General features: G+C 58.1%; 68 protein-coding genes, 1 tRNA gene and 2 pseudogenes (1 of these 71 cut by a window edge). 57 read left to right on the plus strand and 14 right to left on the minus strand.

Annotation, left to right across the window (positions count from 1 at the left end; translation table 11 throughout):
• From tuf to rplP, 10 genes and pseudogenes are all read left to right on the plus strand, one after another.
• Positions 1-141 (plus strand): annotated as a pseudogene (tuf, locus tag AB9K37_RS16305) (elongation factor Tu); the annotation flags it as partial.
• Between the two features lie 151 nt (positions 142-292).
• Positions 293-601, plus strand: coding sequence for a 30S ribosomal protein S10 (gene rpsJ, locus AB9K37_RS16310; protein ID WP_072708088.1), 309 nt, complete (start codon positions 293-295; stop codon positions 599-601).
• A gap of 10 nt (positions 602-611) precedes the next feature.
• A complete protein-coding gene (gene rplC / locus AB9K37_RS16315) occupies positions 612-1337 on the plus strand; it encodes a 50S ribosomal protein L3 (protein WP_369840749.1) in 726 nt (241 codons plus the stop codon).
• Positions 1334-1951: a 50S ribosomal protein L4 gene (rplD, locus tag AB9K37_RS16320; protein WP_369840751.1), complete on the plus strand. Its 618-nt coding sequence runs from the start codon at positions 1334-1336 to the stop codon at positions 1949-1951. Before rplC ends, rplD begins: the two co-directional genes overlap by 4 nt.
• Entirely contained in the window at positions 1948-2244 is a 297-nt protein-coding gene (locus AB9K37_RS16325; RefSeq protein WP_072708082.1) for a 50S ribosomal protein L23, read from the plus strand. Before rplD ends, AB9K37_RS16325 begins: the two co-directional genes overlap by 4 nt.
• A gap of 236 nt (positions 2245-2480) precedes the next feature.
• Positions 2481-3323, plus strand: a complete 843-nt coding sequence (gene rplB / locus AB9K37_RS16330; RefSeq protein ID WP_072708080.1) for a 50S ribosomal protein L2 — start codon at positions 2481-2483, stop codon at positions 3321-3323.
• A 3-nt stretch (positions 3324-3326) separates the two neighbouring features.
• Entirely contained in the window at positions 3327-3608 is a 282-nt protein-coding gene (gene rpsS / locus AB9K37_RS16335; protein ID WP_072708078.1) for a 30S ribosomal protein S19, read from the plus strand.
• Positions 3609-3611: 3 nt separating this feature from the next.
• Positions 3612-3992 carry a 50S ribosomal protein L22 gene (rplV, locus tag AB9K37_RS16340; protein WP_072708076.1) on the plus strand — a complete coding sequence of 127 codons (381 nt, stop codon included), beginning with the start codon at positions 3612-3614 and terminating at the stop codon, positions 3990-3992.
• Complete coding sequence (rpsC, locus tag AB9K37_RS16345; protein WP_072708074.1) at positions 3992-4699, plus strand: 30S ribosomal protein S3; 708 nt, start codon at positions 3992-3994, stop codon at positions 4697-4699. Before rplV ends, rpsC begins: the two co-directional genes overlap by 1 nt.
• Before the next feature lie 13 nt (positions 4700-4712).
• A complete protein-coding gene (rplP, locus tag AB9K37_RS16350) occupies positions 4713-5126 on the plus strand; it encodes a 50S ribosomal protein L16 (RefSeq protein ID WP_072708072.1) in 414 nt (137 codons plus the stop codon).
• 158 nt (positions 5127-5284) lie between these two features.
• Here rplP and AB9K37_RS16355 read toward each other — a convergent pair whose 3' ends face one another.
• Positions 5285-5905: a TIGR02466 family protein gene (locus tag AB9K37_RS16355; RefSeq protein WP_369840754.1), complete on the minus strand. Its 621-nt coding sequence runs from the start codon at positions 5903-5905 to the stop codon at positions 5285-5287.
• Positions 5906-6231: 326 nt separating this feature from the next.
• On the opposite strand from AB9K37_RS16355, the gene rpmC reads away from it, so the two are divergent.
• The 30 genes from rpmC to AB9K37_RS16505 all read left to right on the plus strand — a co-directional run bounded on the left by rpmC (position 6232) and on the right by AB9K37_RS16505 (position 27925).
• On the plus strand, positions 6232-6435 hold the full coding sequence (rpmC, locus tag AB9K37_RS16360) for a 50S ribosomal protein L29 (protein ID WP_072708067.1): 204 nt from the start codon (positions 6232-6234) through the stop codon (positions 6433-6435).
• A gap of 15 nt (positions 6436-6450) precedes the next feature.
• Entirely contained in the window at positions 6451-6684 is a 234-nt protein-coding gene (rpsQ, locus tag AB9K37_RS16365; RefSeq protein ID WP_072708065.1) for a 30S ribosomal protein S17, read from the plus strand.
• Between the two features lie 67 nt (positions 6685-6751).
• The gene (gene rplN / locus AB9K37_RS16370; RefSeq protein ID WP_072708063.1) at positions 6752-7120 is read left to right on the plus strand and encodes a 50S ribosomal protein L14; all 369 of its coding nucleotides are present in this window, start codon (positions 6752-6754) and stop codon (positions 7118-7120) included.
• Entirely contained in the window at positions 7120-7434 is a 315-nt protein-coding gene (rplX, locus tag AB9K37_RS16375; RefSeq protein ID WP_369840757.1) for a 50S ribosomal protein L24, read from the plus strand. The genes rplN and rplX overlap by 1 nt, the downstream gene beginning before the upstream one ends.
• Entirely contained in the window at positions 7427-7987 is a 561-nt protein-coding gene (gene rplE, locus AB9K37_RS16380) for a 50S ribosomal protein L5 (protein ID WP_369840759.1), read from the plus strand. Before rplX ends, rplE begins: the two co-directional genes overlap by 8 nt.
• A 17-nt stretch (positions 7988-8004) precedes the next feature.
• On the plus strand, positions 8005-8310 hold the full coding sequence (rpsN, locus tag AB9K37_RS16385; protein WP_072708057.1) for a 30S ribosomal protein S14: 306 nt from the start codon (positions 8005-8007) through the stop codon (positions 8308-8310).
• A 13-nt stretch (positions 8311-8323) separates the two neighbouring features.
• Positions 8324-8716, plus strand: coding sequence for a 30S ribosomal protein S8 (gene rpsH / locus AB9K37_RS16390; RefSeq protein ID WP_369840762.1), 393 nt, complete (start codon positions 8324-8326; stop codon positions 8714-8716).
• A 12-nt stretch (positions 8717-8728) separates the two neighbouring features.
• On the plus strand, positions 8729-9262 hold the full coding sequence (gene rplF, locus AB9K37_RS16395) for a 50S ribosomal protein L6 (protein ID WP_369840764.1): 534 nt from the start codon (positions 8729-8731) through the stop codon (positions 9260-9262).
• An 11-nt stretch (positions 9263-9273) separates the two neighbouring features.
• Positions 9274-9633: a 50S ribosomal protein L18 gene (gene rplR, locus AB9K37_RS16400; protein WP_369840766.1), complete on the plus strand. Its 360-nt coding sequence runs from the start codon at positions 9274-9276 to the stop codon at positions 9631-9633.
• A gap of 12 nt (positions 9634-9645) precedes the next feature.
• The gene (rpsE, locus tag AB9K37_RS16405) at positions 9646-10221 is read left to right on the plus strand and encodes a 30S ribosomal protein S5 (protein ID WP_072708039.1); all 576 of its coding nucleotides are present in this window, start codon (positions 9646-9648) and stop codon (positions 10219-10221) included.
• A gap of 12 nt (positions 10222-10233) precedes the next feature.
• Positions 10234-10422 carry a 50S ribosomal protein L30 gene (rpmD, locus tag AB9K37_RS16410; protein WP_072708037.1) on the plus strand — a complete coding sequence of 63 codons (189 nt, stop codon included), beginning with the start codon at positions 10234-10236 and terminating at the stop codon, positions 10420-10422.
• 398 nt (positions 10423-10820) lie between these two features.
• On the plus strand, positions 10821-11036 hold the full coding sequence (locus tag AB9K37_RS16415) for a DUF1127 domain-containing protein (protein ID WP_369840768.1): 216 nt from the start codon (positions 10821-10823) through the stop codon (positions 11034-11036).
• Positions 11037-11267: 231 nt separating this feature from the next.
• Positions 11268-12053, plus strand: coding sequence for an MBL fold metallo-hydrolase (locus AB9K37_RS16420; RefSeq protein ID WP_369840770.1), 786 nt, complete (start codon positions 11268-11270; stop codon positions 12051-12053).
• A 135-nt stretch (positions 12054-12188) separates the two neighbouring features.
• Positions 12189-12659, plus strand: coding sequence for a 50S ribosomal protein L15 (gene rplO / locus AB9K37_RS16425; protein WP_369840772.1), 471 nt, complete (start codon positions 12189-12191; stop codon positions 12657-12659).
• 104 nt (positions 12660-12763) lie between these two features.
• Complete coding sequence (gene secY, locus AB9K37_RS16430) at positions 12764-14128, plus strand: preprotein translocase subunit SecY (RefSeq protein WP_369840774.1); 1365 nt, start codon at positions 12764-12766, stop codon at positions 14126-14128.
• Positions 14125-14772 carry an adenylate kinase gene (locus AB9K37_RS16435; protein WP_303967180.1) on the plus strand — a complete coding sequence of 216 codons (648 nt, stop codon included), beginning with the start codon at positions 14125-14127 and terminating at the stop codon, positions 14770-14772. The genes secY and AB9K37_RS16435 overlap by 4 nt, the downstream gene beginning before the upstream one ends.
• Before the next feature lie 366 nt (positions 14773-15138).
• Complete coding sequence (rpsM, locus tag AB9K37_RS16440; protein ID WP_293712457.1) at positions 15139-15507, plus strand: 30S ribosomal protein S13; 369 nt, start codon at positions 15139-15141, stop codon at positions 15505-15507.
• A gap of 15 nt (positions 15508-15522) precedes the next feature.
• Positions 15523-15912 (plus strand): 30S ribosomal protein S11, encoded by a 390-nt coding sequence (gene rpsK, locus AB9K37_RS16445; RefSeq protein ID WP_072708028.1) that lies wholly within the window; start codon positions 15523-15525, stop codon positions 15910-15912.
• Between the two features lie 112 nt (positions 15913-16024).
• Positions 16025-17041: a DNA-directed RNA polymerase subunit alpha gene (locus AB9K37_RS16450; RefSeq protein ID WP_092464100.1), complete on the plus strand. Its 1017-nt coding sequence runs from the start codon at positions 16025-16027 to the stop codon at positions 17039-17041.
• Between the two features lie 162 nt (positions 17042-17203).
• Positions 17204-17620 (plus strand): 50S ribosomal protein L17, encoded by a 417-nt coding sequence (gene rplQ, locus AB9K37_RS16455; RefSeq protein WP_303967185.1) that lies wholly within the window; start codon positions 17204-17206, stop codon positions 17618-17620.
• Between the two features lie 197 nt (positions 17621-17817).
• Positions 17818-19140 carry a trypsin-like peptidase domain-containing protein gene (locus AB9K37_RS16460; protein WP_369841456.1) on the plus strand — a complete coding sequence of 441 codons (1323 nt, stop codon included), beginning with the start codon at positions 17818-17820 and terminating at the stop codon, positions 19138-19140.
• Positions 19141-19143: 3 nt separating this feature from the next.
• Entirely contained in the window at positions 19144-20451 is a 1308-nt protein-coding gene (locus tag AB9K37_RS16465) for a replication-associated recombination protein A (protein ID WP_303967188.1), read from the plus strand.
• A 31-nt stretch (positions 20452-20482) separates the two neighbouring features.
• Entirely contained in the window at positions 20483-20860 is a 378-nt protein-coding gene (gene crcB, locus AB9K37_RS16470) for a fluoride efflux transporter CrcB (protein ID WP_072708020.1), read from the plus strand.
• The gene (locus AB9K37_RS16475) at positions 20857-21900 is read left to right on the plus strand and encodes an RluA family pseudouridine synthase (protein WP_293712470.1); all 1044 of its coding nucleotides are present in this window, start codon (positions 20857-20859) and stop codon (positions 21898-21900) included. Before crcB ends, AB9K37_RS16475 begins: the two co-directional genes overlap by 4 nt.
• On the plus strand, positions 21897-22571 hold the full coding sequence (locus AB9K37_RS16480) for an HAD-IA family hydrolase (RefSeq protein ID WP_369840780.1): 675 nt from the start codon (positions 21897-21899) through the stop codon (positions 22569-22571). The genes AB9K37_RS16475 and AB9K37_RS16480 overlap by 4 nt, the downstream gene beginning before the upstream one ends.
• Positions 22571-23275 carry an ATP12 family chaperone protein gene (locus tag AB9K37_RS16485; protein ID WP_369840782.1) on the plus strand — a complete coding sequence of 235 codons (705 nt, stop codon included), beginning with the start codon at positions 22571-22573 and terminating at the stop codon, positions 23273-23275. Before AB9K37_RS16480 ends, AB9K37_RS16485 begins: the two co-directional genes overlap by 1 nt.
• A 207-nt stretch (positions 23276-23482) precedes the next feature.
• Positions 23483-24499: an amino acid ABC transporter substrate-binding protein gene (locus AB9K37_RS16490; RefSeq protein WP_072708013.1), complete on the plus strand. Its 1017-nt coding sequence runs from the start codon at positions 23483-23485 to the stop codon at positions 24497-24499.
• A 137-nt stretch (positions 24500-24636) separates the two neighbouring features.
• Positions 24637-25848 (plus strand): amino acid ABC transporter permease, encoded by a 1212-nt coding sequence (locus AB9K37_RS16495; RefSeq protein ID WP_293712482.1) that lies wholly within the window; start codon positions 24637-24639, stop codon positions 25846-25848.
• Position 25849: 1 nt separating this feature from the next.
• Positions 25850-27142, plus strand: coding sequence for an amino acid ABC transporter permease (locus tag AB9K37_RS16500; protein WP_369840784.1), 1293 nt, complete (start codon positions 25850-25852; stop codon positions 27140-27142).
• A 15-nt stretch (positions 27143-27157) separates the two neighbouring features.
• A complete protein-coding gene (locus AB9K37_RS16505) occupies positions 27158-27925 on the plus strand; it encodes an amino acid ABC transporter ATP-binding protein (RefSeq protein ID WP_072708007.1) in 768 nt (255 codons plus the stop codon).
• Positions 27926-27929: 4 nt separating this feature from the next.
• Here the strand turns inward: AB9K37_RS16505 and AB9K37_RS16510 are convergent, their stop codons facing one another.
• From AB9K37_RS16510 to ttcA, 7 genes are all read right to left on the minus strand, one after another.
• Positions 27930-28427 carry a histidine phosphatase family protein gene (locus AB9K37_RS16510; RefSeq protein ID WP_369840786.1) on the minus strand — a complete coding sequence of 166 codons (498 nt, stop codon included), beginning with the start codon at positions 28425-28427 and terminating at the stop codon, positions 27930-27932.
• Positions 28424-29071, minus strand: a complete 648-nt coding sequence (locus tag AB9K37_RS16515; RefSeq protein WP_369840788.1) for a ferredoxin — start codon at positions 29069-29071, stop codon at positions 28424-28426. The genes AB9K37_RS16510 and AB9K37_RS16515 overlap by 4 nt, the downstream gene beginning before the upstream one ends.
• Position 29072: 1 nt before the next feature.
• Positions 29073-29951 carry an acetylglutamate kinase gene (gene argB, locus AB9K37_RS16520; RefSeq protein ID WP_369840790.1) on the minus strand — a complete coding sequence of 293 codons (879 nt, stop codon included), beginning with the start codon at positions 29949-29951 and terminating at the stop codon, positions 29073-29075.
• Between the two features lie 181 nt (positions 29952-30132).
• Complete coding sequence (gene yihA, locus AB9K37_RS16525; protein ID WP_369840792.1) at positions 30133-30783, minus strand: ribosome biogenesis GTP-binding protein YihA/YsxC; 651 nt, start codon at positions 30781-30783, stop codon at positions 30133-30135.
• Positions 30783-31517 carry an MOSC domain-containing protein gene (locus AB9K37_RS16530; RefSeq protein ID WP_369840794.1) on the minus strand — a complete coding sequence of 245 codons (735 nt, stop codon included), beginning with the start codon at positions 31515-31517 and terminating at the stop codon, positions 30783-30785. The genes yihA and AB9K37_RS16530 overlap by 1 nt, the downstream gene beginning before the upstream one ends.
• A gap of 1 nt (position 31518) precedes the next feature.
• Positions 31519-33330: a membrane protein insertase YidC gene (gene yidC / locus AB9K37_RS16535; protein WP_369840796.1), complete on the minus strand. Its 1812-nt coding sequence runs from the start codon at positions 33328-33330 to the stop codon at positions 31519-31521.
• Between the two features lie 103 nt (positions 33331-33433).
• Complete coding sequence (ttcA, locus tag AB9K37_RS16540; protein WP_369840798.1) at positions 33434-34297, minus strand: tRNA 2-thiocytidine(32) synthetase TtcA; 864 nt, start codon at positions 34295-34297, stop codon at positions 33434-33436.
• A 75-nt stretch (positions 34298-34372) separates the two neighbouring features.
• On the opposite strand from ttcA, the gene AB9K37_RS16545 reads away from it, so the two are divergent.
• Positions 34373-35353: an alpha/beta hydrolase gene (locus AB9K37_RS16545; protein WP_369840799.1), complete on the plus strand. Its 981-nt coding sequence runs from the start codon at positions 34373-34375 to the stop codon at positions 35351-35353.
• Here the strand turns inward: AB9K37_RS16545 and yidD are convergent.
• The 3 genes from yidD to rpmH form a co-directional block, all read right to left on the minus strand.
• Positions 35350-35589, minus strand: coding sequence for a membrane protein insertion efficiency factor YidD (yidD, locus tag AB9K37_RS16550; protein WP_072707995.1), 240 nt, complete (start codon positions 35587-35589; stop codon positions 35350-35352). The genes AB9K37_RS16545 and yidD overlap by 4 nt on opposite strands.
• Positions 35586-35942, minus strand: coding sequence for a ribonuclease P protein component (gene rnpA / locus AB9K37_RS16555; protein ID WP_369840801.1), 357 nt, complete (start codon positions 35940-35942; stop codon positions 35586-35588). Before rnpA ends, yidD begins: the two co-directional genes overlap by 4 nt.
• Positions 35943-36034: 92 nt before the next feature.
• On the minus strand, positions 36035-36169 hold the full coding sequence (gene rpmH, locus AB9K37_RS16560) for a 50S ribosomal protein L34 (RefSeq protein ID WP_005980833.1): 135 nt from the start codon (positions 36167-36169) through the stop codon (positions 36035-36037).
• Positions 36170-36442: 273 nt separating this feature from the next.
• On the opposite strand from rpmH, the gene AB9K37_RS16565 reads away from it, so the two are divergent.
• The 15 genes and pseudogenes from AB9K37_RS16565 (at position 36443) to AB9K37_RS16635 (ending at position 49878) form a co-directional block, all read left to right on the plus strand.
• Positions 36443-37177: a TVP38/TMEM64 family protein gene (locus AB9K37_RS16565; protein ID WP_369840806.1), complete on the plus strand. Its 735-nt coding sequence runs from the start codon at positions 36443-36445 to the stop codon at positions 37175-37177.
• Positions 37178-37181: 4 nt separating this feature from the next.
• Positions 37182-38600, plus strand: coding sequence for an NAD(P)/FAD-dependent oxidoreductase (locus tag AB9K37_RS16570; RefSeq protein WP_369840808.1), 1419 nt, complete (start codon positions 37182-37184; stop codon positions 38598-38600).
• Between the two features lie 18 nt (positions 38601-38618).
• Entirely contained in the window at positions 38619-40010 is a 1392-nt protein-coding gene (locus tag AB9K37_RS16575) for a sensor histidine kinase (protein ID WP_369840810.1), read from the plus strand.
• 57 nt (positions 40011-40067) lie between these two features.
• Positions 40068-40144, plus strand: a tRNA-Arg gene (locus tag AB9K37_RS16580).
• Positions 40145-40566: 422 nt separating this feature from the next.
• Entirely contained in the window at positions 40567-41205 is a 639-nt protein-coding gene (locus AB9K37_RS16585; RefSeq protein ID WP_369840812.1) for a hypothetical protein, read from the plus strand.
• Between the two features lie 197 nt (positions 41206-41402).
• On the plus strand, positions 41403-41630 hold the full coding sequence (locus AB9K37_RS16590; RefSeq protein WP_369840814.1) for a hypothetical protein: 228 nt from the start codon (positions 41403-41405) through the stop codon (positions 41628-41630).
• Between the two features lie 186 nt (positions 41631-41816).
• A complete protein-coding gene (locus AB9K37_RS16595; protein WP_369840815.1) occupies positions 41817-42755 on the plus strand; it encodes an ABC transporter ATP-binding protein in 939 nt (312 codons plus the stop codon).
• Positions 42752-43513 (plus strand): ABC transporter permease, encoded by a 762-nt coding sequence (locus AB9K37_RS16600; protein WP_369840817.1) that lies wholly within the window; start codon positions 42752-42754, stop codon positions 43511-43513. The genes AB9K37_RS16595 and AB9K37_RS16600 overlap by 4 nt, the downstream gene beginning before the upstream one ends.
• Before the next feature lie 69 nt (positions 43514-43582).
• Positions 43583-44377 (plus strand): S49 family peptidase, encoded by a 795-nt coding sequence (locus AB9K37_RS16605; protein WP_369840819.1) that lies wholly within the window; start codon positions 43583-43585, stop codon positions 44375-44377.
• A 181-nt stretch (positions 44378-44558) separates the two neighbouring features.
• Positions 44559-45494: a calcium/sodium antiporter gene (locus AB9K37_RS16610; RefSeq protein WP_369840821.1), complete on the plus strand. Its 936-nt coding sequence runs from the start codon at positions 44559-44561 to the stop codon at positions 45492-45494.
• Between the two features lie 10 nt (positions 45495-45504).
• Positions 45505-46293, plus strand: a pseudogene (locus AB9K37_RS16615) (SDR family oxidoreductase); the annotation flags it as partial.
• Positions 46294-46595: 302 nt separating this feature from the next.
• Complete coding sequence (uvrC, locus tag AB9K37_RS16620; protein ID WP_369840823.1) at positions 46596-48458, plus strand: excinuclease ABC subunit UvrC; 1863 nt, start codon at positions 46596-46598, stop codon at positions 48456-48458.
• A 54-nt stretch (positions 48459-48512) separates the two neighbouring features.
• Positions 48513-49178, plus strand: a complete 666-nt coding sequence (gene pgsA / locus AB9K37_RS16625; protein ID WP_369840825.1) for a CDP-diacylglycerol--glycerol-3-phosphate 3-phosphatidyltransferase — start codon at positions 48513-48515, stop codon at positions 49176-49178.
• 2 nt (positions 49179-49180) lie between these two features.
• Positions 49181-49426 carry a molybdopterin converting factor subunit 1 gene (gene moaD / locus AB9K37_RS16630; protein ID WP_369841459.1) on the plus strand — a complete coding sequence of 82 codons (246 nt, stop codon included), beginning with the start codon at positions 49181-49183 and terminating at the stop codon, positions 49424-49426.
• Positions 49426-49878, plus strand: coding sequence for a molybdenum cofactor biosynthesis protein MoaE (locus AB9K37_RS16635; protein WP_369840827.1), 453 nt, complete (start codon positions 49426-49428; stop codon positions 49876-49878). The genes moaD and AB9K37_RS16635 overlap by 1 nt, the downstream gene beginning before the upstream one ends.
• A 25-nt stretch (positions 49879-49903) precedes the next feature.
• On the opposite strand, the gene AB9K37_RS16640 is transcribed toward AB9K37_RS16635, so the two are convergent.
• The 3 genes from AB9K37_RS16640 to ubiA form a co-directional block, all read right to left on the minus strand.
• Positions 49904-50233, minus strand: coding sequence for a hypothetical protein (locus AB9K37_RS16640; RefSeq protein ID WP_369840829.1), 330 nt, complete (start codon positions 50231-50233; stop codon positions 49904-49906).
• On the minus strand, positions 50220-52127 hold the full coding sequence (locus AB9K37_RS16645) for an OmpA family protein (RefSeq protein WP_369840831.1): 1908 nt from the start codon (positions 52125-52127) through the stop codon (positions 50220-50222). The genes AB9K37_RS16640 and AB9K37_RS16645 overlap by 14 nt, the downstream gene beginning before the upstream one ends.
• A 62-nt stretch (positions 52128-52189) precedes the next feature.
• Entirely contained in the window at positions 52190-53152 is a 963-nt protein-coding gene (gene ubiA, locus AB9K37_RS16650; protein ID WP_369840833.1) for a 4-hydroxybenzoate octaprenyltransferase, read from the minus strand.
• 12 nt (positions 53153-53164) lie between these two features.
• Between ubiA and AB9K37_RS16655 the strand changes: the two genes are divergently transcribed.
• A protein-coding gene (locus AB9K37_RS16655) for a 16S rRNA (uracil(1498)-N(3))-methyltransferase (protein WP_369840835.1) crosses the window boundary here: on the plus strand, positions 53165-53449 show its start. The gene runs 441 nt beyond the window's last position; only the first 285 of its 726 coding nucleotides appear in the window; its start codon is at positions 53165-53167; the stop codon falls past the right edge of the window.

A 53449-nucleotide genomic window follows, 5' to 3' on the forward strand; every position in this document is an offset into this window, starting at 1 on the left:
GAGATGGTTATGCCCGGCGACAACCTGAAGCTGTCGGCAGAACTGATCGCGCCGATCGCGATGGAAGAAGGCCTGCGCTTCGCGATCCGCGAAGGCGGCCGCACCGTTGGTTCGGGCGTCGTCTCGAAAATCATCGAGTAAGCAAAAATTCGACTTGTCAAACGGCGGCGCACCCCCTAAAGGGTGCGCCTCTGTATAGTCGCTAGACCCAGACTATCGGGTTCGAAGAGGGCCGGAGGAATGAGCTTCCGAGTCCTCCTATCAACTCCAACGCCGCGAAAGGCTTCTACCTATGCAAGGCCAAAACATTCGCATTCGGCTCAAGGCGTTTGACTACCGCGTGCTGGACGCCAGCACTCAGGAAATCGTCAACACCGCGAAACGTACCGGCGCCCAAGTGCGTGGTCCGATTCCTCTGCCGAACAAGATCGAAAAATTCACCGTTCTGCGTGGCCCCCACGTGAACAAGAAATCCCGTGACCAGTTCGAGATCCGCACCCACAAGCGTATGCTCGACATCGTCGATCCGACCCCGCAGACCGTGGACGCGCTGATGAAGCTCGACCTGGCAGCGGGTGTTGACGTCGAGATCAAGGTATAAGGGGGCGATTATGCGTTCTGGTATCATCGCTAAAAAGGTCGGCATGACCCGTCTCTTCTTGGAAGACGGCAAGCAGATCCCCGTAACCGTTCTTCAGCTGGAAAGCCTGCAGGTTGTCGCTCAGCGCACTAGCGAGCGTGACGGTTACACCGCAGTTCAGCTTGGTGCTGGCGCCGCGAAAGCAAAGCGCACCAGCCAAGCAATGCGTGGCCACTTCGCGGCTGCCAACGTTGCGCCCAAGCGCAAGGTTTGCGAATTCCGCGTTTCCGCAGAGAACCTGATCGAAGTCGGTGCCGAAATCTCGGCAGAGCACTTCCTCGAAGGCCAAAAGGTCGACGTGTCGGGCACCTCGATCGGTAAAGGCTTCGCCGGTGCTATGAAGCGTCACAACTTTGGCGGTCTGCGTGCATCGCACGGTGTCTCGATCAGCCACCGTTCGCACGGTTCGACCGGTCAGTGTCAGGGCCCGGGCAAGGTTTTCAAGGGTAAGAAGATGGCAGGCCACATGGGTGCCGTCCGCGTTACCACTCAGAACCTAGAAGTTGTCCGCACCGATGCAGACCGTGGTCTGATCATGGTGAAGGGCGCTGTTCCTGGTTCCAAAGGTGGCTGGGTCACCGTGAAAGATGCCGTGAAAAAGAAACTGCCCGAAGGCGTTCCTTTCCCGGCAGCTCTGAAATCCGCCGCGGCCGAAGCAGCTCCTGCTGTTGAAGCTTCGGAAGGAGGTGAAGCATGAAAATTGATGTGATCAACCTCGACGCCGGTACCGCGGGCACTCTGGATCTGGACGAAGCAATCTTCGGCCTGGAGCCCCGCGCGGACATCCTGCACCGTGTGGTCCGTTGGCAGCGTAACAACGCGCAGGCCGGTACCCACAAGGTGAAGACCCGCACCGAAGTGTCGTACTCGACCAAGAAGATCTACCGTCAGAAGGGTACCGGTGGTGCTCGTCACGGTTCGCGCAAGGCGCCTATCTTCCGCAAGGGTGGCATCTACAAGGGTCCGACCCCGCGTAGCCACGGCCACGACCTGCCCAAGAAGGTCCGTAAGCTGGGTCTGATGCACGCGCTGAGCGCGAAAGCAAAAGCCGGTGAACTGGTCATCATCGAGAACGCCGAAACCGAAGGTAAGACCGCAGCACTGGCCAAGCAGGTTAAGAACCTGGGCTGGAAGCGCGCTCTGATCATCGATGGCGCATCGGTGAACGAGGGCTTCAAGAAGGCAGCAGCAAACATCGAAGGTCTGGATATCCTGCCGTCGATGGGCGCGAACGTTTATGACATCCTGAAGCGTGACACTCTGGTTCTTACCAAAGCAGGTGTCGAAGCACTGGAGGCTCGCCTGAAATGAACGCGAAACCCGAATACTACGACGTGATCCGCAAGCCGGTTATCACCGAGAAAACCACCATGGCGTCGGAAAACAACGCTGTCGTTTTCGAAGTGGCAATCGACTCGAACAAGCCCCAGATCAAAGAAGCTGTCGAAGCGCTCTTTGGTGTGAAGGTCAAAGCGGTCAACACCACCATTGCGAAGGGTAAAACCAAGCGTTTCCGCGGTATCGCGGGCCGTCGCAAGGACGTGAAAAAGGCGTATGTCACTCTCGAAGAGGGCAACACCATCGACGTCTCGACCGGTCTCTAATCGGTTGAATTAGTTCACAGAAAGGCCTCCGCATTTGCGGGGGCCTTTTTGTGTGGGGCGAGGGTAGGGCGCGCCAATCAGCCAAAGGGCATAAAACCCGAGGCTGTGTATGGACGCCCCCAGTTTTATCTGGTACCTCGCTGCAATCTCACGGCCCCAGATTCGTTCTGGGGCCTGTGATTTATGTGAAAGGGTCCTCATGGTGAGGGCCACAAAGCAAACGGAAGACAGTAACCATGGCACTCAAGTCGTACAAACCGACAACGCCTGGCCAGCGCGGGCTGGTTCTGATCGACCGTTCGGAGCTTTGGAAAGGTCGCCCGGTTAAGGCTCTCACTGAGGGTCTGACCAAGAAAGGCGGCCGGAACAACACCGGACGGATCACCATGCGCCGCAAAGGCGGCGGGGCAAAGCGTCTCTACCGTATCGTGGACTTCAAGCGTCGCAAGTTCGACGTCGCCGCGACTGTAGAGCGTATCGAATACGACCCTAACCGTACCGCATTCATCGCGCTGATCCGCTATGAAGACGGCGAGCAGGCATACATCCTGGCACCCCAGCGTTTGAGCGTTGGCGATACCGTGATTTCGTCCGCGAAAGCAGACATCAAGCCCGGTAACGCAATGCCTTTCTCGGGTCTGCCCATCGGTACCATCGTTCACAACATCGAACTCAAGCCCGGCAAAGGCGGTCAGATTGCCCGCGCTGCAGGTGCTTACGCACAGTTCGTTGGTCGTGACGGTGGCTACGCACAGATCCGCCTGTCGTCGGGCGAACTGCGTATGGTCCGTCAGGAATGCCTGGCAACCGTTGGCGCCGTGTCGAACCCCGACAACAGCAACCAGAACATCGGTAAAGCCGGTCGTAACCGCCACAAGGGCATCCGTCCTTCGGTTCGTGGTGTCGTTATGAACCCGATCGACCACCCCCACGGTGGTGGTGAAGGCCGTACCTCTGGTGGCCGTCACCCCGTTACTCCTTGGGGTAAGCCGACCAAAGGTGCGCGTACCCGCAACACCAATAAGGCATCGCAGAAGCTCATCCTGCGCTCGCGTCACGCCAAGAAGAAGGGTCGCTAATCGATGACACGCTCTGTATGGAAAGGGCCTTTTGTCGACGCTTACGTCCTCAAGAAGGCCGCGGCAGCTCGCGACTCGGGCCGCCTCAACGATGTTATCAAGATCTGGTCGCGTCGCTCGACGATTCTGCCCCAGTTCGTGGGTCTGACTTTCGGCGTTTACAACGGCCAGAAGCACATCCCAGTGATGATCACTGAAGACATGATCGGCCAGAAGTTCGGTGAATACTCGCCGACCCGTACCTACTACGGTCACGCGGCTGACAAAAAAGCGAAGCGGAAATAAGCCATGGGTAAGGAAAAGAATCCCCGTCGCGTGGCGGACAACGAAGCAATGGCAAAACTGCGCATGCTTCGCACCAGCCCGCAGAAGCTCAACCTTGTTGCTCAGCTGATCCGCGGCAAGAAGGTGGAAAAGGCTCTGACAGACCTGACCTTCTCGAACAAGCGTGTCGCGATCGACGTGAAGAAATGCCTTCAGTCGGCCATCGCAAACGCCGAGAACAACCACGGTCTGGACGTTGACGAGCTGATCGTTGCAGAAGCTTACGTTGGTAAGAACCTGGTCATGAAGCGCGGTCGTCCCCGTGCCCGTGGTCGCTTCGGCAAGATCATGAAGCCGTTCTCGGAAATCACCATCAAGGTCCGCCAGGTCGAGGAGCAAGCCTAATGGGTAACAAAACAAACCCCATCGGTATGCGCGTTCAGGTGAACCGCACTTGGGATAGCCGTTGGTTCGCAGAGTCCAAGGACTACGGTGATCTTCTGCTGGAAGATATCCGCATCCGCGAATTCATCAAAAAAGAGTGCAAGCAGGCGGGCATCGCTCGCGTGATCATCGAACGCCCGCACAAGAAGTGCCGTGTGACCATTCACACTGCACGCCCCGGTGTTATCATCGGTAAGAAAGGTGCTGACATCGAGGTTCTGCGCAAGAAACTGGCGGCAATGACCGACAGCGAACTGCACCTGAACATCGTCGAAGTTCGTAAGCCCGAGCTGGACGCAATGCTGGTTGCCGAGTCCATCGCTCAGCAGCTGGAGCGTCGTGTTTCGTTCCGTCGTGCGCTGAAGCGTGCGGTTCAGAACGCAATGCGTATGGGCGCCGGTGGTATCCGCGTGAACATCGCAGGCCGTCTGGGTGGCGCTGAAATCGCACGTACCGAATGGTACCGCGAAGGCCGCGTGCCCCTGCACACCCTGCGCGCTGACATCGATTATGCACACGCCGAAGCGTCGACCCCCTACGGTATCATCGGCATCAAGGTGTTCATCTACAAAGGTGACATCATGGAGCACGATCCGTCGGCACGCGACCGTAAGGCCCAAGAACTCCAGGATGGCCCTGCACCTCGCGGTGCTGGCGGTCGTCGCTAAGGAGGGATGAGAAATGCTTCAACCAAAGCGTACTAAATTCCGCAAAATGCACAAAGGCCGTATTCACGGTCAAGCAAAAGGCGGTTCTGACCTGAACTTCGGGACCTATGGCCTGAAAGCCATTGAGCCCGAGCGTATCACTGCGCGTCAGATCGAAGCTGCACGTCGTGCGATGACCCGTCACATGAAGCGTCAGGGTCGCGTCTGGATACGTATCTTCCCGGACATGCCCGTGACCGCAAAGCCCATCGAAGTTCGTATGGGTAAAGGTAAGGGTTCGGTTGACCGTTGGGTCGCCAAGGTCAAGCCTGGCCGTATCATGTTCGAGATCGACGGTGTGGACGAAGAGATCGCACAAGAGGCACTGCGCCTCGCGGCGATGAAGCTGCCGATCAAGACCCGCGTTGTGGTCCGCGAGGACTGGTAATCGGGTCGCAGTTATCGCTGCGTTCCAAGAATTGAGAAGCCCCCGCCATCGGCGGGGGTTTTTCTTTGGCCCCGTCCCCCGTGCACGGGGAACTGTTCAAAGAAAAAAGGCCAATGCGGGTGCATCGGCCTTTGGCTCTTAGCGGGGAAGGGCAGGGCTTATTCCCACTTGTAGTTGAAGCTCACTGAAATGCGGTCATCCTCTGCCACGTTCATGGGCACCTCATGCCGCAGCCAACTCTCCCACAGTAGCACGTCGCCTACTTCGGGCGCGCGGTAGACAAAGGTCTTCAGCTCGTCACGGCAGTCTTTCTTGCGGATCGGAGAGGCCATCATCATGATGTGGCGTGGGTCTTCGTACTTGATCGCTTTGGACCCTTCGGGCATGTACACGTAGGTCGTGCCAGAGATTACCGAGTGCGGGTGGATGTGCGAGGTGTGGATTCCGCCCTCGGGCAGGATGTTGATCCAGATATCCTCGAGCACCAGTTTCTTGTCGCCAAGGTCGAACTCCAGATCCTCGACAAAGGCTGCCACGTGGGCGTCCAGTGCTTTCACAAGATCAGCAAAGATTGGGGACCGCCACGGCAGGTCGGTCAGGGAGGCGTAGCTGGTGTAACCGGGATAGCCATTCTGCTCGCACCACGCGAGGCCAGCATCGTCGTCTTCGGCGATCGCGACGCAGGAATCCTCCAGCTCTTGAGGATCAATCACGGGCTCATGCTCGGACAATTTGGCGTGGTACAGGCGGGTGACGAAGAGCGAAGAGATCTCTGCCATGGTGTCCTCTTTAGGCTGGTGGGCGCCTTTTATCAGTGCAGGCGCCGTGGACGTGCGCGTTGCCCCACACTTCTGCTTTCTCGCCCTATTGTGCAAGAGGGGGCAGTATGCTTTCATCGACGCATCGCAACGATTGCCCGCCGGTCGCGGCAGTTCTTCGGAAACCCCAAGTTTTTCGAAGGAATCGGTTGCCTTTCACCTGAATGACATGTAGTGGAACCCATCTCTGCGCTTCGGCGTAGGATTTGTGTTCCCTAAACGAACCTCCACCGGATCACGGGTTACCCCCCAAAGGGCCCGCCGGTGATGTTGAAAGGATAAGGCGAATGAACGCCCAAGAACTGCGTGGCAAGACGCCCGATCAGCTCCGCGAGGACCTGACGGCTCTTAAGAAAGAAGCCTTCAACCTGCGTTTCCAGCAGGCCACCGGCCAAATCGAAAACACCGCACGTATGCGTCAGGTAAAGCGCGACACCGCTCGTGTTCTGACCATCCTCAACGAAAAGGCCGCGCAAGCGGCTGCTGAATAAGCGGAGCTCTGAAGAATGCCCAAACGTATCCTGCAAGGCACCGTGACCAGCGACGCGAACGAGCAAACCATCACCGTTCGCGTAGAGCGTCGTTTTAAGCACCCCGTGCTTAAGAAGACCATCAAGAAGTCGAAGAAGTACCGCGCACACGACGCAGAGAACGCCTACAAAGTTGGTGATCTCGTCCGCATCATCGAATGCGCGCCTTACTCGAAAACCAAGCGTTGGGAAGTTCTGGCGAAAGCTTGAGCTCTCAGCTGAGAGAAACCCTGGGGGTTCAGGCCCCTAAGCCTCCCCAAAGGTCCGGAGAAACCAAATGATCCAGATGCAGACCAATCTGGATGTCGCTGATAACTCGGGCGCACGCCGAGTTCAGTGCATCAAGGTCCTCGGTGGTTCCAAGCGCAAATACGCTTCGGTCGGCGACATCATCGTCGTATCCGTAAAAGAAGCTATTCCGCGCGGCCGTGTTAAGAAAGGCGACGTCCGCAAGGCCGTAGTCGTTCGTACCGCCAAGGAAGTACGTCGCGAAGATGGCACCGCCATCCGCTTTGACCGCAATGCCGCGGTGATCCTCAACAACAACGGCGAGCCTGTTGGCACCCGTATTTTTGGCCCGGTCGTTCGCGAACTGCGCGCCAAAAACTTCATGAAGATCATCTCGCTCGCCCCGGAGGTGCTGTAATGGCTGCGAAACTCCGCAAAGGTGACAAGGTCATCGTTCTTGCCGGTAAGGACAAGGGCAAAGAAGGCACCATCACTTCGGTAGACCCCAAAGCGGGCAAAGCCGTTGTCGAAGGCGTTAACATGGCCATCCGTCACACCCGTCAGACCCAGAACGCTCAGGGCGGCCGTCTGCCCAAAGCGCTGCCGATCGATCTGTCGAACATCGCGCTCGTCGACCCCAAAGAGGGTGGTGCGACCCGCGTTGGCTTCCGCATGGAAGGCGACAAGAAGGTCCGTTTTGCCAAGAAATCGGGGGAAGTGATCGATGCTTGATACCGCAAACTACACCCCGCGTCTGAAGGCTCAGTACCGCGAAACCATCAAAGCCACTCTCATGGAAGAGTTTGGCTACAAGAACGAGATGATGCTCCCTAAGCTGGACAAAATCGTTCTGAACATCGGCGCTGGCGCTGAATCGGTTCGCGACTCCAAGAAAGCAAAGTCGGCTCAAGAAGATCTGAGCACCATTGCTGGTCAGCAGGCCGTCATCACCAAAGCAAAGAAGTCGATCGCTGGCTTCCGCGTACGTGAAGGCATGCCTCTTGGCGCAAAAGTCACCCTGCGTGGCGACCGGATGTATGAATTCCTTGATCGTCTGATCACCATCGCGATGCCCCGCATCCGCGACTTCCGTGGTGTGAAGCCGTCGTTTGATGGTCGTGGCAACTTCGCCATGGGCCTGAAGGAACACATCGTCTTCCCCGAAATCAACTTCGACAAAGTTGACGAAGTTTGGGGTATGGACATCATCATCTGCACCACTGCGAAAACTGACGGTGAAGCGAAGGCGCTGCTCAAGCACTTCAACATGCCGTTCAACGCGTAATCGCGAAAGGGTAAGACATGGCTAAGAAAGCAATGATCGAACGCGAGAAGAAGCGTGAACGCCTGGTCGCGAAATACGCAGCCAAGCGCGCCGCTCTGAAAGAGATCGCGAATGACGAAAGCAAGTCGATGGAAGAGCGTTTCAAAGCGCGCCTCCAGCTTGCGAAACTGCCGCGCAACAGCTCGGCAACCCGCCTGCACAACCGCTGCCAGCTGACCGGCCGTCCCCACGCTTACTACCGTAAGCTGAAGGTAAGCCGTATCGCGCTGCGCGAACTGGGCTCCAACGGTCAGGCCCCCGGCCTGGTGAAGTCGAGCTGGTAAGAGGAGATATAAGATGAACGATCCTCTCGGCGATATGCTCACCCGTATCCGTAACGCTCAGATGCGCGGCAAGTCCACTGTGACGACCCCCGCTTCGAAGCTCCGCGGCTGGGTTCTGGATGTGCTCCTCGATGAGGGCTACATCCGTGGCTACGAGAAAACCACTGCAGAGACTGGCCACCCGGCCATCGAAATCTCTCTGAAGTACTACGAAGGCGCTCCCGTGATCCGTGAGATCAAGCGTGTGTCGAAGCCCGGTCGTCGCGTCTACATGGGCGCGAAAGAGATCCCCGAAGTCCGTCAGGGCTTGGGTGTTTCGATCGTTTCGACTCCGAAGGGTGTAATGTCGGATGCAGCTGCACGTCACGCCAATGTTGGCGGCGAAGTGCTCTGCACCGTATTCTAAGGAGGTCTCGTAATGTCTCGTATTGGTAAGAAACCGGTCGAGCTGCCCTCCGGCGTTTCGGCGTCGCTTTCGGGCCAGACCATCGAAGTAAAGGGCCCCAAGGGTACCCTGACCTTCACTGCTACCGATGATGTCACCATCACCATCGACGGCAACACTGTCTCTGTTGATCCCCGCGGTTCTTCGAAGCGCGCACGTCAGCAGTGGGGCATGAGCCGCACCATGATCGCGAACCTCGTCAGCGGCGTTACTGAAGGCTTCAAAAAAGAGCTGGAAATCGTCGGTGTTGGTTACCGTGCTCAGGTGCAGGGCAACTCGATCCGTCTTAACCTCGGCTACTCGCACGATGTTGACTTCGCGATCCCTGCTGGTGTGACCGCAACCACGCCCAAGCCCACCGAGATCGTCCTGGAAGGGATCGATGCTCAATTGGTAGGTGAAACCGCTGCGAAGATTCGCGAATGGCGCCGCCCCGAGCCTTACAAAGGCAAGGGTATCCGGTACCGTGGCGAGTACATCTTCCAGAAGGAAGGCAAGAAGAAGTAAGGACGCGAAAGATGGCAAACAGCAAACGTACCCTGTTTCTGAAGCGTCGCCAGCGCGTTCGGAACAAACTGCGGAAAATGGCCGATGGCCGTGCCCGCCTCTCGGTGTATCGCTCGAACAAGAACATCAGCGTTCAGCTGATCGACGACCTTCAGGGCATCACCATCGCCGCCGCTTCGAGCCAGGAAAAAGACCTGGGTCTCGCAGGCAAGAACAACCAGGAAGCCGCCGCCAAGGTTGGTGCCCTCATCGCCGAGCGTGCTAAGGCCGCTGGCGTGGAAGTATGCTACTTCGATCGTGGTGGCTATCTCTTCCATGGCACCATCAAGGCGCTGGCCGATGCCGCCCGTGAGGGCGGACTGAAGTTCTAAGGAGAAGACGATATGGCAGAACGTGAAAACCGCCGGGATCGCCGCAACGAGCGCGAAGAAACCCCGGAATTCGCCGATCGTCTGGTGGCGATCAACCGTGTGTCGAAAACCGTTAAGGGTGGTAAGCGCTTTGGCTTCGCTGCTCTGGTGGTTGTCGGCGACCAGAAAGGCCGCGTAGGCTTCGGCAAGGGTAAAGCGAAAGAAGTACCCGAGGCGATCCGCAAAGCCACTGAGCAAGCAAAGCGCAAGATGATCCGCGTGCCGCTGCGTGAAGGTCGTACCCTTCACCACGACATCGAAGGTCGTCACGGTGCAGGCCGCGTTGTGATGCGTACCGCCCCTCAGGGTACCGGTATCATCGCAGGTGGTCCGATGCGCGCTGTGTTCGAGATGCTGGGTGTTCAGGACGTTGTTGCGAAGTCGATTGGCTCGCAGAACCCCTACAACATGATCCGCGCAACTCTCGACGCTCTGAGCCTCGAAGCTTCGCCCCGTCAGGTGGCACAGCGCCGTGGCAAGAAGGTTGCAGACATCCTGCACAAGTATGACGAAGCTCCTGCGGAAGCAGAAGCATCGGCAGAAGCGTAAGGAGACGGACACATGGCAAAGACCATCGTTGTTAAGCAGATCGGCAGCCCGATCCGCCGCCCTGCAGTTCAGCGCCAGATCCTCATCGGTCTGGGTCTGAACAAGATGCACAAGACCCGTGAGCTCGAGGATACCCCCTCGATCCGCGGCATGGTTCGGAAGATCCCGCACCTGGTCGAGATCATCGAAGAGCGCGGCTAATCGCACCCTTCACATGACAGCAAGCGCCCCGCAGGAAACTGCGGGGCGTTTTGCGTTTCGCACTTGCAGCATAGATTCGCGGAACCGCAAGAATCAGGTCCCAAAAATGTGTAAGAATGAGAAGCGATTATTGTCCCCGCTCGACGATTTTGCACACCATTGTATGCTGAATGCCCCTAAAACATGGAGTTTAAGCGCCCTGTGCATGGTAGATCTGATCCATGTGCATCAGACTCAGCTTTCAAGTCATCAGTCATGCTGCAACTGCATAACGGGCAGACCAAACGGGAATTTGTTAGCGCCATCACCCTGTCGTATCTATGGGATGTCCAAAGACGAAAAGACACATCTCAGACCCTGGGGAATACGCCCCACTCCGTTACGAAGGAAAATCTAGAATGGCATTTGTACACGCACCCTCCCGCACCGGCTTCCACGTCGCTGAGCGTTTCAATGTCGCCCTCGAAGCGATCAAATCGTTCCGCGCTCGCGGCGCAGCTTACAACCGGTGCTACAACGAACTGGCTCAGTTGTCGGATCGTGATCTGAACGACATCGGCATCAGCCGCATGGACATCCCGACCATCGCTGCTCAGGAAGCTGCGAAGGTCTAAAGAATACTCGGTTAGGCCCCGCGCTTCTCCTCCTCCCTACGTCACGCTTCTCCTCCTCCCTAAGTGTGACGGGCGCAGGGCCGAACATTTCCCTAGTGCTCGTGACTTGTTTAATGAGTGCAACCCAAACGCCTCCTGGACCCGCTCCAGGGGGCGTTTCTACGTCACGGCTTCGTGATTGGTCCTTGGGTTGCCCGCTCATACCTTTTGCCCAAACAGGAGGTTTATTCTATGACCATTTCACGACGTGCCTTTATGGCGACAACCGCTGCCGCAGGGATGATTGCCGTTATGCCTTTTACCGCCCAAGCTGCCGCTCACGGTATGAACACTTTTGAGACAGGGCAGGGGCCCCTGACCATCCACCCGATTGAGCACGCGTCCATCGTGATGGAAACGCCCATGGGCGTGATCTACGTGGATCCGGTGGGCGACGCCGCGCACTATGCAGACTTCCCCGAGCCCGACCTGATTTTGATCACCCACGAACACGGGGACCACTACAACGCCGAGACCCTGTCCGCGCTCGCGGTCGAGAAAACGACCATGATCACTAACCCCGCAGTCTACGAGATGCTGGACGAGGGCATGAAAGCCAAGGCGACCTCGGTTGCGAACGGCGACTCGGCTGACTTCAACGGGATCGCGATTGATGCGATCCCAGCCTACAACACCACCGAAGAGCGTGCGAACTTCCACCCTGAGGGGCGCGATAACGGATACGTTCTGACCATGGGTGATTTCAAAGTCTATATCTCGGGCGACACCGAAGTGACCCCAGCGATGGAAGCGCTCACCGACATCGATCTGGCGTTTGTTTGCATGAATCTGCCCTTTACCATGGGGATCGAGCAAGCAGCGCAGGGTGTTGCGGCCTTCAAACCCGCCGTCGTCTATCCCTATCACTTCCGGAACAAGGACAAGACCTACTCAGATCTCGAAGAGTTTGCGTCGCTGGTGGGGGACAACGCAGAGGTCCGGATGGGCGACTGGTACGGCGGTGCTGACCACGCCTAAGCGGCGCCCTTGCCAAAATACAATCAGGCGTGTAAACGCCGCGGGTGGCTCTGATTCAGGGCCACCTTTATTTTTATCTACGCCGCGTTTGTCCCATCCGTCGCTGGGGGGCACATCCGGCAAAGGAGAAGCGACATGAAACTGCACGAACTCCGTGACAATCCGGGCGCAGCGCCCAAGAAAAAACGCGTAGCCCGTGGCCCCGGCTCGGGCAAAGGCAAGATGGCTGGCCGTGGTATCAAAGGTCAGAAATCGCGTTCGGGTGTGGCCATCAACGGCTACGAAGGCGGCCAGATGCCCCTGTACCAGCGCCTGCCCAAGCGTGGCTTCAACAAGCCCAACCGCAAGGCATTCGCTGTTGTAAACCTGGGCCTGATCCAGAAATTCGTCGAAGCCGGCAAGATCGACGCAGCTCAGCCCGTCACCGAAGACGCTATGATCGCCTCGGGTCTGGTACGCCGCAAGCTGGACGGTGTTCGTGTTCTGGCGAAAGGTGAAATCACCTCCGCTCTGAACATCGAAGTCACCGGTGCTTCGAAGTCGGCTATCGTAGCTGTCGAAAAAGCAGGCGGCTCGCTGAAGGTCGCTGCTGCGGCGGCTGAATAAGGTGTTGTGAGCGGCGCCCCTGCCGCTTACATCGTACCTAGTTTTCCAAAGCGCCGCCAAGCAGGGGAACTGCTTTGGCGGCGCTGTCATGAAAGAGACCGCAAATGGCATCTGCAGCAGAGCAAATGGCGGCGAACACCAGTTGGGCCGCATTGGGCAAGGCCGCTGATCTTCGTAGCCGCATCTTTTTTACTCTCGGGCTTCTGATCGTCTACCGCCTTGGCACCTATATTCCGGTGCCCGGTATCGACGGCAACGCACTGCGTAACTTCATGGACGGCGCGGCTGCCGGTCTCGGCGGCATCCTGAACATGTTTACGGGTGGCGCGATCAGCCGCATGGGTATCTTTGCCCTCGGCATTATGCCCTATATCTCGGCCTCGATTATCGTTCAGCTTCTGACTGCGCTGGTCCCCTCGTTGGAGCAGCTGAAGAAAGAAGGCGAACAAGGTCGCAAGAAAATCAACCAGTACACCCGCTACGCCACCGTGCTTATCGGCACGTTCCAGGCCTTTGGTCTGGCCAAAAGCCTCGAGGCTGGCGATCTGGTGCACACCCCCGGCATGTTCTTTGTCGCATCCTGCGTGATTACGCTGGTCGGCGGCACCATGTTCCTGATGTGGCTGGGTGAACAGATCACCGCACGCGGCATCGGCAACGGCATCTCGCTGATTATCTTTGTTGGTATCATAGCGGAAATCCCCGCAGCACTGGCCCAGTTCCTGAGCCAAGGCCGTTCGGGCGCGATCAGCCCTGCCGTGATCATCGGTGTGATCGTCATGATGATCGCCCTGATCGCCTTTGTGGTGTTCCTCGAGCGCAGCCTGCGCAAGATCCACATCCAGTACCCCCGCCGTCAGGTGGGCATGAAAGTGTACGACGGTGGCACTTCGCACCTTCCGATCAAGGTTAACCCCGCTGGCGTGATCCCCGCGATCTTTGCGTCGTCGTTGCTTCTGCTGCCGACCACCATCGCGACCTTCTCGGGGAACTCGACCGGTCCGGTTCTCTCGACCATTCTGGCGTACTTTGGCCCCGGCCAACCGCTGTATCTGCTGTTCTTCGCTGGCATGATCGTGTTCTTCGCGTACTTCTACACCCACAATGTGGCGTTCAAGACGGAAGACGTGGCCGACAATCTGAAGAACCAGAACGGCTTTGTGCCCGGCATTCGCCCCGGCGAAAAGACCGCGCAGTACCTCGAGTATGTCGTGAACCGCGTACTGGTTCTGGGCTCGGCCTATCTGGCGTTCGTTTGCTTGCTGCCTGAAATCATCCGCAGCCAGCTGGCGATTCCGTTCTACTTCGGTGGCACCTCGGTTCTGATCGTTGTGTCGGTGACTATGGACACTATCCAGCAAGTGCAGTCGCACCTTCTGGCGCATCAGTATGAAGGCTTGATCGAGAAGTCGCAGCTTCGCGGCCGCGGCTCCAAGCGCGCGAAACGCAAAGGACCCGCACGTCGATGACTACGAACATTATCCTTCTCGGGCCTCCGGGCGCAGGCAAAGGCACCCAGGCACGGAAACTGGTCGAAGAGCGTGGCATGGTCCAGCTCTCCACCGGCGACATGCTGCGCGAAGCTCAGGCGTCGGGCAGCGAGATGGGCAAGAAGGTTGCTGCTGTCATGGCAGCGGGCCAACTCGTCACCGACGAGATCGTCATTGGCCTGATCCGCGAAAAGCTGGAGCAGGGCAGCGAAGGTGGTTTCATCTTTGATGGCTTCCCCCGCACGCTGGCGCAAGCCGACGCTCTGGGTGATCTGCTGACCGCCATGGGCGCCAAGCTGGATGCCGTGATCGAGATGCGTGTGGACGACGAAGCACTGGTGCAGCGCATCACTGCCCGCTCGACCTGTGGCAGCTGTGGTGAGGTCTACAACGACATCACCAAGCCGATCCCCGCTGACGGCAAGTGTTCCAACTGTGGCGGCACGGAGTTCAAGCGCCGCGCCGACGATAACGAGGACAGCCTCCGCCAGCGTCTGATGGAGTACTACAAGAAGACCTCGCCGCTGATCGGGTACTACTACGCCAAGGGCGACCTGAGCAGCGTCAACGGTCTGGGAGAGATCGACGCCGTTCAGGCAGAGATCGCTAAAATCCTAGGCTAAATTCAGCCGCACAAACTAATAGATGCGACCTCCGAAGCTGCAAATGCTCGGAGGTCGCATTGCATTTGGGGGCAGGGTAGGGTATGGTCTTTCTCAATAGGCCCAACCTGTTTGATCATTTACTCCGTGTGCATGGCTGTTCACCAAAAACAGAGAAAATGCATGCCGGCAGTAGAATGGTCCGTGGCGCTATTGACCTTTCCTCAAAACTTTCCTAACTACGCGCACTCTATGGGGAATCGCGCCTTTGGCTGATTCCCTCCCGCACATTGAATTCAGCGTGCGCCCGGCGGCAATTCTGCCTCGGGCTTCCGTTGTGAAAAAAGGTTCTGGTGCTACGGAACCGCAACGAAAAGGAAGATTAACGTGGCTCGTATTGCCGGCGTAAACATCCCGACCAACAAGCGAGTGCCGATCGCACTCACCTACATCACTGGCATCGGTTCGACTTCGGCCGAAGCTATCTGTGAAGCTGTGAACATCGAACGTTCGCGTCGCGTCAATGAACTTTCGGATGCCGAAGTTCTGGCGATCCGCGAGCACATCGACGCAAACTACACCGTTGAAGGTGACCTGCGCCGTGAAGTTCAGATGAACATCAAGCGCCTGATGGACCTCGGCTGCTACCGTGGCCTCCGTCACCGCCGTAACCTGCCCGTTCGCGGTCAGCGTACCCACACCAACGCTCGCACCCGCAAAGGCCCCGCAAAGGCCATCGCTGGTAAGAAGAAGTAAGGGGAGCACTGACCAATGGCACGTGATAAGCGTCAAACCAAGCGCAAGGTTTCCAAGAATATCGCCACCGGCGTTGCGCATGTGAACAGCTCGTTCAACAACACCAAGATCCTGATCTCGGACGTCCAGGGCAACGCGATTGCATGGTCGTCGGCAGGCACGATGGGCTTCAAGGGTTCGCGTAAGTCGACTCCCTATGCTGCTCAGATGGCTGCTGAAGATGCAGGCCGCAAGGCTCAGGACCACGGCATGAAATCGCTCGAAGTTGAAGTTCAGGGCCCCGGCTCTGGTCGTGAAAGCGCACTGCGCGCTCTGGCGGCTATCGGCTTCAACATCACCTCGATCCGTGACGTGACCCCGATCGCCCACAACGGCTGCCGCCCGCCCAAGCGTCGTCGCGTCTGATCTATATTACTATTTCGAGGGCCGCGCAGACTGTGCGGCCTTCGTTTCGCCATCTGAAACCTCGGGAGTCTGGTCCTTTGGACATGGGGACTAGGCAAGAATGGAGGGCCGCATGATCCATAAGAATTGGGCCGAGCTGATCAAGCCGACACAGCTAGAGGTAAAGCCGGGCAATGATCCCGCGCGCAAGGCGACCGTGGTTGCCGAACCTCTGGAGCGTGGCTTTGGTCTGACGCTCGGTAACGCGCTGCGCCGCGTTCTGCTGTCGTCGCTGCAAGGCGCAGCGATCACCAGCGTTCAGATTGACAACGTTCTGCACGAGTTCTCGAGCGTCACCGGTGTACGCGAAGACGTCACCGACATCGTTCTGAACCTCAAGGGCGTGTCTCTGAAAATGGAAGTCGAAGGGCCCAAGCGCCTGTCGATCAATGCCAAAGGCCCGGGCGTCGTCACCGCAGGTGACATCGCAGAGACTGCAGGTATCGAAGTTCTGAACCGTGATCACGTGATCTGCCACCTCGACGATGGTGCCGATCTGTTCATGGAACTGACCGTCAACACCGGCAAAGGCTATGTTGCAGCAGACAAGAACCGTCCCGAAGATGCGCCCATCGGCCTGATCCCGATCGACGCGATCTACTCGCCGGTCAAGCGCGTCAGCTATGATGTTCAGCCCACTCGTGAAGGCCAGGTTCTGGACTACGACAAGCTGACCATGAAGATTGAAACCGACGGTTCGATCACGCCCGAAGATGCCGTTGCTTACGCAGCGCGTATCGTTCAGGACCAGCTGTCGATCTTCGTCAACTTCGACGAGCCCGAGTCGGCAAACCGTCAGGACGAGGACGAAGGTCTCGAGTTCAACCCGCTTCTTCTCAAGAAAGTGGACGAGCTGGAACTGTCTGTCCGTTCGGCAAACTGCCTCAAGAACGACAACATCGTCTACATCGGCGATCTCATCCAGAAGACCGAAGCAGAAATGCTGCGCACACCGAACTTCGGCCGCAAGTCTCTCAACGAGATCAAAGAAGTGCTGTCGGGCATGGGTCTGCACCTTGGCATGGACGTCGAGGACTGGCCGCCGGACAACATCGAAGAGCTGGCCAAGAAGTTCGAAGACCAGTTCTAATCAGTTTTATGGCGGGCGCTACGTATGTACGCCCGCCATACGCTTGCCATACGGGAAACATACCTGTAATTGGCGGCACACTCGGGCAGAATCGCCCCAAGGAGCGCGGTTGACACGCATCAATCGCCAGACAAAGCAAAACCAGATCTTAGGAGACTTCAAATGCGTCACGCACGTGGTTACCGCCGCCTGAACCGTACTCACGAACACCGTAAAGCGCTGTTCGCAAACATGGCTGGCTCGCTCATCGAGCACGAGCAGATCAAGACCACTCTGCCCAAAGCCAAAGAACTGCGCCCCATCATCGAAAAGATGATCACCCTTGCAAAGCGCGGCGACCTGCACGCACGCCGTCAGGCAGCTTCGCGCCTGAAGCAGGACCAGTACGTCGAGAAACTGTTCGCAGTTCTGGGCCCCCGCTACGCAGAGCGTCAGGGTGGCTACGTTCGCATCCTGAAAGCCGGCTTCCGCTATGGTGACATGGCGCCCATGGCGATCATCGAATTCGTCGACCGTGACGTCGCAGCCAAAGGCGCTGCTGACAAAGCACGCATCGAAGAAGTTGCTGTAGAAGACTAAGTCTTCCGGCGCTTCGCCAAGAATTGCAGGACCCTCGCCAGTGGCGGGGGTCTTTGCTTTTGCGGGCATGGGTTGCGCAATCGGGCGTGGCTACGCATATCAGGGGCCAGACAAGCTTAAGAGGTGCCCAAGTGCGCAAGACCCTTCTCGCCGCTCTCGTTCTCGCTCTTCCCTTGACCCAACCCGCGCTGGCCCAGATGCAAGTGCCCGCGTCGCAGGCCGAGATTTCCATAGGCTTCACGCCCGTTGTCGAGCAATCCGCGCCCGCGGTGGTGAATATCTACGCCAAGCGGATCGTGTCAGAGCGCGTCAGCCCCTTCATGAACGATCCCTTCTTTGGCTCGATCTTTCGCGGTCAGGGGCAGGTGCGGCAGCGGGTCTCCAATAGCCTGGGGTCGGGGGTGATCCTGTCCGAGGATGGCATCGTGGTGTCGAATTACCACGTGGTCGGCGACGCGACCGAGATCCGCGTTGTTCTGCGCGACCGCCGGGAATTCAACGCTCAAGTCCTGCTGGCAGACGAAGAGTCCGACCTCGCGATCCTGCAGCTTGACGAAGCCGAGGGCTTGCCTCATCTGGACTTGCGCGACAGTGATGATGTTTCCGTCGGAGAGCTGGTGTTGGCGATCGGCAACCCCTTTGGCGTCGGGCAAACCGTGAGCAGCGGGATCGTCTCGGGCCTTGCGCGGTCAGGTGTCGGTGGCGAAGGGGGGCGGGGCTACTTCCTGCAGACCGACGCACCCATCAACCCGGGCAATTCGGGCGGCGCGCTGGTGGATATCAATGGGCACTTGATCGGGGTGAACACCTCAATCCTGACGCGTTCTGGCGGGTCTAATGGCATTGGTTTTGCGATCCCTGCGAACCTTGTCGCGCGGTTTGTCGAGCAGGCACGGGCAGGGGAGACGTCGTTTCAACGCCCTTGGGCTGGCGTCACGGGCCAAGCTGTCGACTTCGACATGGCGGGCGGTCTTGGCCTGTCCATCCCCGAAGGCGTGATCCTGTCCTCGATCCACAGCGAAAGTCCCTTTGCCGCCGTCGGTTTTGAGCCTGGTGACATCGTGGTCGCCGTCGATGAGCAGCCCGTGAATACGCCTCAAGAGATGATTTTCCGCATGTCGGTTGCAGGCATTGGCCAAGAGGCCGCTGTCACCCGCTTGCGCGATGGCACGCGCGAAACGTTCGAGGTCGCCATGATCACTCCGCCCGACCGCCCTGCACGGGACGAGGCAACCCTATCGCGGCGCGTGGTGTTGGCGGGCATGACGGTCGCCAACGTCAACCCTGCGGTGATCTCTGAAATGGGGCTGCCGCTGGATGCCACGGGTGTGGTGATCATGGATGCAGGCCCGATTGCGCCGCGCCTTGGCTTGCAGACTGGGGATATTTTGCTGGGGATCAACGGCACCCAGATCACCCAGTCCACAGAAGTGGAAGAGGCATTGCGGGACGCTGCCCGTTCTGGGGTGATCGAGGTGCTCCGTGCTGGACGCCGTATGGCCTTCCGGTTCAGGGTCTGACCCATGGATTTATTCGACTCGTCTCCACTGGCCGAAGAAAAGGCCCATCGCCCGCTGGCCGACCGCCTGCGCCCTCAGAAACTGTCCGAGGTGATCGGGCAGGACCATTTGCTGGGGCCGGATGGGCCTTTGGGCGCGATGCTGGCGGCGGGGTCTTTGGGCTCGCTTATCCTGTGGGGGCCGCCGGGGGTGGGCAAGACCACGATTGCGCGCCTTCTGGCGGATGAAACCGATCTGGAGTTCGTGCAGATCAGTGCGATTTTCAGTGGCGTGGCCGATCTGAAAAAGGTGTTCGAGGCCGCGAAAATGCGCCGCCGTGCAGGGCAGGGGACCTTGCTGTTCGTTGACGAAATCCACCGCTTTAACAAAGCGCAGCAGGACAGCTTTTTGCCGCATATGGAGGACGGGACGATCTTGCTGGTCGGCGCGACCACCGAAAACCCCAGCTTCGCCCTGAACGCCGCTGTGCTGAGCCGAGCGCAGGTGTTGGTGCTAGAGCGGCTCGAGGTCGACAGTATGAAGCTGCTCTCCACCCGCGCTGAAGAGGAAATGGGGCGGGACCTGCCGCTTGATCCTGATGCCCGCCAACAGTTGATGGACATGGCTGACGGGGACGGCCGCGCCATGTTGAACCTGATCGAACAGGTCGCTGCGTGGAAGGTCGATACCCCCCTAACCGCCGAGCAGATGGGCAAGCGTCTGATGCGGCGGGCGACCCAATACGACAAGTCCGGCGACCAGCACTACAACCTGATTTCAGCGCTGCACAAATCGATCCGCGGCAGCGATCCAGATGCGGCGATGTACTGGTTTGCGCGGATGCTAGAGGGGGGCGAAGACCCCCGTTATCTGGCGCGTCGCCTGACCCGCATGGCGGTCGAGGATATTGCCTTGGCCGACCCTCAGGCCATGACCATCTGCCTTCATGCATGGGAGGCGTACGAACGCCTTGGCAGTCCCGAGGGCGAGCTTGCCTTGGCCGAGGCTGTGGCCTATCTGGCGCTGGCCCCGAAATCGAACGCCAGCTACGTGGCTTATAAGGCTGCGCGCAAACTGGCGAAGTCCACGGGCAGTGCTCCACCCCCGAAACACATTCTGAATGCCCCGACATCCCTGATGGAGGACATCGGATACGGGGCCGGCTACCAGTACGACCACGATGCCGAAGACGGGTTTTCAGGGCAAAATTACTTTCCTGACGGGGTCGAACGCCCCGATTTCTACCAGCCTGTAGAACGCGGCTTTGAGCGCGACCTGAAAAAGCGTAAAGATTACTTCGCAAAACTCAGAGCGAAACGTCAGGGCGGTTGACTCCGGCGGGGCAAAGCGAAAGACAGCGCCCATGATCCTAACTGTACTTCAAGTCGCCCTTGGTGGCGCGATCGGGGCGTCGCTCCGGTATTTGACGAATGTGGGCGTGATGCGTCTGGTGGGGCCTGGGTTCCCATGGGGCACGGTGGTGGCTAACGTGGTCGGTAGCTTTGCCATGGGCGTGCTTGTCGTGCTGCTGGCAAACACAGGCTACAACAAGTTTGCGCCGGTTCTGATGACCGGCTTGCTTGGCGGGTTTACCACATTCTCGGCCTTTTCGCTGGATGCGGTGACGTTGTTTGAACGCGGCGCAATCTTGCCGGCGGCATCCTATATCTTGGTGACAGTTGTGGTGTCGATCATTGCCCTGACGATGGGGCTGCTATTTGCACGGGGAATGGTGTCATGAGCGGTGTACAAACAGTTCAGGTCGAAAAGGGCGAGGGCGATCAGCGGCTGGATCGTTGGTTCAAGCGTCGGTTCCCCCATATTGCGCAGGGCCGCATCGAAAAGATGTGCCGCAAGGGAGAGATCCGCGTCGATGGTGGCCGCGTCAAGCCTGCGACCCGTCTGGAAGAGGGGCAACAAGTTCGTGTGCCGCCTCTGCCCAAACCGGGCGAAGTGAGCAGCGCGCCCAAGCCCAAGGTTTCGGACAAGGACACGGACCTAATCCAGTCCTGCGTGATCTACCGCGACGACCACATCATTGCCTTGAACAAGCCCGCCGGCCTGCCCGTCCAAGGCGGCAGCAAGCAAACCCGCCACGTGGATGGATTGGCCGAGGCGCTGAAGTTCGGATACGAGGAAAAGCCTCGTCTGGTGCACCGTCTGGACAAGGATACCTCTGGTGTTCTGATCATGGCGCGCACGCGTCAGATCGCGGCGGGCCTGACCAGTGCGTTCCGCGCTCGTGAAACCCGCAAGATTTACTGGGCCATTGTCGCGGGCGTGCCGCACCCGCGGATGGGCTCGGTCCGCTATGGTCTGGTCAAAGCCCCCGGCCACGGCAAGGACGGTGAGGGTGAAAAAATGCTCTGCGTCCACCCCAAAGAGATTGATAACGTCGAAGGCGCTAAGCGCGCTCTGACCGACTACGCTGTGATGACCACGCTGGGTCAACGGGCGTCGTGGGTGGCTCTGGTGCCAGTGACGGGCCGAACCCACCAGTTGCGCGCACACATGGCCGAAATGGGCCATCCGATTATCGGGGACGGCAAATATGGTGGCTCGGGGCAAGAGAACCTTGGTGACGGCTGGGGGGCGCAGTTGGGCGGCGAGATCAGCCGTAAATTGCACCTGCATGCGCGGTCTTTGACCCTGACGCACCCTGCCACTGGAAAGCGACTGAGCCTGATGGCCGAACTGCCCGACCACATGTCTCGCACGTGGGATTACGTCGGTTGGGACATCCGCGATGTTCCCGAGGATCCGTTCGAGGATCTGGAATGACCCTAGGCCCCCTGCGTCTAATCATCTTTGACGTGGACGGCACGCTCGTGGACAGTCAGGCTGATATTCTGGCGTCCATGGCGGCAGGCTTTGCGGCGGGTGATGTGCCCGTGCCAGAGCGCGCTGCGATCCTGTCGATCGTCGGCATGTCGCTGGAAAAGGCGATTCCCGTGCTGGCCCCAGATGCCTCTGCGGCGACCCACGCGGTCATCGTGGATGGTTACAAGAGCGCCTACCAACGCCTGCGTGCTGAAAAGGGCGCGGCGTCCAGCCCCTTTTATCCCGGCGTGCGCGACACGTTGGAGCACCTGTTCAATGTCCCTGAATATCTGGTGGGTGTCGCTACGGGCAAATCGCGCCGCGGCCTAACGGCTTTGCTCGACAGCCACGGACTGACCGGACGCTTTGTGACCGAACAGGTCGCGGACTTTCATCCCTCCAAACCCCATCCGGCGATGATCCACGCGGCTCTGTCCGAAACAGGCGTTGAGCCCGAGAATGCGGTGATGGTGGGGGACACGACCTTTGACATGGATATGGCGCGGGCCGCAGGCATCGGGACCATCGGAGTCAGTTGGGGCTATCATAGCCCTGACCGTTTGGGCGCCGATGTGACCCTGACGCAAATGAGCGATCTGCCTGCCGCGCTGAAAACGATCTGGAGAGACTGATGAGCGAGTGGAAAGCCAAACGCTTCTGGAAAGAAACCACCCACGAGGCCACCGAAGGCGGCTGGACGATCCGCTTGGACGGCCGGCCGGTCAAGACACCTGCCAAGATCGCTCTGGTCGTGCCGACCGAAGAATTGGCCCGCGAAATCGCCGCAGAATGGAACGCTCAGGAAGAGGTGATCCAGCCCCTGACCATGCCGTTTACGCGTTGCGCCAACGCCGCTATTGACCGCGTAGCAACCCAGCGCGATGCCGTGGTCGAGATCATTGCGGCCTACGGCGAAACCGATCTGCTATGTTATCGGGCAGAACAACCTTACGAATTGATCGAACGGCAGGCGGCATCGTGGGATCCGCTACTCGAATGGTCAAAAAATGAGCTTTCTGCTGAGTTGACCGTGCATTCGGGGGTCATGTTTGGCAGCCAACCCGAGGCAGCGCTTAAGACGCTTTTCGCACATGTAGATGAAATGAGCCCGTTTCAGTTGTCTGCGCTACATGATCTGGTGGCTATGTCAGGGTCCTTGGTTCTGGGCTTGGCGGTGGCCAAGGGCCGGGTTGATTCTGAAACGGCATGGGATATGTCGCGCATCGACGAAGAATGGCAGATTCAGCAGTGGGGCCGCGACGAAGAAGCAGATGCCCTTGCGGCACAGAAGCGCGAAGAATTCCTGCGCGCTGAAAAACTATTTCGTATGGTGTAAGGCAAACGAAACAAAAGTGTCCCTGTCGGGCAATTGATCAAGGAATGTGCGAAAGCCCATGGGATTTCGTGATTGCGCCCTTGACGATTCCTGATGATCTCGGCCACTCTTTGTTCATCGGGTCAAAAATGACCCGGTACTTACCGATGGGCTGGGATGGCCCACTAGAACCGCTGATCAACAGCGGGCAATCAGGAAGAGGTAAAAATGAAAAAATCCGTGTTTCTGGGTGCTCTGACCGTCGCTGGTCTGACCGCAGGCGCAGCAGCCGCAGCTACCCTTGATGATGTCAAGGCGCGTGGCACGCTGAACTGTGGCGTGACCACCGGTCTCGTAGGCTTTGCAGCACCCGATGCGAACGGCGAATGGCAGGGCTTTGACGTCTCTGTTTGCCGCGCAGTTGCAGCTGCAGTGCTGGGTGACCCCACCGCTGTTGAATTCGTACCCACCACAGGTAAGACCCGTTTCACCGCGCTTGCGTCGGGTGAAATCGACCTGCTGGCACGTAACACCACTTGGACCTTCTCGCGCGACACAGACCTGAAGTTCGATTTCGTCGGTGTGAACTACTACGACGGTCAGGGCTTCATGGTTCCCAAGGCGCTGGGTGTCACCTCGGCCAAGGAACTGGACGGCGCGACTGTCTGCATTCAGACCGGTACCACAACCGAGCTGAACCTGGCGGACTTCTTCCGCACCAACAACATCGAATACACCCCCGTTCCGATCGAGACTAACGCAGAAGCACAGCCTCTGTACCTCGAAGGCGCGTGTGACGTGTACACCACCGACGCTTCGGGCCTGGCCGCGACTCGCGCCGCGTTCGAAAACCCCGGTGATCACGTGATCCTGCCCGAAATCATCTCCAAAGAGCCTCTGGGCCCGCTTGTCCGCCACGGCGACAACGACTGGGGTGATATCGCAAGCTGGACCCTGATGGCGCTGATCGCGGCCGAAGAGTACGGCATCACCTCGGCAAACATCGAAGAGATGTCGGCTGGCACCAACAACCCCGAAATCAACCGTATCCTGGGCACCGAAGGTGAACTGGGTGCGATGATCGGCCTGGACGCCGAGTGGGCCAAGCGCGCAATCGCAGCTGGCGGCAACTACGGTGAAATCTTTGCCAAGAACATCGGTGAAGAGACCCCCGTTGGCTTGGCACGTGGCCTGAACGCTCAGTGGACTGATGGTGGCCTGCTCTACGCACCGCCCTTCCGCTAAGACCGACTAGACGGTTACGGGGCGCGGTTGATCCGCGCCCCTTCTTCTATACCCCCATAACGATAATCAAAACACGACAGGACATGTGAAGGCTGCGGCCCTCGCAACCACCTTCTGTTACCTTCCGGGAAGCAAATATGACGGCATATACCGACCCTCCGAAAGAGTCGTTCCAGCTGTCCCAGCTGATCCATGATACGCGTTACCGGTCGTATACCTTTCAGTTCATAGCGCTTGTGCTGCTGCTGTTCGGTCTCGGCTACTTGACGATGAACCTGATCACCAACCTGCGTGTGGCTGGTCTGAGTATCTCCTACGGGTTTCTGGGTCAGCCTGCTGGATACGATATCAACCAGTCTCTGATCGAATATAATAACCAAGACTCGCATTTGCGGGCCTCGATCGTTGGTGTTTTGAACACCCTGCTCGTGGCTTTCTTGGGCTGTATTACCGCGACCATCCTCGGCGTATTCGCCGGCGTGGGTCGTCTGTCCAAAAACTGGCTCGTTGCAAAACTGATGTCGGTTTACGTCGAAGCCTTCCGGAACGTCCCCGTTCTGATTTGGATTCTGATCATCTCGACCATCGTGACAGTAATGCCTGCGCCCCGCGCCTATCGCGGAGAGACGCCGGATGCCGAGATGTTCCTCGGGATCATCGCCTTTACCAACCGTGGCATTTACGTTCCCAAGCCGCTTTGGCTCGAAGGGTCGTGGGTTGTAGTGACAGTCTTTGTGCTGTCAGTCATCGGTGCCTTTGCCTATCGCGCCTACGCCAAAAAGTTGCTGTTCTCGACGGGTAAGCTGCTGCCCATGGGCTGGCCGACGCTGGCCATCCTGTTCGTTCCCGCGATTCTTGTGTATTTCATCATGGGCCGTCCCATTGGTGTCGAAATACCTGAATTGGGGGGCTTCAACTTCTCTGGCGGCATTGCGATGCAGCGCCCGCTGATTGCGCTCTGGCTGGCTTTGTCGGTGTATACCGGCGCCTTTATCGCAGAGAACGTCCGCGCGGGCATTCAGGCGATCAACCGTGGTCAGACCGAGGCTGCTGCGTCGCTGGGTTTGCGCCCGGGCCGCATCATGAGCCTGGTTGTCCTGCCCCAAGCTCTGCGCGTCATCATCCCGCCGGTGATCTCGCAGTTCCTGAACCTGACCAAGAACAGCTCGCTCGCGATTGCTGTGGGCTACATGGATCTGACCGGCACTCTGGGGGGCATCACCCTGAACCAGACGGGTCGCGCGATCGAATGTGTTCTACTGCTGATGCTGTTCTACCTGATCATCAGTCTCGGGATTTCGGCCGTGATGAACACCTACAACAACCGCGTTAAGCTGAAGGAGCGTTGAGATGAGCGATATGCATTCCCACCTCGCCTTCGTGCGCACTGAAATGCTTGCGCAACAAGAACCGCCCATCAAAGAGAAGGGCATCGTTAAATGGGCGCGCTCGAACCTGTTTTCGAACTGGGTGAACAGCGTGCTGACCATCGTGGCGCTCTACGTCATTGTGCGTCTGATTTTCTCGGCTGGTCCGTGGTTCCTGAACGGGATCTGGGACACTAGCTCGCTGGCGCAATGTCGTGAAATCCTGGACGGCGCACGCGGGGCCTGTTTCTCGGTCTTGACCGAGCGCTGGCAGCAGCTCTTGTTCGGCATTGCTTATCCGTCCGAACAATACTGGCGCCCGACCTTGGCGTTTGTGCTGATGCTGGTCGCCGCAGCACCAGTGCTGTTCGTGGCACTGCCGCGCGCGATGCTGATCATCACCGGGCTCTTCCCCTTTGTCGCTTACTGGCTGCTGTGGGGTGGGACCATCATGACTTCGGTTTTCGTGCTGATCGGTGTGGTTGTCGGTTACCTCGTCTTCACCAAGGCAGAGCGTTTCGGCTTTGTCCTTGGGCTTGTTGCGGGTCTAATTGCTGCGGTTGTCGTCTGGAAAATCGGCGGAGCGATCACGCCCGCGGTCGATGGCATTATGGTGCTAGAGCCTGTCGCCAGCCGCGACATGGGTGGCTTTATGCTGAACATGATGCTGGGTGTCGTCTGTATCTCGCTGTCGCTGCCCATTGGCATCATGCTGGCGCTGGGGCGTCAGTCGCACATGCCCATCATCAAGGGCATCAGCGTGGTCTTCATCGAGTTCATTCGCGGTGTGCCTCTGATTACCCTGCTGTTCGTGGCAAGCGTAGTTCTGGCCTACTTCTTCCCGCCGGAAACCAACATGGACCTGATCCTACGTGTGATCATCATGATCACCATGTTCTCGTCGGCCTATATCGCCGAGGTGATCCGTGGTGGTCTGGCTGCGCTGCCCAAGGGCCAGTACGAAGCCGCAGACAGCCTTGGTCTGGACTATGCGCAGGCCATGCGCCTAATCATCCTGCCCCAAGCGTTGAAGATTTCGATCCCAGGTATCGTTAACGTGGCCGTTGGCCTGTTCAAAGACACCACGCTGGTGTCGGTGATCTCGATGTTCGATCTGGTAGGTATGATCCGTGGCCCGATCTTGGCCTCGACCGAATGGAACGGCGTGTATTGGGAGCTGTATGGCTTCGCCGCGCTTCTGTTCTTTGTCACCTGCTACAGCATTTCCCAATATTCCCAGTGGCTGGAGCGTCAGCTCCGCACGGATCATCGTTAAGAAAGGTGCCCTACTATGGTTGACACCACACAAATGAAAGTCTCCGACGAGATCGCGATCTCGATCGAGAAGATGAACAAATGGTACGGTCAGTTCCACGTTCTGCGGGACATTGATCTGAGCGTCTACCGCGGTGAGCGTATCGTTATCGCGGGCCCGTCGGGCTCTGGTAAATCGACGCTGATCCGCTGCATCAACGCTCTGGAAGAGCATCAGGCTGGCAAGATCGTGGTGGACGGTGTTCACCTGACCTCTGACCTGAAGAACATTGATGCGATCCGGTCCGAAGTTGGCATGTGCTTTCAGCACTTCAACCTCTTCCCGCACTTGACCATTCTTGAGAACTGCACTCTGGCGCCGATCTGGGTTCGCAAGATCCCCAAGAAGCAAGCCGAAGAGACAGCGATGCACTTCCTTGAGAAGGTGAAGATCCCTGATCAGGCCAACAAGTACCCCGGTCAGCTGTCGGGCGGCCAGCAGCAGCGTGTGGCGATTGCCCGTTCGCTCTGCATGAAGCCGCGCATCATGCTGTTCGATGAACCGACGTCTGCGCTTGATCCCGAGATGATCAAAGAGGTTCTGGATACCATGGTCGAACTGGCCGAAGAGGGCATGACCATGCTCTGCGTGACCCACGAGATGGGCTTTGCCCGTCAGGTGGCGAACCGCGTGATCTTTATGGACCAAGGTCAGATCGTCGAACAGAACGAGCCTGAAGAGTTCTTTAACAACCCCAAGAGCGAGCGGACCAAGCTGTTCCTCAGCCAGATCCTGGGGCACTGATCGCTCAGTCGGTCAAGTCTCTTGGCACAATGAAATCGATGGCGCGGGCGGTGTGGAAACGCACCGCCCGCCATTCGTTTTCAGGGAATTCGGCGACCAGTGTGGCGCAAGTCGGATAGCGGGTGAACTGAGGGTGCGCGGGAATATTGGCCAGCAAGCGGGTTGCGAAATCCGCGATACCGGGATTGTGGCCAATCATCATCACAGTTCGCCCGGTCGCGCGTTTCAGCACATCCATCATCGTGTCGCTGGACGCATGATAGAGACGCTGGACATAGTCCGTCTCCGCCTGCGGCAGGCCCAAACGATCCAGAGTTTCGCGGGTTCGTGCGGCTGTCGAACACAGTACCTCGTCCGGCAGATAGCCCTGCTTCTGCAGCCATGCGCCAATTGCGGGCGCAGCAGCTTGGCCACGCGCGTTCAGAACTCGGTCGTGATCCTCTTGCAGAGGATCATCCCAACTGGATTTGGCATGCCGAGTCAAAATCAGGCGCAGGGTCATTTGTGAAAACTCTTCATATGGAAGGCGGATTGTTCGGGCAGCCTGCCATAAGCGACGCCCACTGGACAAGCACGGCGCACAGCACAGCCTAGGCTCATACAGTCTGCCTCGGGTTGCTCCAGCCAGCTGTGGCAGGCCGCAGTGTCATACCCTTCACTCAGCGCGTCCACAGGGCAGGCAGAGCGGCAGGGGCGTGGCACGCAAGTCTCGCATGGGTTCTCTTGTGGGTCTGGCAACGCGACAGAGTAGGGCAGGGCAATCGCGCCGCGGTAGCTGATCCAAAGGCCCGCGTCATTATGCACGAGCATGCCGACAGCAGAGCTGTGCGCGCGGCCTGTCCGCATGGCCCACTGCAAAAACGGACGATACGGCGGTCCACCAAACGGGAAGAGCGCCTTGCCCCCGAGACGCTCGGCGTGGTCTGTTAGGACCCGTTTTGACCAGCGGTCAATTGGATCAGGGGCACCATCGTTGTACTCAGGGCTCCGCGTAAACAGACCCCAGAATGCAGCGCCATTAGGGCTGATCATCAGGAGGCTCTTCATCTGTGGTAAATCGTCGCCCGCTTCCGGAACCAGCCCACCGGAAACACAAAGGCCCTGCTGATCCAGCAGGGCCTCGATATCATTCAAACGTGCGTTCACGTTAGCTGCCCTTGGGCTGCATACGGATCAAAGAGCCAGCACCGTGATCTGTGAAAAGCTCGAGCAGGCAAGCATTCGCGAGCCGGCCGTCCAGAATAACAACGGCACGTACGCCCGCCTCGACAGCCTCAAGCGCGGTTTGGGTTTTGGGGATCATCCCGCCGGCAATCACGCCAGACTCGGTCATTTCGCGGACCTGCGACGCCATCAATTCAGTGACAACCTCGCCATCCGCATTCTTTACCCCCGACACGTCGGTCAGCAGCAGCAGGCGATCGGCCTTGAGCGCGGCAGCGATCGCACCAGCGGCAGTGTCGCCGTTGATGTTGAATGTCTCGCCATTCTCGCCCGCGCCCAATGGCGCAATCACTGGGATGGTGTCGTCTTCGAACAGAGCATTCAGAACATTCGGATCGACTTTGGACGGTGTGCCCACCAAACCCAGCGCGGGGTCGGTCTGCTCGCAGATCATCAGGTTCGCATCCTTGCCAGACAACCCAACAGCGCGGCCACCCTGACGGTTGATCGCTTGGACAATACGTTTGTTCACCTGACCAGACAGCACCATTTCGACCACGTCGACAGTCGCCTGATCCGTGACGCGCTTGCCGTTCACGAACTCTGACTTAACGCCGAGTTTGCCAAGCATTTCGTTGATCATGGGGCCGCCGCCGTGAACGACAACAGGGTTCAGGCCCACTTGACGCATGAGGACCACATCTCGGGCAAAGCTGTCCATCGCATCTTCGCTGCCCATCGCATGGCCACCAAGTTTGATCACGACAATCGCGTCATCATAGCGCTGCAGATAGGGGAGTGCCTCGGAGAGTGTCCGGGCGGTGGCGATCCAGTCCGTCGTCATTGCCATTTGCTTCTTCATGTCCTGTCCCTCTGGGTGTCCCTCATGGGTATCCCAGCCCCCGACCGAGGGGAAGTGCGTCTGCCGATCCGACATGGGTATTTTTACCAAGATGAAAGCAAGGGCGCGCCTGCTTTTTCTGCTTTGCGGAAATACTCACGGCACTAGCCATGACGTGTCGGAAGGAAGCCTGTAGAGCGGATTACTCGAGGTTCGCGATCACAGCGCGTAGAGTGCCGATGCCCCAGCCCTTTTCCGACGAGGTACTGATGATCTCTGGGAAGGCGGCGGGGTGACGGGACAAAGCTTCGCGAACCTGTTTAAGCATAGGCTCGCGGTCCTTTTCCTTGATCTTGTCTTCTTTGGTCAGAACGCACTGGAAGGTAACCGCCGAGGTGTCGAGCAGCTTCATGATCTCTTCGTCGACCTTTTTCACGCCATGGCGCGAATCAATCAGGACGAAGGCGCGGCGCAGGGTTTGACGGCCGGACAGGTACTGTTTCAGCAGGCGCTGCCATTTCTCGACGACAGCGACAGGTGCGTTCGCGTAGCCATAGCCAGGCAAGTCGACGAGGAAGTGATCTTCACCCACGGTAAAGTAGTTGATTTCCTGCGTTCGTCCGGGCGTGTTCGACGCGCGCGCGAGCGCTTTGCGCCCTGTTAGCGCGTTGATCAGGCTGGATTTCCCGACATTCGAGCGACCCGCAAAGCAGACCTCGATGCGCTCAGCCGGTGGAAGGCCGTCCATTTTGACAACACCTTTGAGGAAGTCCGTCTCGCCCGCGAACATCTTGCGCGCGGCTTCGAGTGTTTCGGCATCCGGTTCCTCGACCAAGGGGAAGGGCAGTTGCATCACAGGACCTCTAGCGTATCGCCAAGGCGTACCTCGCCCGGCTTCGTGACCCGTGCGTTTACACCGAAGTAAACGTGATCCCAATGGCCTTTCAGAGTTTTTATGAGATTTGCGTCAAAGACGCCGGTCTCTGGGTTCGCTTCTATGGCGCGGCAGCGGATGATCGGCTCAATGATCGTCGCTTCGGCTGTGCCGATACGCAGTGTGCGTCCGGTCCAGTCGTTCTCTGCCCACGGGCGCAGGTCCTCGATCCAAATGTTTCCGCGGAACCGGCGAGGATCAATGAGCTGCTCTGCGGCGTCTTGCAAAACGGCCAAAGAGGCGCGCGACATGATCGAGACAGAGGGATAATCGGCATCTGTCATGCCTGTGATGGGGGCGGGGATCAGACTTGTAGGGGGCTGCAGGGCGTCGCCCCAAATTGGAGTCAACCATTCTAGCAGGCGCTGGTCATCCAACTCTGGCTCGAATCGTAGTGGCGGAAGATCGGGGTGCGTGACGGTGATTGCGCTGCCGTCAACCGCAGTGCGGGTCGGGGCGAGTTGCGGTCCTCTGGCCACGTGACCAAAGGTGCCGCGGCGCTGCCATGTGCCAGTGTCCCGCTGTCCTTTTTGCAAAATCGCCCACTGCCGGTCGTGCGGCAGCGGGCGATCTTTGTGCAGAGCGGTCTCGGTAATGGCTTCTCCACCGAGTCCTTTGATCGGGTGACGGAAGAGATCTGTCACCCGTGCCATATCAGGCTTCTTTCTTCTTCTTTTTGGCAAAGCTCTTCTTGATGTTGCCAAAGACGTCCGGCTTGTACCCATGGCTGCGCATGATCAGGTACTGCTGGATAAAGGTGATCGTGTTGTTCGTAATCCAGTACAGAACCAGACCGCTGGCAAAATTACCCAGCATGAACATGAAGACCCATGGCATCCAAGCAAAGATCATCGCCTGCGCAGGGTCGGTGGGCGCCGGATTCAGCTTCTGCTGCAGCCACATCGAGATACCCAAGAGGATCGGCAGGATGCCAAGCGAGATGATCGCAAGGAACGACTCGGGGCTGGGAGCCGCGAAGGGCAGCAGGCCAAAGAGGTTCAGGATCGAGCTCGGATCAGGTGCCGAAAGGTCTTGAATCCAGCCGAACCAAGGTGCGTGACGCAGTTCCATGGTCACAAAGATCACCTTGTAGAGCGAGAAGAAGATCGGGATCTGGATCAGCATCGGCAGACAGCCGGATGCAGGGTTCACCTTGTTCTTCTTGTACAGCTCCATCATGCCCTGCTGCATCTTCATGCGGTCGTCGCCTGCGGATTCCTTCAGCTTTTCCATTTCGGGCTGAAGTTCACGCATACGCGCCATCGAGGCATAGGATTTGTAGGCCAGCGGCAGCACTAGCGCCTTGATCACAACGGTCAGAGCGATGATCGACCAACCCATGTTGCCAATCAGGGCGTTCAGGTTGTGCAGCATCCAGAAGATCGGCTTGGTGAAGTAAAAGAACCAGCCCCAGTCGATCGAGTCGACAAAGCCGTTCACGCCTTCGTCTTCTTCGTAATGCTTCAGGGTGGCCCATTCCTTGGCGCCGGTGAACAGGCGCGTGCCTGCTTCGGCGGTCTCGCCCGCCGCAACGGTCACTGCGGGCAGGACGGCCTCGGCCTGATAGATCTCGCGCGATTCAAAGAACTTCGCGGTCGAGCGGAAGGGGGCGTCGCCATCAGGGATCAGGATGGTCTGCCAGTAATGGTCGGTGAAACCGATCCAACCGTTCTGTTCGACTTCCACACGTTCGGCATTGGTGCCCTCGCGGTCGTCGATGTCCATCTTGCCCAAGGCTTTGTAGTCCAGCTCTTGCAGCTGACCATCCGACATGCGGATCAGGCCTTCGTGCAGGATAAAGAACTTACGGGTTTCGGGCTCGCCGTGGCGGCGCACGATGCCGTAGGGACGGACCGAAATGGGCGTGTCGCTGGTGTTCTCGACGGTCTGGGTCATGCGGAACATGAAGTCGTCGTCGATTTCCATCACGCGGGTAAAGATCTGGCCGACACCGTTGTCCCAAGTCAGCGTCACAGGGCTGTTCTGGGTCAGGACCGCATCCGCGGGGGCGGACCACAGAGTCTCGGGACCCGGCACATTTGCGGCGTCGATACCGTCAACAGGGGCCCAACCAAACAGCGCATAGTACGCATTCGGCGAGCCGACACGCGACAGAACCTGAACGTTCTCCGAGTCAGGGTCGGTGGTGACGTCGTAATCCAAGAGCTGGATGTCATCCACGCGGCCACCGAGCAGCGAGATAGAGCCAGCAATCCGGTCGGTCTGGACCTGAATGCGCGGCGCATCTTCTTCGGAGGAAAGTTCGGGCGCAGCGGTGGTTGCACCATCTGCGGTCGGCAGGTCACCAGAGGCGATCGCGGGCTGGTCGCCTACGGTCTGTTCGGTCACTGCGGGGGCGTTGGGGTCTTGTACCGGTTCCTCGGGCGGGAAAAGCACAAACCAAATCACAAGCACGACACCGCTGAGTACGGTTGCGAGCAAGAGGTTCTTATTCTGATCGTCCATCAGATCGGGCCACCTTGTCCTTTAAAGTCAGGCTGGTTCAACAATTCGAGGGGGCAAAGGTCAAGCGGTTTTCCCGTAATCACCGCCCCCACGGCGCTGCAAATCAGCGCAATTTGGGGATTCCGTCGGTATCTTCGGGGCGCTGTCCACGCTCCAGTCCGGCAAAATCAAAGAGCCCCGCATCCAGCAGATGGCTGGGGCGGGCATTCATCAGGGCGCGGAACATGACCTGGCGGCGGCCGGGGCTGTTCTTTTCCCATCCATCAAGGATCTGCTTCACCTGCTGGCGCTGAAGCCCGTCCTGCGATCCACACAGATCGCAGGGAATGATCGGGTAGTTCATCGCGCGGGCGAACTTGTCACAATCGTCCTCGGCCACAAAGGCCAGCGGGCGATAGACAAATAGGTCACCTTCTTCGTTCACCAGTTTCGGCGGCATCGTCGCAAGGCGCCCGCCGTGGAACAGGTTCATCATAAAGGTTTCCAGAATGTCGTCGCGGTGATGTCCCAGCACGACTGCGCTGCACCCTTCTTCGCGGGCAATGCGATACAGGTTGCCGCGGCGCAGGCGCGAGCAGAGGGCGCAGTAAGTGCGGCCCTGCGGAACCTTATCCATCACGACACTATAGGTATCCTGATATTCGATCCGGTGGGGCACCTTCATCTTTTCCAGAAACTCGGGCAGGACCGTCGCCGGAAAGCCGGGCTGACCCTGATCGAGGTTACAGGCCAGAATGTCCACGGGCAAAAGCCCGCGCCACTGGAGTTCGTGCAGAACGGCCAACAGAGTATAGCTGTCCTTGCCGCCCGAGAGGCAGACGAGCCAACGGGCGCCACGTTCGATCATACCGAACTGTTCGATCGCCTCGCGCGTCTGGCGCACGATGCGTTTGCGGAGTTTCTTGAACTCTGTCCCCGAAGGGGCCCCGGCAAAGAGCGGGTGAATCTCGTCATGTTCATCAAGCATGGCGCGGGGTATGCCAAACCCGACTGGATAGGAAAAGCCTTTTGCTGTTGCCTCCTTTTGCATTTGAGAGGGAACATGGATTTCATTTTTACGGTCCGCCGGATTCGTAACGGGACATTTCAGCCCGAACCCGGCCAGAACAGCTTCTTGGTGGTGCCGCCAGAGGCCGAAGATATCAGCCCCGCGCACCGCATTGGTGGTGCTGTGAAAAAGATGCCGGACAGTTGGGCGCGGCGGGTTCTGCACGAATCCAAGCTGGATCACGTGCCCGAAGGCCAGCCCAATCGCGGTGACATCGTGGTGCATGTCCACGGCTTCAATGTCTCGACCAAGAAGATGTTGCACAGGCACCGGTTGCTGGCCAAAGGCTTGCGAGATCAAGGGTTTGAAGGCGTCGTGGTTAGTTACGATTGGCCGTCGGCAGACAAGGCGCTGAACTATCTAGAAGACCGCACGGACGCCAAGATCACCGCGATCCGGCTGGTGGATTCGGGGATCACCAGCTTTGCGGCGCGTCAGACACCGGACTGTCCGATCAACCTGCATATCGCGGCGCATTCGATGGGAGCCTATGTGGTCCGAGAGGCTTTTGACGATGCGGATGACCGCCGCTACGTGGCTGGTCATGCGTGGAACGTGAGCCAAGTCTTGCTCATGTCGGCGGATGTTTCTGCGGCTGGAATGTGCGCTGTGTCGGGCAAAAGCAGCTCTCTTTACCGGCACTGCACGCGTTTGACGAACTACAACAACCCCCATGATTCGGTGCTGTCCTTGTCGAATATCAAGCGGATCGGCGTGGCGGCGCGGGCAGGGCGTGTGGGGCTGCCGGAAACGGCGCCCGATATGGCGGTGAATGTGGATTGCGGCGCGTACTTCGACGCCAATCGTGGGCTCTATGCCGACATCGAGTATGGGCAGCACACATGGTACTACCATGACCCCGTTTTCATGCGGGACGCCTATGAGACCATTCTTGGGATAAGCGACCGATCAACGTTGGCGACGCGCGCAACGATTCCTGCTGCCTTGACGAACCGGTTGGCGCTGATTGGTTAGTGGTGGTCGTGTTTGCAGGGCGGGACGGGATCGTAACCCGATCCGCCCCAAGGATTGCACCGTATGATGCGGTGAATGGTCAGATATGTGCCTTTGATCGCGCCATGCTTTTCCAGTGCCTCGAGCGAATAGACAGAGCATGTGGGCTGGAAGCGGCAACTTGTTCCGATCCAAGGTGACAGTGTCAGCCGATACAAGCGCACAGGCAGCGCAACAATATGGGCGAGGGGGCTCATTTCTGCGGGGGCTTCGGGCTGTGGACCTTGCGCAGAGCATAGCGCAGGTCGCCGCGCAGGGCATCAAAGTCTCGATCAATGGTCGCCTTGGGTCGGCCAATCAGCACGTAATCCCAACCGGCGCGGCCCATCTGGGGCACCAGTTCACGGGCGATCTCGCGCATCCTACGCTTGGCGCGGTTGCGGGCGACAGCATTGCCGATCTTTTTGGAACAGGTAAAACCGATGCGGATCAGATCATGATCGCATTCGTCCACGCGTCGTTTGCGGGCCTGAAGCATCAAGCCTGCAGTGCCTTGCTTGTTAGCGCGCGCGGCTCGCAGGAAATCTGACCGATTTTTCAGATTTTCCATGCGAAAGGGCACCGCCTCGTCCCGAGCCGGAGCCTGTGTAGGTGCCGGCGCGGGCGATGACGGTGCCCGATCAGTCATAACTCTGACCCGGATTAAGCGCTAAGGCTCTTGCGGCCACGCGCACGGCGGGCGTTCAGAATCTTGCGGCCTGCTTTGGTCGCCATACGAGCGCGGAACCCGTGGCGGCGCTTGCGAACCAGGTTCGAGGGTTGGTAAGTGCGTTTCATCGCAACGTCTCCGTCCTAATGGCGGCGAGGCTTGCAGATTCGCCCTGCCGTTACATTCGAACCCGTCCTTTAGGCGCGAAGCTGAAATAAGTCAAACCAGTTCTCGGCGCTTTTTGGGCCGTTAGCATGAAAATGTTTCAGTTTTCTATCGATCCGCCCGAAACGGGGCAGACCACTTCACCCCTGATCAAGCACACGTGAGGCCACTATCCGCCAGTACGCATCTCGGGCATGTTGAGCGAATTGCCACAACTCTGCAAGGACGCCTCTGCAATGACATCGACACGATCCAAGCCCTTCTGGAGTGCGGCGCAGCGCCAGGCGCCTTTGCTGCTTCTTGTTGTCGGCGGGGTGGTTGGCGCGATCTTTCTCAAAGATGTTCTGGATTTCCAAACGCTCAGTGAGAACCGAGAACACCTCGTAGCCCTGCGTGATGCGCATTACGGGTGGGTCGCTGCGGGGTTTGTAGTCGTTTATGCGGCTATGGTGGCGTTCTCTTTGCCAGGCGCGACCATTGCCACGCTGACCGGCGGATTTCTGTTTTCCACCTTTCCCGGCGTGCTTTTCAACGTGAGCGGAGCGACTATGGGCGCTGTCCTTCTGTTCATGGCAGCGCGATGGGGATTGGGGGACCGCTTGGCAGAGAAGATGCAGACCAGCGAAGGGCGAATCCGGAAAATTAAGGATGGGATCGACGCAAATCAGTGGGAGATGCTGTTTTTGATTCGCCTGATTCCAGTGGTCCCATTCTTTGTTGCGAATCTGGTGCCAGCCTTGGTCGGAGTGGGCTTCATTCCTTTTGCTGTCACGACTTTCTTGGGAATTATCCCAGCAGCCCTAGTCTATACGTCGGTCGGCGCTGGTCTTGGCGCGATCTTCGAACGCGGCGAGACGCCCGATCTGGGAATCATCTTTTCGCCGGAAATCTTGCTCCCACTGCTGGGATTGGCGGCGCTGGCGGCTCTTCCTGCTGTCGTCAGAGCGATGCGCAGAAAATCAGAGGTCTAAAGACATGAAGCATATTAAAACGGACCTCCTTGTTGTTGGGGCCGGCTCCGGTGGTCTGTCCGTTGCAGCGGGCGCTGTGCAGATGGGGGCGAAAGTCGTTCTATTAGAGCGCGGAAAGATGGGCGGGGATTGCCTGAACTACGGGTGCGTTCCGTCCAAAGCTATGATTGCGAGCGCTGCGCGCGCCCATCAATTGGCCACAGCGGAGGAATTTGGGATTACATCCGTTGTGCCAGAGGTCGATTATGCCGCCGTAAAGCAAAGGGTTGCCGAGGTCATCGCCACCATCGCGCCACACGACAGTCAGGAGCGTTTCGAGAAACTCGGCGTGACAGTGATCCGGGAAGAAGGGCGCTTTGTCGCGGCGAACCGCATGGTCGCCGGGGATACTGAAATCGAAGCACGTAGGATTGTCCTCGCAACAGGGTCGCGCCCGTTGGTCCCTCAGATTCCGGGTCTCGAGGATCTGCCTTATCTGACCAATGAAACTCTGTTCGAATTACAGGATAAGCCAGAGCATCTTATTATTATTGGCGGCGGGCCGATCGGTCTTGAGATGGCGCAAGCGCACGTGCGTTTGGGGTGCAAGGTTACGGTGCTCGAGGCAGGTTCCGTTCTGGCCAAAGAGGATCGAGATGCCAGTGCACTCGTGGCCGAGGCGTTACGGCGCGAGGGCGTCGATCTACAGGAATATACCTCTGCGACGCGGATCACGGGGCAAACGGGTTCCATCATGATCGAGACCAACACGGATCACCGAGTAGAGGGGACGCACCTGCTGATCGCAGCGGGGCGGCAGCCAAACGTGGAGACACTGGATCTGCCCAAGGCTGGTATCGACTTCACGTCCTCTGGAATCACTGTGGACGAAGTCTTGCGCACGACAAATCGCAAGGTCTATGCGATTGGCGATGTGGCCGGAGGCATGCAGTTCACCCACGTTGCAGGCTATCACGCTGGTCTCATAATCAGGTCGGCACTGTTGTCCTTGCCCGCGAAGGCCAAGACCGCTCACATCCCCCGTGCCACATACACTGCGCCTGAACTTGCGCAGATTGGTTTAACCGAAGACGAGGCTCGGCACGCGCATGGCGACAGTCTGGAGGTCGTCCGATTCGACTATGATGGCAACGATCGTGCGATTGCGACGGGTCGAACAGAAGGCTGGATTAAGGTGATGGTCCACAAGGGCAAGCCTGTCGGCGCTACCGTCGTTGGCCCTGATGCGGGAGAGATCATAAACTTATGGGCTATGGTCTTGGCAAATGGGCTCAAGATGTCTCATCTCACAAGTATGGTCTCGCCATATCCAACGTTGGGCGAGATAAGTAAGCGCGCGGCAGGGAACTATTACGCTCCGCGGCTGTTTGATAACAAATTAGTGAAATACTTGGTTCGGGCTGTGCAGTCGCTGCTTCCCTGAGCCAGCCGAGGGATTGAGATGTTCAAGTCGCTGTCAGGGCGCTTCCTGATCCTCACGATGGTATTCGTGATGCTCGCAGAAATCCTGATCTTTGTGCCGTCGATTGCCCGCTATCGAGAGGACTTTTTGCTCACGCGGATCGAACGGGCGCAACTGGCGTCGTTGGCTTTGCTGGCCAACGGGGTGGTGGATCGCGATCTTGAAGAAGAGCTGCTCTTGAATGCAGGTGTCTATAACGTTGTGCTGCGCCGGAACGAGGCGCGGCAGTTGGTGCTGTCCTCGCCTATTCCGTCGCCTGTCGCTGCGACCTACGATTTGCGGGATACGCCCCCATGGGAGTTGATTCGCGATGCGATGGTCGCTCTGTGGAACCCGCAGGATTCTGTGCTGCGGGTGATCGGCTACCCAACTCAGGACGCCGGAATGCTGATCGAGGTGACCTTGCCGTCTGCACCGCTTCGGTCTGCTTTGTTGGACTACGGGCTACGTATTCTATGGCTGTCGTTGGCCATTTCGCTGATCGCAGCCGCATTGTTGTTCTTTGCAGTACGCAAGGTGATCGTTTCGCCGATCCGCAGCGTTGTCAGGCAGATGGCGCGCTACGCCGAAGCGCCAGAGGACGCCCGACGGATTATCACGCCCTCGAATGGCATCACTGAATTGCGCGAAGCCGAAGAAGCTTTGAAGTCTCTGGAAACTGAATTGACCGGAGCCTTGCGCCAGAAAGAACGTCTTGCGCAACTTGGTGGTGCGGTGGCGAGGGTAAGCCATGATTTGCGGAATATTCTGACCAGTGCACAATTGTTCGCGGACCGCTTGGAAACGAGCGCGGACCCAACTGTCGCACGTATGGCGCCAAAATTGGTCCGTTCCATTACGCGAGCCGTGACCTTGACCGAGAGCACACTTGCCTTTGGTAAAGCCCAAGAACCACCGCCGAGTCTGACGCGGTTCTCGCTCGCCGATCTGGCAAATGATGTCCTCGATAGCGAGCGACTCGCGATTGGGGAGGCATATATCAGTTTGTCAGCCGATATCGTGGTCGGTCTGGTGATCCGCGCGGACAGCGAACAATTGCACAGGGTGCTGTCCAATCTGGTGCGCAACGCGCGACAGGCAATCGCAAGCTCTGGCAAGCCCGGAGAGATTTGCTTGTCCGCCGTAGAAGACGATGCGTGTTGGCGAATCTACGTGCGTGACACGGGGCCAGGCTTGCCCCCCAAAGCCAAAGAGCATCTGTTTCAGCCATTCGCGACCAGCGGCAAGCGCGGGGGGACGGGGCTGGGTTTGACGATATCTCAAGAGCTTATCCGCGGCCACGGGGGGCAATTGCGGTTGGAAGACGCTTACGAGGGCGGAACTGCCTTTGAAATTTGTCTGCCCAAAGGGGACGCCGAGATTAATTTCTAGTTTTTTGTTTTTTGCTCTTGCGGCCCCCAGCCGATAACCTTAGAAGCACCCCACGACGCACCGGTAGCTCAGCTGGATAGAGTATCTGACTACGAATCAGGGGGTCGGGGGTTCGAATCCTCCCCGGTGCGCCACTTCCCTTCCAGTATAAATCCAGCACTTTAGACGGCTGTCGCGCGACAACCCAGATTGTTGCCTCTCAAAATCATCACTCTCTTTTATGTTTTTGATCTTTTGAGCAGATGCGCGGCAAATTGGTCAATTTATGCTGCAGTTGCAAAACGACGCTTGAATGCAGCCGCAGAAAAACGCACTCTGACCTTGGTCAAGAAGTGACTGTCTGTGAGTTTGCCACTTGAAGCACAGGCTCTGCCGCTTGTTTTGCGATCAGCATACCGAGCAGGGGCGACAAGGGGCTGAACGCCGTGTCACATGGTTTTCGTGACAGGCCCCGCCGTGCGACACCAGTCTCTCTCCAGAGCGCGGCGTGAGTGCTGGGTTTGGTATGACAGCCACGGGAGAGTGGATAACACACCGATCGCAAAGGAATTTGCAGATGCTGACGATCACGACCCCCGCCGAAATGACTGCCGCGTCGATGGCCTACTGGGCCAAAGGCCTCCGGATGCAACAAGAGATGCTCAACTGCTCCTATCGCATGATGATGGTGTGGTCGCCCTTCTCTGCTTTGAACATCAAGCTCACAAGCGAAGAAGCGCCCGCCGCCGCAAAGCTGGAAGTCGTTGCTACACCCGCAGAAAAGCCCGCTGCCGCGCCGAAAGCTGCGCCCAAGCCGCGTTCTACCCGCGCTCCGGCCCGCAAGAAGGCAGCGCCCAAAGCTGCCGCTCCGGCCAAGGCGGCGCCTGTGAAAGAAGCTCCGAAGCCAGAGGCCAAAGCAGAGGCGCCCAAGCCCGCAGCTGTGAAAGATGCGCCGAAGGAGGAGGTCGCAAAAGCGCCCGCTCCGAAGCCGGCGGAACCTGCCGCAAAGCCCGCCCCCAAAACTCAGGCCAAGCCTGCACCTGCTCCGGCCAAAGAGGCCGCGCCTGCGGCGCCTGCAAAGGCGGCAGCACCTGTAAATGCGGCAGCGCCGAAATCAGCTACGCCAAAGGCGCCTGCAAAGCCTGCAACGGGCGCGCCTTCAAAGCCGCGCGCGCCGTCGGCGCCGCCAGCGATGCCTGGTTCGGCAAAAAACTGATAGATTTCAGAACGCTTGACTGTCGGCGCCATCCCTCTTCGGGGTGGCGTCTTACGTTTTTGGAGTTTTGGCGTTAACGCTGCATTGCGGCATACGTGCAGCGGCTATGCAGAAATGGAAGTGTTGCTGACCAACTCGATGACTTAGTTTGAATGGCAGGGGGGAAACCCACACACCAAACATCAGAGGGTTTTCTTATGGCAATCTCGACCACAGAATTTCACGTTGAACGTCCTACACTGCGCGCACGCTTCGACCGTTTCTTTTCGGCTCTTGGCAGCGCTTACGTCGCCTACGCCAACAGCCGTTCGCGCATCGGTGAAATCCGCGCGCTTGAGGCGAAATCGGACGCCGAGCTGAAAGCAATGGGAATCAAGCGCGATCAGATCGCACAGTACGTATTCCGCGACGTCTTCTACGTCTGAACGGAACGGCCAATCGGTCGAACCTACGCTATGATACAGGGCAGGCATATGATGGCAGTCGCCATCGGTGCCTGCCCGTGCTTTTTTACGGGATTGAGTTCGTGCGCCCATGCAGGCGGGACTCTGCGCTATTCGTGTTAGTGACAGTCGGGAAATTGGCCTACATACGAGGCCAAGGAGCCTGTCATGACCAATATTCTATCACTTGAAGGGGTCGAGAAAACCTACGATAGCGGCTTTACCGCGCTGCACGGGGTCGATCTGACACTGAAAGAGGGCGAGATCCTCGCGCTTCTTGGTCCGAACGGGGCCGGAAAGACCACCCTCATTTCTTGTATTTGTGGAACGGTGATGCCCACGGGGGGCAAAATCACCGTAGGCGGATACGACGCGCTGACGGATTTCCGCAAAGCACGCGGCCTCGTGGGGCTCGTGCCACAGGAAATCCATCTGGAACCGTTTTCAAAGGTCTGGGACACGGTGCGATACACGCGCGGGCTGTTCGGCAAGAAGCGGGACGATGCCCATATCGAACGAATCCTCAGGGAATTATCGCTCTGGGACAAGCGTGATTCGCGGGTTGTCGAGCTGTCGGGTGGGATGAAGCGCCGTGTGTTGATTGCGAAAGCCCTGAGCCACGAGCCGCGGATCTTGTTTCTGGACGAACCGACTGCTGGCGTGGATGTCGATCTGCGCAAGGAGATGTGGGAGGTGGTTGCCAAGCTGAAAGCAAGCGGAGTCAGTATCGTCCTGACCACGCACTATATCGAAGAGGCAGAGGCCATGGCGGATCGGATCGGTGTGATCAACGCCGGTCGTCTGGCGCTGATCGAGGAAAAGGATGCTCTTATGTCCCGCCTTGGTCGTAAATCTCTGAAGATCGAACTTGAATCCCCGATCCGCGAAATTCCTGATGACCTGCGCAGCTACGATCTGGAACTGTCGGATAATGGATATGCGCTGATCTACGAATACGAGGCGGGGGCGGCGCGCACTGGGATCACAAGGCTGCTCTCTGACTTGAGAGATGCGGGCCTGTGCATGAACGACCTGTCCACGCGCCAAAGCTCGCTCGAAGAAATTTTTGTCAGCTTGGTGCAAAGCCAAGAGGAGGTGCGCTCATGAATCTGACAGCCATCCGCGCCATGTATGTCAGCGAAATGGCGCGCTTTTTCCGCACATTCATGCAGAGCTTTCTGTCGCCGGTGATCTCGACGTCTTTGTATTTCGTGGTGTTCGGAGCTGCCATCGGCAGCCGGATCGACGAGGTCGAGGGCGTGAGCTACGGCTCGTTTATTGTACCGGGCCTAATTATGCTGAGCGTGATGACCCAAGGCATCAGCAACGCCAGTTTTGGCATCTACTTCCCAAAGTTCACCGGCACAATTTATGAACTCCTGAGTGCGCCGATCAATTTTCTAGAGGTCGTAATCGGCTTCGCAGGGGCGGCGGCGACCAAAGCGCTGTTCATCGGGACGGTGATTCTGGGGACATCGGCGCTCTTTGTGGAGATGCAGATCCAGCATCCACTTGTGATGGTGCTGTTCCTTGTCCTGACTTGCGTCAGTTTTGCGTTGTTCGGGTTCATCATCGGCATCTGGGCCAAGAACTTTGAGCAGCTGCAATTGATCCCGTTGTTGGTGATCACGCCGCTCGTTTTTCTGGGCGGCTCATTCTATTCCATCAACATGTTGCCGCCGATTTGGCAGACGATCACGATGTTCAATCCGGTGGTTTACCTGATTTCCGGCTTCCGTTGGTCGTTCTTTGGCGTGGCAGATGTTCCGATCTTTACCAGTCTACTCGCGATCGGCCTGTTCCAAGGGCTCTGTCTGTTCGCGGTCTGGTGGATTTTCAAAACCGGCTGGCGCATTCGGAAATAAGTGCAATAGCGCGGTATTTCCCTGTGGCAGCGCTTGTTTGCTGGCACAGGGCAAATTACATCACACAGTATGTTGCATCGTATTCCTTTCATTAAAACGCCGCCCCGCGTGTCGGTGGTGCGCTTGTCGGGAATGATCGCGAACAGCGGTCGGGCCCTGAATGACGCAAACGTGGCCCCTCTGATCGAGGCCGCGTTTACCAAAGGCAAACCGACCGCCGTTGCGCTGGTGATCAACTCACCCGGCGGATCGCCGGTGCAGTCTTCGTTGATCGGGGCGCGCATTCGCCGCCTGTCCGAAGAAAAGGGCATTCCAGTCCACGCATTTGTCGAGGATGTCGCAGCCTCTGGCGGCTATTGGCTGGCAAGCAGTGCGGACAGTATTTACGTCGACAATTGTTCCGTCTTGGGGTCGATCGGCGTGATTTCTGCTGGATTTGGCGCTCATGTCTTCCTGTCCCGTCAGGGCATTGAGCGACGCGTTCATACTGCGGGTAAATCCAAGAGTATGATGGATCCTTTCAAGCCAGAAGCGCCCGAAGACGTTGAACGGCTCGATCAAATCTTGAACCAGATCCACGGCGCTTTCATCGATCAAGTCAAAGCCCGACGCGGTGAAAAGCTGGCCGACGACCCCGACCTGTTCACCGGCGAGGTGTGGATCGGAGAACGTGCAGTCGAAGTTGGCCTTGCTGACGGTGTTGGTCATCTGAAGCCGAAGCTCAAAGAATTGTACGGCGATAAGGTCAAGCTGGTCCCATACAGCCGCCGTCGCGGTTTGTTCGGACGTCTGGGTGCCTCAATGGCGCTGGATGCGATGGCCAGCATTGAGGAGCGCGCGGCCTACGCGCGTTTCGGCCTCTGACGTGATCATTAAGGCAGTCACACTCTTTCTCGTGGCGATCGTCGTGCTCGCCATGTTCGGGCGCGGGATTGTTGGTCGGCGTCTGCGACAGGCCAAGTGCCCCAAATGCGGGCGATACAAAATAGGCTCGGGGCCATGCCCTTGTGGTCGGAACAAAGGGTAACTTCCAATGGAGTGGTTAATGGCCGGTGTCGGCCTGTTGATTTTGATCCTTGCCGGGGATTTTCTGGTCAAGGGCGCGGTGAACCTGAGCCTGCGGATCGGCATTCCGTCGATGATCGTCTCTTTGACCGTCGTAGCCTTCGGGACTTCTGCGCCTGAACTGTTGATCTCGATCCGCGCGATTCTGGATGACCTGCCGGGGATCGCGTTGGGCAACGTGGTTGGATCGAATACAGCCAATGTTCTGTTGGTTTTGGGGGTGCCGGCGTTGCTGGCGACCATGCACACGTCCGAGTGCAATTCGAAAAAGAGTTTCGTGATGATGATCGCGGGATCGCTGCTGTTTATTGCCCTCGCGTTTACCGGAATCCTGACTTGGTGGAGCGGTTTGATCCTGTTGGCCGCGCTCGCGTTGTACCTCGGGGATGCGCTCCGTGATTCCTACCTTCATCGCAAGGCGGCCAAAGCAGCGGAACCGGAAGAGGAGGTCGAGGGCGCGGATCCCGATCTGCCGTGGTGGCGCATCCTGTTTTACCTGGCTGTCGGCTTGGTGGGTCTGCCGCTCGGCGCGCAAATCCTTGTGGATAACGCTCGGATCATCGCCCAAGAGTATGGGGTGTCTGATACCGTGATCGGCCTGACACTTGTGGCTCTGGGCACGTCCTTGCCAGAACTTGCGACGACTACGATGGCGGCAATTCGCCGTCAGGCCGATGTGGCTTTGGGCAACGTGATTGGCTCGAACCTGTTTAACCTGCTGGCGATCATCGGCGTGGCCTCTCTGGTTGGTCCGATCCCCGTCGATCCCGAATTTCTGGAAGTTGACCTGTGGGTCATGCTGGGTGCCTCTTTGCTCTTGGTCCCGTTCGTCTTTTTCAAACAGAATATCACGCGCCTCTGGGGGATTTTGTTCTGTGCGCTATATGGCTTCTACGTCTTGTCCATCGTGACGTAATCCAGAGGAAACAGAACAGATGACTGCAGCATTGGTCACGGGCGCTGCGCGGCGCCTCGGGCGCGAACTTGCGCTGGAGCTTGCCCGCCAAGGGTATGATGTCGCGGTGCACTACAGTTCCTCCGAGGAAGAAGCAGAACAAACCGCTCGGGATATTCGGGCGCTGGGGCGACGTGCCGTTACGCTACGCGCTGACCTTTTGAAAGAGGCAGAAACCTCTGAACTCGTGCCACGTGCGGCCGAGGCGTTGGGGCGGCAACTGACCTGCCTTGTGAACAATGCTTCGATTTTTGAATATGATAGCTACGAGAATGCGACGCGCGAGAGTTGGGATCGTCACTTCGAAAGTAATCTCAGGGCACCATTCGTTCTAACCCAGGCGTTCGCAGCTCAGGCACCCAAAGCGGTGTCCGATGCAAACGGGGAGCCGAGCGCTCGTGCCTTGGTTGTAAATATGATTGACCAACGCGTTCGGAAGCTGACGCCCGAATTCGCGACCTACACAATTGCAAAAACGGCGTTGTGGACCATGACGCAGACCGCGTCCCAAGCCCTTGCCCCAAATATCAGAGTGAACGCGATTGGACCGGGGCCAACCCTGCAGGGAGGCCGTCAGGATGGTGATAAATTCGCTCAACAACGTCGCGCTACCTTGTTGAATCGTGGTGCAAATTCCGAAGATATTTGTAGTGCGCTGAACTTCTTTTTGCGTGCGCCAGCAGTGACAGGGCAGCTGCTTTGCATCGATGCGGGGCAGCATTTGGCGTGGCAAACGCCAGACGTGGTTGGTGTGGAATAACCTTTCGAACATGTGTGTCGACCAAAGTTTTACACCGTTACCATCTCGGTCAGAGATCGTTTATGAAAATGTCATAAATTCGATGGTGTTAGGGTGTTTGAAGTTTTTTATGCAGCAAAAACAGTGCATTATAAAATTGCCTAAAAAATAGTCGGCTTAATGAAGTGGCCTAAAAACAAAGGAAATTTGCGGATCTCCAAAACTTTCCCACGGAGTTATCCACAGAAACCGTGGACACCTTTTCTCTTGAACTACCCGTTGTATCATTGCAGCGCGGGGCGAGAATCACAGAACTGTTACTTATGACCGAAATGACCTCTCCAGAGACCGGGCACACCGTCATCCAAAGTTACCTGAAGACGCTGGATAGCTCTCCTGGTGTCTACCGAATGTTGGATGCTGAATCGCGGGTGCTCTATGTGGGGAAGGCAAGAAATCTCAAAATGAGGGTTTCAAATTACGCGCGTCAGACCGGTCACAGTGGGCGCATCGCGCGGATGATTTCGGAAACAGCTTCGATGATGTTCCTGACCACGCGCACAGAGACCGAAGCGCTCCTGTTGGAACAGAACCTGATCAAGCAACTCAAGCCGCGATACAACGTGCTGTTGCGCGACGATAAGTCCTTTCCGAATATTCTGGTGACCAAGGACCACGAATTCCCTCAGATCAAAAAGCACCGCGGGAAAAAGGTGCAGAAGGGCAGCTATTACGGTCCTTTTGCCAGCGCGGGGGCTGTGAACCGGACCCTGAATCAGTTGCAAAAAGTCTTCTTGCTGCGCAATTGCACGGACTCGGTGTTCAATACGCGCACGCGGCCTTGCTTGCTCTATCAGATCAAACGATGCGCGGCCCCCTGTGTGGGGAAGGTGTCAGAAGAAGAATATGGTGCTCTGGTCGCGGATGCTGAACGGTTCTTGTCTGGTCGCTCAACCAAGGTGCAGGAAGAGTTGGCCACCCAGATGGCTGAAGCTGCCGAAGCGATGGAGTTCGAACGTGCCGCTGCGCTGCGGGACCGCATTCGCGCTTTGACGCAGGTACAGACGGCTCAGGGTATTAATCCGCGCGGCGTGGCCGAGGCCGACGTGATCGCGCTGCACATGGAAAAGGGGCAGGCCTGCGTGCAGGTCTTCTTTATCCGTGCCAACCAAAACTGGGGAAACCGCGATTTCTATCCCCGTGTCAGCGGAACGGACGCGTCCGAGGCGGAGGTGCTTCAGGCCTTTATCGGTCAGTTCTACGATGACAAAGAACCGCCACGCCTTTTGCTGCTCTCTCATCCGGTCGAGGACCCAGACCTCTTGTCCGAAGCGCTGGCTGAAAAAGTAGGGCACAAGGTCGAGATTGCAGTGCCGCTGCGTGGGGAAAAGGCTGAACTGATCGAAGGCGCTGCCCGCAACGCCCGTGAAAGTCTGGCCCGCAAGATGTCCGAGAGCGCGACACAGGCCAAGCTGCTGGACGGCGTGGCCGAGGCGTTCGGCCTAGAGGGACCGCCCCAGCGGATTGAGGTCTACGATAACTCCCATATTCAGGGCACCAATGCGGTTGGCGCGATGATTGTGTCCGGCCCCGAAGGCTTCATGAAAAACCACTATCGCAAGTTCAACATTCGCGGCGAAGAGTTAACGCCGGGCGATGACTTCGGCATGATGAAAGAGGTGCTGACCCGCCGTTTTCAACGCTTGCTCAAAGAAGATCCTGATCGGGACAAAGGGCTGTGGCCTGACCTGCTGTTGATTGACGGTGGCGCGGGGCAGGTGAGTGCGGTGCGCGAGATCATGATTGAACAAGGGGTCGAGGATGTGCCCATGGTCGGTGTGGCCAAAGGCGTCGATCGCGACCACGGCAAGGAAGAATTCTACCGGACCGGCGAGCGGCCCTTTGCCCTGCGCCACAACGATCCGGTGCTCTACTTTATCCAGCGCCTGCGCGACGAGGCGCACCGATTTGCGATCGGGACGCACCGAGCGAAACGGGCGAAGTCCATGGCGGCCAACCCCTTGGATGATGTGCCCGGCGTGGGCGCCACACGGAAACGTGCGCTGCTTGCGCATTTTGGTAGTGCCAAGGCCGTGAGCCGTGCAAATCTGGCCGATCTCAAGGCTGTAGACGGTATTTCCGAAGCGTTGGCCGAGTCTATTTACAACTTCTTTCATGACAAATGACGCGGGCGCTAGGTCGCGCTTTCACAAGTCGATTTTCGCAGGTAAACAAGCGCCATGATCTGGACTGTGCCCAATATTCTGACCGTTCTTCGCCTGCTGGCTGCGCCTGCGCTTGGGGTGATGTTTTTGTACTTTACGCGGCCCTATGCGGATTGGTTCGCACTGGCCCTCTTCGTTGGGGCGTCGGTGACCGACTGGTTTGATGGTTATCTGGCCCGCGCTTGGAAGCAAGTCAGCAAAATGGGCGCGATGCTGGACCCGATCGCGGACAAGGCCATGGTGAGCATCGCTTTGCTGGTGCTGGTGGGTGTGTCGCAGGTGAAGCTGTTCATTCTGTTGCCAGCCGTGCTGATCATGTTCCGCGAAGTGTTTGTATCCGGCCTGCGCGAGTTCCTTGGGGATACGGCGGGTCTGCTCAAGGTCACCAAACTGGCAAAGTGGAAAACCACCGTCCAGATGGTCGCCATTTCGGTCCTATTTGCCCAAGGCATCTTCGAGCACTACTTCGTCATGGGCTCCACGGGGATGGACAACGTGATGGTTGCGGACATCCTTCAGGGGGCAGTGCCTGACCACGGCGATCTTGCCAACCTTTACCAAGGCATGGTCTGGTCGGGCTACGCAGGCATCGCGCTGCTGTGGCTGGCGGCCGTGCTGACTGTGGTGACGGGCTTCGACTACTTCCGCAAAGCGATGCCCTATCTGAAGGAGGGGGCATGAAGCTGGATGTCATGTATTTTGCGTGGGTTCGTGAACGGATCGGCGTACCGCGTGAAACCATAGAGACCGAAGCGACAACCGTGGCCGATCTGGTCCGCGAATTGTCTGCCCGAGAGGATCGCTACGAACTGGCCTTCAGCGATTTAGAGGCGCTGCGCGTGGCGGTTGACCAAGACCTTACAGACTTCGACGCCTCGATCACCGGAGCCTGCGAAGTCGCATTTTTCCCCCCTATGACGGGCGGCTGATGCGCATCCTTGTCCAAGATGCCCCGTTCGACGCAGGCGCGGAACTGAACGCGTTTCAAGCGGGTAAGACAGATATGGGAGCGGTTGTGACCTTTTCGGGTTTGGTCCGTGATCTACCCGAAGCGCCCCTCCGCCATATGCTGATCGAGCACTACCCCGGCATGACGGAACGCGCTCTGACCAAGATCGCCGAAGAAGCCTGCGCGCGCTGGTCACTCGGCGATGTGCTGGTGATCCACCGCTACGGTCAGATGGCGCCTGGCGATCAGATCATGATGGTCGCGACCGCCAGTCCGCACCGCAAGGATGCCTTTGCTGCGGCCGACTTCCTGATGGATTACCTCAAATCCCGCGCCCCTTTTTGGAAGAAAGAGGTCACGGCGGACGGTTCCGACTGGGTCGCCGCCAAGGGCGAAGACGAGGAAGCCCTGCGCCAGTGGCAACAGGGCTGACGATTGTCCAGATTAAGCGGGCGTGTCACTTCGCTTGTTGGATTTTTCGCATATAGCTGCGCAGTTCTTCGGCCTCGGCGCGGGCATCGCGCAAGCCGTCCATGGCGGCCGAAAGTTCTGCCTCTGACTGAGTGAGCTGGTTTGTCAGTTCGGCTTCGCGCTGCTGCAGATAGGTAATCGCCTGATCGCGGGTTTCCTCGGCTTCGTGCAGTTCACGAGCGAGTCGTTCCAGTTCGTCGATGTCGTTTTTCGAAACACGGGAAAACGTGTGAAGCAACCAATGTGAAAACCATCCGATTATGTAGGACACAAACAGAATAATCGCAGTGGCAAAAATAAACTCAGTCCGGTTCATCCGTTGGGGCGTCCTCGGTCACTTCGGTTGTTGCTTCATCTGCGCTGTTATCGGCCTCAGATTCAAGACCTTCTTCAGCTTCAGCGGGTGTTTCATTTGTCAGCATTCGGAATTCGATGCGACGGTTGGCTTCTCGGCCCTCTTCGGATTCGTTATCCGCGATGGGATTGGCTTCGCCATATCCCTTTGACACAAAACCTGAAACCAAGACCCGACGATTCATCAGTTCGCTCAGAACGGACGAGGCGCGGCTTTCGGATAAGGACTGGTTCATCTCTTCGCGTCCTTGGCTGTCGGTATATCCTGCGATTTCCATCTGGAAGGGCGGGCATTCTTGCAGGACTTCGGCGATTCGATCCATCGTCGTCAACGAGTCCGCCGAGATTGTTGCTGAGCCGGGTTCGAAGGTGATTTTGTTTGCGGCGTTGAGCCTTTGAATGGAAACGACACACTCTTCGGGGGTCGGAATGTTGGCCAGCGGATCAAGCATTTCGTCGTATTTCACATCGATCGAGAAATCGGCACCGTCGCCCAATTTCTCCGAGAGAATGCGCGCGATATCTGCGCTCGCGGTTTCGATGCCGGTGTTGCCTTGGACCGATATTTCCGTAGCTGTCACGTGGGCAGTGCCGTCATGCAACTGATCCAGCGCCTCGAGTGCGGCCAGAACGCGCAGCCCCCAGCCAGAAGGAAGCGCCTCGTCAATCCGCGCGGCCATCTCGACAGAGTTCGCACCAAAGCGCGCGCGTGCATAGCTTTCGGTTGTTCGGCGGGTCAACTCGTCGTTGATCCGCCCCGACAACAGAACGTCGCCTTCTTCATTCAGGGTCGCATTGAAGTCGAGCGGCCCCTCGCCCTCTTGGCCCGTTTCGGGCAAAACGGCATGGAGGGTGAAAACCTCGGGCAGATCGTTCTCTAGTTTGCCGACGACGCGGTCAAACACGGCTTGGTCAGTCCCCTCGGCAGCCAGCATGCTTATATCCGCATCAGAGATCGTCAAAGATCCCTGACCCAGCTGCGCCAGCCCGTTCATAGAAAGCACAGCCGCATCCCCCCACAAGATCGAAGGCGATCCAAGGCCGACAGTGCATTTTGCCTCTGCGGAGATACCAAGCGCGACGGCGGTACGCATAATCTCGCGGCGGGCTTCCTCGGTATCTGCGGTACAGGCATCAAACCGGCTGCCTTCGTCGTCGCGCACCATCCGCAGGGTAAAGGGCGTGATCACGGGGCGGGGCGCTGTAATGTCCAAAATGACCTTGAGCCCTGCCGGCGTCGCGCGGCGCAAATCCGCTTCGGCGCGACGCTTAGCGTTTATGCTGTCGGTGATCGCTTTGACCACCACTTCGTCCGCCGAGATCGAGATTTTCGATCGCGGCAAGTTGGCCAGTGCATTTTCGGCAAATCGCAGTGCGCGTTCCCAGCCCTTGGGCACGGGATAATTCGCAGTCTGGAGCAGGTCAGTGACCTCGCCATCAGTTTTTTCTGCGACGCTCTGCAAGATTGCATCGCGATCAGTTTTCGCGGGGATTAGACCGATCAGAGATGTGCCGCTGTCGTTGCGCAAGAGCTCAATCGAGAAATGCGGGGCCGTCACGCGGACCGAACGTTTGACCGACATCTTGTCGGCCACACGGGTACCATCAACCACGCTGGAGGCGACGTTCACCGCGCTGAACCGTTGTGCTTCGCTGGGAGCTTCGCCGAATAGCAAAACTTGTAGGCCATCTGCTTCGACTTCGGCCCAGTCGAGCCCGGCATCGTCTAGGGCTGATCGGATAGAGAGTTCAGAGTTCTCTTCCATCACTGTGGCAGCCTTGTCCGCTCCAAAATAGGCTAGTCCCGCCGCTGCACTGAAAAAACCGATGATGATCACAAACGACTTCAGCCGCATCGAGACGTCCTTTGGTTACTGGCCCTGCGCAAGGGTCTAGGGGTTTGGGGCCGAAGGATCAATCAAACGAACAGGGCGCAGGCGAAAAACAGCACAGGCAACAGGCCTGCATTTCGGTTCGCGCGAAAGAGCTCCAGACAAATCTCGGGATCGTTAATGGCCAGTTTGCGCAGTTGCCAGATCAGGTGCCAAGCCATTGCCCATGCTGCACCAAGTGCGATGACAAATCGCAAAACATGTGCCTGTGGGAGCGCTAGGATGATCGCAAAGGTCAACAGGACCACGGTCAACGCCATAAAGATGCGCAGGATGCGCGGGCTGTTCTCTCCGAACAGGCGGGCGGTGGATTTTACGCCGATCAATGCGTCGTCCTCGGTGTCTTGGTGCGCGTAGATCGTGTCGTAGAAAATCGTCCACGCCATACCCGAGAAGTAGAGTATTACAGCGGGCCACCCGAGCGTTCCGGTCACAGCGGCCCATCCCAGCAAGGCGCCCCAGTTGAAGGCGATCCCGAGGAAGACTTGCGGCCACCAAGTGAAGCGTTTGGCGAACGGATAGACACAGACAGGCGCGAGTGACAGCACACCAAGGAAAATCGCGGTCGGATGAAGGGTCAACAGCAGGCCAAATGCCACGAGCGCTTGGACCACCATCCAGATTGCGGCCTGTTTGACGGTTACTTGTCCCGACGGGATGGGGCGGGACCGTGTGCGGGCGACCTCGGCATCGTATTTCCGGTCGGTGATGTCGTTCCACGTACACCCGGCGGCGCGCATTAGAAACGCGCCGATCGCGCAGACGATCATGACCCAAGCAGCGGTCCACGAGAACGATCCGACATGCAGACTGGCCAACAGGACCGACCACCAGCACGGCAGCAGCAGCAGCCATGTCCCCGCCGGACGATCCGCGCGGCTCAGGCGCAGATAGGGGCGCGTGGCTGGGGGTGCAAGTCGGTCCACCCAGTTGCCGACCGAATCCGCAACGGTGCCTGCACCCTCTGGCGCTTGGTTCTGAGCGGGCATATGGTGGCCTCCATGTCGACGAACGCAAAAATCCGCCTCTATGTAGAGCAGCCCTTGGGTCAGGGGCAATCCATTCCCTTGTCACGAGATCAGGCGCATTACCTGTTCGGCGTGATGCGCCTGAGTGTCGGTGCTCATGTGCTGCTGTTCGATGGCGAAAATGGCGAATGGCTGGTCGAAGTCGTCGAGGCCGGTAAACGCGGCGGCACTTTGACCTGTCTTGAGCAGACCAAGCCCCTACAGATGCCGCCCGATCTGTGGCTCATGTTTGCCCCAATCAAAAAGGCCCGCACTGAT

Source organism: Donghicola sp. XS_ASV15 (assembly GCF_041224595.1).
Lineage (GTDB): Bacteria > Pseudomonadota > Alphaproteobacteria > Rhodobacterales > Rhodobacteraceae > Donghicola.

Excerpts from the sequence above, each read along its gene's own strand:
- AB9K37_RS16610 (WP_369840821.1), top strand. The coding sequence starts at position 44,559 with ATGGCCGGTGTCGGCCTGTTGATTTTGATCCTTGCCGGGGATTTTCTG.
- AB9K37_RS16465 (WP_303967188.1), top strand. The coding sequence starts at position 19,144 with ATGGATTTATTCGACTCGTCTCCACTGGCCGAAGAAAAGGCCCATCGC.
- AB9K37_RS16420 (WP_369840770.1), top strand. The coding sequence starts at position 11,268 with ATGACCATTTCACGACGTGCCTTTATGGCGACAACCGCTGCCGCAGGG.
- AB9K37_RS16475 (WP_293712470.1), top strand. The coding sequence starts at position 20,857 with ATGAGCGGTGTACAAACAGTTCAGGTCGAAAAGGGCGAGGGCGATCAG.
- rplR (WP_369840766.1), top strand. The coding sequence starts at position 9,274 with ATGGCAAACAGCAAACGTACCCTGTTTCTGAAGCGTCGCCAGCGCGTT.
- secY (WP_369840774.1), top strand. The coding sequence starts at position 12,764 with ATGGCATCTGCAGCAGAGCAAATGGCGGCGAACACCAGTTGGGCCGCA.
- AB9K37_RS16450 (WP_092464100.1), top strand. The coding sequence starts at position 16,025 with ATGATCCATAAGAATTGGGCCGAGCTGATCAAGCCGACACAGCTAGAG.
- rplE (WP_369840759.1), top strand. The coding sequence starts at position 7,427 with ATGCTTGATACCGCAAACTACACCCCGCGTCTGAAGGCTCAGTACCGC.
- AB9K37_RS16590 (WP_369840814.1), top strand. The coding sequence starts at position 41,403 with ATGGCAATCTCGACCACAGAATTTCACGTTGAACGTCCTACACTGCGC.
- AB9K37_RS16600 (WP_369840817.1), top strand. The coding sequence starts at position 42,752 with ATGAATCTGACAGCCATCCGCGCCATGTATGTCAGCGAAATGGCGCGC.
- rplB (WP_072708080.1), top strand. The coding sequence starts at position 2,481 with ATGGCACTCAAGTCGTACAAACCGACAACGCCTGGCCAGCGCGGGCTG.
- AB9K37_RS16500 (WP_369840784.1), top strand. The coding sequence starts at position 25,850 with ATGAGCGATATGCATTCCCACCTCGCCTTCGTGCGCACTGAAATGCTT.
- rpsS (WP_072708078.1), top strand. The coding sequence starts at position 3,327 with ATGACACGCTCTGTATGGAAAGGGCCTTTTGTCGACGCTTACGTCCTC.
- ubiA (WP_369840833.1), bottom strand. The coding sequence starts at position 53,152 with ATGCCCGCTCAGAACCAAGCGCCAGAGGGTGCAGGCACCGTTGCGGAT.
- rplO (WP_369840772.1), top strand. The coding sequence starts at position 12,189 with ATGAAACTGCACGAACTCCGTGACAATCCGGGCGCAGCGCCCAAGAAA.
- AB9K37_RS16595 (WP_369840815.1), top strand. The coding sequence starts at position 41,817 with ATGACCAATATTCTATCACTTGAAGGGGTCGAGAAAACCTACGATAGC.
- AB9K37_RS16585 (WP_369840812.1), top strand. The coding sequence starts at position 40,567 with ATGCTGACGATCACGACCCCCGCCGAAATGACTGCCGCGTCGATGGCC.
- rplF (WP_369840764.1), top strand. The coding sequence starts at position 8,729 with ATGTCTCGTATTGGTAAGAAACCGGTCGAGCTGCCCTCCGGCGTTTCG.
- AB9K37_RS16545 (WP_369840799.1), top strand. The coding sequence starts at position 34,373 with ATGGATTTCATTTTTACGGTCCGCCGGATTCGTAACGGGACATTTCAG.
- rpsN (WP_072708057.1), top strand. The coding sequence starts at position 8,005 with ATGGCTAAGAAAGCAATGATCGAACGCGAGAAGAAGCGTGAACGCCTG.
- AB9K37_RS16510 (WP_369840786.1), bottom strand. The coding sequence starts at position 28,427 with ATGACCCTGCGCCTGATTTTGACTCGGCATGCCAAATCCAGTTGGGAT.
- AB9K37_RS16495 (WP_293712482.1), top strand. The coding sequence starts at position 24,637 with ATGACGGCATATACCGACCCTCCGAAAGAGTCGTTCCAGCTGTCCCAG.
- rpmD (WP_072708037.1), top strand. The coding sequence starts at position 10,234 with ATGGCAAAGACCATCGTTGTTAAGCAGATCGGCAGCCCGATCCGCCGC.
- rpmC (WP_072708067.1), top strand. The coding sequence starts at position 6,232 with ATGAACGCCCAAGAACTGCGTGGCAAGACGCCCGATCAGCTCCGCGAG.
- AB9K37_RS16565 (WP_369840806.1), top strand. The coding sequence starts at position 36,443 with ATGACATCGACACGATCCAAGCCCTTCTGGAGTGCGGCGCAGCGCCAG.
- rpsE (WP_072708039.1), top strand. The coding sequence starts at position 9,646 with ATGGCAGAACGTGAAAACCGCCGGGATCGCCGCAACGAGCGCGAAGAA.
- AB9K37_RS16485 (WP_369840782.1), top strand. The coding sequence starts at position 22,571 with ATGAGCGAGTGGAAAGCCAAACGCTTCTGGAAAGAAACCACCCACGAG.
- AB9K37_RS16325 (WP_072708082.1), top strand. The coding sequence starts at position 1,948 with ATGAACGCGAAACCCGAATACTACGACGTGATCCGCAAGCCGGTTATC.
- uvrC (WP_369840823.1), top strand. The coding sequence starts at position 46,596 with ATGACCGAAATGACCTCTCCAGAGACCGGGCACACCGTCATCCAAAGT.
- rpsJ (WP_072708088.1), top strand. The coding sequence starts at position 293 with ATGCAAGGCCAAAACATTCGCATTCGGCTCAAGGCGTTTGACTACCGC.
- AB9K37_RS16355 (WP_369840754.1), bottom strand. The coding sequence starts at position 5,905 with ATGGCAGAGATCTCTTCGCTCTTCGTCACCCGCCTGTACCACGCCAAA.
- yihA (WP_369840792.1), bottom strand. The coding sequence starts at position 30,783 with ATGCAACTGCCCTTCCCCTTGGTCGAGGAACCGGATGCCGAAACACTC.
- rplN (WP_072708063.1), top strand. The coding sequence starts at position 6,752 with ATGATCCAGATGCAGACCAATCTGGATGTCGCTGATAACTCGGGCGCA.
- AB9K37_RS16460 (WP_369841456.1), top strand. The coding sequence starts at position 17,818 with ATGCAAGTGCCCGCGTCGCAGGCCGAGATTTCCATAGGCTTCACGCCC.
- rplP (WP_072708072.1), top strand. The coding sequence starts at position 4,713 with ATGCTTCAACCAAAGCGTACTAAATTCCGCAAAATGCACAAAGGCCGT.
- rplQ (WP_303967185.1), top strand. The coding sequence starts at position 17,204 with ATGCGTCACGCACGTGGTTACCGCCGCCTGAACCGTACTCACGAACAC.
- rplC (WP_369840749.1), top strand. The coding sequence starts at position 612 with ATGCGTTCTGGTATCATCGCTAAAAAGGTCGGCATGACCCGTCTCTTC.
- AB9K37_RS16640 (WP_369840829.1), bottom strand. The coding sequence starts at position 50,233 with ATGAACCGGACTGAGTTTATTTTTGCCACTGCGATTATTCTGTTTGTG.
- crcB (WP_072708020.1), top strand. The coding sequence starts at position 20,483 with ATGATCCTAACTGTACTTCAAGTCGCCCTTGGTGGCGCGATCGGGGCG.
- rpmH (WP_005980833.1), bottom strand. The coding sequence starts at position 36,169 with ATGAAACGCACTTACCAACCCTCGAACCTGGTTCGCAAGCGCCGCCAC.
- AB9K37_RS16530 (WP_369840794.1), bottom strand. The coding sequence starts at position 31,517 with ATGGCACGGGTGACAGATCTCTTCCGTCACCCGATCAAAGGACTCGGT.
- rplV (WP_072708076.1), top strand. The coding sequence starts at position 3,612 with ATGGGTAAGGAAAAGAATCCCCGTCGCGTGGCGGACAACGAAGCAATG.
- AB9K37_RS16415 (WP_369840768.1), top strand. The coding sequence starts at position 10,821 with ATGGCATTTGTACACGCACCCTCCCGCACCGGCTTCCACGTCGCTGAG.
- AB9K37_RS16490 (WP_072708013.1), top strand. The coding sequence starts at position 23,483 with ATGAAAAAATCCGTGTTTCTGGGTGCTCTGACCGTCGCTGGTCTGACC.
- rplD (WP_369840751.1), top strand. The coding sequence starts at position 1,334 with ATGAAAATTGATGTGATCAACCTCGACGCCGGTACCGCGGGCACTCTG.
- ttcA (WP_369840798.1), bottom strand. The coding sequence starts at position 34,297 with ATGCTTGATGAACATGACGAGATTCACCCGCTCTTTGCCGGGGCCCCT.
- AB9K37_RS16575 (WP_369840810.1), top strand. The coding sequence starts at position 38,619 with ATGTTCAAGTCGCTGTCAGGGCGCTTCCTGATCCTCACGATGGTATTC.
- AB9K37_RS16480 (WP_369840780.1), top strand. The coding sequence starts at position 21,897 with ATGACCCTAGGCCCCCTGCGTCTAATCATCTTTGACGTGGACGGCACG.
- yidC (WP_369840796.1), bottom strand. The coding sequence starts at position 33,330 with ATGGACGATCAGAATAAGAACCTCTTGCTCGCAACCGTACTCAGCGGT.
- AB9K37_RS16645 (WP_369840831.1), bottom strand. The coding sequence starts at position 52,127 with ATGCGGCTGAAGTCGTTTGTGATCATCATCGGTTTTTTCAGTGCAGCG.
- AB9K37_RS16570 (WP_369840808.1), top strand. The coding sequence starts at position 37,182 with ATGAAGCATATTAAAACGGACCTCCTTGTTGTTGGGGCCGGCTCCGGT.
- rpsQ (WP_072708065.1), top strand. The coding sequence starts at position 6,451 with ATGCCCAAACGTATCCTGCAAGGCACCGTGACCAGCGACGCGAACGAG.
- AB9K37_RS16635 (WP_369840827.1), top strand. The coding sequence starts at position 49,426 with ATGCGCATCCTTGTCCAAGATGCCCCGTTCGACGCAGGCGCGGAACTG.
- rpsK (WP_072708028.1), top strand. The coding sequence starts at position 15,523 with ATGGCACGTGATAAGCGTCAAACCAAGCGCAAGGTTTCCAAGAATATC.
- AB9K37_RS16505 (WP_072708007.1), top strand. The coding sequence starts at position 27,158 with ATGGTTGACACCACACAAATGAAAGTCTCCGACGAGATCGCGATCTCG.
- pgsA (WP_369840825.1), top strand. The coding sequence starts at position 48,513 with ATGATCTGGACTGTGCCCAATATTCTGACCGTTCTTCGCCTGCTGGCT.
- AB9K37_RS16435 (WP_303967180.1), top strand. The coding sequence starts at position 14,125 with ATGACTACGAACATTATCCTTCTCGGGCCTCCGGGCGCAGGCAAAGGC.
- AB9K37_RS16605 (WP_369840819.1), top strand. The coding sequence starts at position 43,583 with ATGTTGCATCGTATTCCTTTCATTAAAACGCCGCCCCGCGTGTCGGTG.
- rnpA (WP_369840801.1), bottom strand. The coding sequence starts at position 35,942 with ATGGAAAATCTGAAAAATCGGTCAGATTTCCTGCGAGCCGCGCGCGCT.
- yidD (WP_072707995.1), bottom strand. The coding sequence starts at position 35,589 with ATGAGCCCCCTCGCCCATATTGTTGCGCTGCCTGTGCGCTTGTATCGG.
- rpsC (WP_072708074.1), top strand. The coding sequence starts at position 3,992 with ATGGGTAACAAAACAAACCCCATCGGTATGCGCGTTCAGGTGAACCGC.
- rpsH (WP_369840762.1), top strand. The coding sequence starts at position 8,324 with ATGAACGATCCTCTCGGCGATATGCTCACCCGTATCCGTAACGCTCAG.
- rplX (WP_369840757.1), top strand. The coding sequence starts at position 7,120 with ATGGCTGCGAAACTCCGCAAAGGTGACAAGGTCATCGTTCTTGCCGGT.
- argB (WP_369840790.1), bottom strand. The coding sequence starts at position 29,951 with ATGAAGAAGCAAATGGCAATGACGACGGACTGGATCGCCACCGCCCGG.